The 56,455-nt window shown below is 53.2% G+C and carries 59 protein-coding genes, 1 tRNA gene and 2 pseudogenes (1 of these 62 running past the window's edge); 28 read left to right on the top strand and 34 right to left on the bottom strand.

What is annotated here, in order from left to right:
- Positions 1 to 45: 45 nt before the first annotated feature.
- The 13 genes and pseudogenes from IM267_RS13620 to IM267_RS13560 form a co-directional block, all read right to left on the bottom strand.
- Positions 46 to 456, bottom strand: a complete 411-nt coding sequence (locus tag IM267_RS13620; RefSeq protein WP_032665998.1) for a phage tail terminator-like protein — start codon at positions 454 to 456, stop codon at positions 46 to 48.
- Complete coding sequence (locus tag IM267_RS13615; protein ID WP_131636755.1) at positions 453 to 1,037, bottom strand: hypothetical protein; 585 nt, start codon at positions 1,035 to 1,037, stop codon at positions 453 to 455. Before IM267_RS13615 ends, IM267_RS13620 begins: the two co-directional genes overlap by 4 nt.
- A gap of 1 nt (position 1,038) precedes the next feature.
- Positions 1,039 to 1,389, bottom strand: coding sequence for a hypothetical protein (locus IM267_RS13610; protein ID WP_131636756.1), 351 nt, complete (start codon positions 1,387 to 1,389; stop codon positions 1,039 to 1,041).
- Position 1,390: 1 nt separating this feature from the next.
- The gene (locus IM267_RS13605) at positions 1,391 to 1,873 is read right to left on the bottom strand and encodes a DnaT-like ssDNA-binding protein (RefSeq protein ID WP_131636757.1); all 483 of its coding nucleotides are present in this window, start codon (positions 1,871 to 1,873) and stop codon (positions 1,391 to 1,393) included.
- The gene (locus IM267_RS13600) at positions 1,870 to 2,466 is read right to left on the bottom strand and encodes a hypothetical protein (RefSeq protein ID WP_193033579.1); all 597 of its coding nucleotides are present in this window, start codon (positions 2,464 to 2,466) and stop codon (positions 1,870 to 1,872) included. The genes IM267_RS13605 and IM267_RS13600 overlap by 4 nt, the downstream gene beginning before the upstream one ends.
- A complete protein-coding gene (locus tag IM267_RS13595) occupies positions 2,448 to 3,905 on the bottom strand; it encodes a glycosyltransferase family 2 protein (RefSeq protein WP_131636759.1) in 1,458 nt (485 codons plus the stop codon). The genes IM267_RS13600 and IM267_RS13595 overlap by 19 nt, the downstream gene beginning before the upstream one ends.
- 142 nt (positions 3,906 to 4,047) lie before the next feature.
- The gene (locus tag IM267_RS13590) at positions 4,048 to 4,995 is read right to left on the bottom strand and encodes a major capsid protein (RefSeq protein WP_032665986.1); all 948 of its coding nucleotides are present in this window, start codon (positions 4,993 to 4,995) and stop codon (positions 4,048 to 4,050) included.
- 12 nt (positions 4,996 to 5,007) lie between these two features.
- Positions 5,008 to 5,778, bottom strand: coding sequence for a hypothetical protein (locus IM267_RS13585; RefSeq protein ID WP_102751291.1), 771 nt, complete (start codon positions 5,776 to 5,778; stop codon positions 5,008 to 5,010).
- A gap of 82 nt (positions 5,779 to 5,860) precedes the next feature.
- Positions 5,861 to 6,046: a hypothetical protein gene (locus IM267_RS13580; protein WP_048228552.1), complete on the bottom strand. Its 186-nt coding sequence runs from the start codon at positions 6,044 to 6,046 to the stop codon at positions 5,861 to 5,863.
- A gap of 608 nt (positions 6,047 to 6,654) precedes the next feature.
- A pseudogene (locus tag IM267_RS13575) lies at positions 6,655 to 7,746 on the bottom strand (hypothetical protein); the annotation flags it as partial.
- Between the two features lies 1 nt (position 7,747).
- A complete protein-coding gene (locus tag IM267_RS13570; protein WP_131636760.1) occupies positions 7,748 to 9,136 on the bottom strand; it encodes a DUF4055 domain-containing protein in 1,389 nt (462 codons plus the stop codon).
- Between the two features lies 1 nt (position 9,137).
- The gene (locus IM267_RS13565) at positions 9,138 to 10,445 is read right to left on the bottom strand and encodes a terminase large subunit domain-containing protein (RefSeq protein ID WP_131636761.1); all 1,308 of its coding nucleotides are present in this window, start codon (positions 10,443 to 10,445) and stop codon (positions 9,138 to 9,140) included.
- A complete protein-coding gene (locus IM267_RS13560; RefSeq protein WP_131636762.1) occupies positions 10,423 to 11,412 on the bottom strand; it encodes a terminase small subunit in 990 nt (329 codons plus the stop codon). Before IM267_RS13560 ends, IM267_RS13565 begins: the two co-directional genes overlap by 23 nt.
- Before the next feature lie 111 nt (positions 11,413 to 11,523).
- Here IM267_RS13560 and IM267_RS21275 point away from each other — a divergent pair, with 111 nt between their 5' ends.
- Entirely contained in the window at positions 11,524 to 11,784 is a 261-nt protein-coding gene (locus IM267_RS21275; RefSeq protein ID WP_063451532.1) for a hypothetical protein, read from the top strand.
- Positions 11,785 to 11,863: 79 nt separating this feature from the next.
- On the opposite strand, the gene IM267_RS13555 is transcribed toward IM267_RS21275, so the two are convergent.
- Complete coding sequence (locus tag IM267_RS13555) at positions 11,864 to 12,277, bottom strand: Ivy family c-type lysozyme inhibitor (RefSeq protein WP_131636763.1); 414 nt, start codon at positions 12,275 to 12,277, stop codon at positions 11,864 to 11,866.
- Between the two features lie 580 nt (positions 12,278 to 12,857).
- Here IM267_RS13555 and IM267_RS13550 point away from each other — a divergent pair.
- On the top strand, positions 12,858 to 13,073 hold the full coding sequence (locus IM267_RS13550; protein WP_165498405.1) for a hypothetical protein: 216 nt from the start codon (positions 12,858 to 12,860) through the stop codon (positions 13,071 to 13,073).
- A 1,599-nt stretch (positions 13,074 to 14,672) separates the two neighbouring features.
- Here the strand turns inward: IM267_RS13550 and IM267_RS13545 are convergent.
- The 12 genes from IM267_RS13545 to IM267_RS13495 form a co-directional block, all read right to left on the bottom strand.
- Entirely contained in the window at positions 14,673 to 14,948 is a 276-nt protein-coding gene (locus IM267_RS13545) for a hypothetical protein (protein ID WP_193033584.1), read from the bottom strand.
- Between the two features lie 7 nt (positions 14,949 to 14,955).
- On the bottom strand, positions 14,956 to 15,585 hold the full coding sequence (locus IM267_RS13540) for a glycoside hydrolase family 19 protein (RefSeq protein ID WP_193033578.1): 630 nt from the start codon (positions 15,583 to 15,585) through the stop codon (positions 14,956 to 14,958).
- Entirely contained in the window at positions 15,585 to 15,866 is a 282-nt protein-coding gene (locus IM267_RS13535; protein ID WP_063448876.1) for a phage holin family protein, read from the bottom strand. The genes IM267_RS13540 and IM267_RS13535 overlap by 1 nt, the downstream gene beginning before the upstream one ends.
- Positions 15,853 to 16,239, bottom strand: a complete 387-nt coding sequence (locus IM267_RS13530; RefSeq protein WP_063448877.1) for a phage holin family protein — start codon at positions 16,237 to 16,239, stop codon at positions 15,853 to 15,855. The genes IM267_RS13535 and IM267_RS13530 overlap by 14 nt, the downstream gene beginning before the upstream one ends.
- Before the next feature lie 787 nt (positions 16,240 to 17,026).
- Positions 17,027 to 17,218 (bottom strand): hypothetical protein, encoded by a 192-nt coding sequence (locus IM267_RS13525; RefSeq protein ID WP_063448879.1) that lies wholly within the window; start codon positions 17,216 to 17,218, stop codon positions 17,027 to 17,029.
- 89 nt (positions 17,219 to 17,307) lie between these two features.
- Positions 17,308 to 17,384 (bottom strand) — tRNA-Arg (locus tag IM267_RS13520).
- Between the two features lie 576 nt (positions 17,385 to 17,960).
- Positions 17,961 to 18,794, bottom strand: a complete 834-nt coding sequence (locus IM267_RS13515; RefSeq protein ID WP_131636766.1) for an antitermination protein — start codon at positions 18,792 to 18,794, stop codon at positions 17,961 to 17,963.
- Entirely contained in the window at positions 18,791 to 19,153 is a 363-nt protein-coding gene (gene rusA / locus IM267_RS13510) for a crossover junction endodeoxyribonuclease RusA (RefSeq protein ID WP_063449446.1), read from the bottom strand. The genes IM267_RS13515 and rusA overlap by 4 nt, the downstream gene beginning before the upstream one ends.
- On the bottom strand, positions 19,150 to 19,362 hold the full coding sequence (locus IM267_RS21265; RefSeq protein WP_226848076.1) for a hypothetical protein: 213 nt from the start codon (positions 19,360 to 19,362) through the stop codon (positions 19,150 to 19,152). Before IM267_RS21265 ends, rusA begins: the two co-directional genes overlap by 4 nt.
- Positions 19,362 to 19,964: a DUF1367 family protein gene (locus IM267_RS13505; protein ID WP_131636767.1), complete on the bottom strand. Its 603-nt coding sequence runs from the start codon at positions 19,962 to 19,964 to the stop codon at positions 19,362 to 19,364. Before IM267_RS13505 ends, IM267_RS21265 begins: the two co-directional genes overlap by 1 nt.
- Positions 19,965 to 20,352: 388 nt before the next feature.
- On the bottom strand, positions 20,353 to 20,577 hold the full coding sequence (locus IM267_RS13500) for a DinI-like family protein (RefSeq protein ID WP_063448882.1): 225 nt from the start codon (positions 20,575 to 20,577) through the stop codon (positions 20,353 to 20,355).
- A gap of 368 nt (positions 20,578 to 20,945) precedes the next feature.
- The gene (locus IM267_RS13495) at positions 20,946 to 21,395 is read right to left on the bottom strand and encodes a VOC family protein (RefSeq protein ID WP_063448883.1); all 450 of its coding nucleotides are present in this window, start codon (positions 21,393 to 21,395) and stop codon (positions 20,946 to 20,948) included.
- 487 nt (positions 21,396 to 21,882) lie between these two features.
- Here IM267_RS13495 and IM267_RS13490 point away from each other — a divergent pair, with 487 nt between their 5' ends.
- From IM267_RS13490 to IM267_RS13480, 3 genes are all read left to right on the top strand, one after another.
- Entirely contained in the window at positions 21,883 to 23,064 is a 1,182-nt protein-coding gene (locus IM267_RS13490; protein ID WP_193033577.1) for a diguanylate phosphodiesterase, read from the top strand.
- Between the two features lie 1,044 nt (positions 23,065 to 24,108).
- Positions 24,109 to 25,302 carry an MFS transporter gene (locus IM267_RS13485; RefSeq protein ID WP_131636840.1) on the top strand — a complete coding sequence of 398 codons (1,194 nt, stop codon included), beginning with the start codon at positions 24,109 to 24,111 and terminating at the stop codon, positions 25,300 to 25,302.
- A 67-nt stretch (positions 25,303 to 25,369) separates the two neighbouring features.
- Positions 25,370 to 25,723 carry a DUF1304 domain-containing protein gene (locus tag IM267_RS13480; RefSeq protein ID WP_063448886.1) on the top strand — a complete coding sequence of 118 codons (354 nt, stop codon included), beginning with the start codon at positions 25,370 to 25,372 and terminating at the stop codon, positions 25,721 to 25,723.
- 193 nt (positions 25,724 to 25,916) lie between these two features.
- Here IM267_RS13480 and IM267_RS13475 read toward each other — a convergent pair whose 3' ends face one another.
- The 4 genes from IM267_RS13475 to IM267_RS13460 form a co-directional block, all read right to left on the bottom strand.
- The gene (locus IM267_RS13475; RefSeq protein ID WP_063448887.1) at positions 25,917 to 26,603 is read right to left on the bottom strand and encodes a replication protein P; all 687 of its coding nucleotides are present in this window, start codon (positions 26,601 to 26,603) and stop codon (positions 25,917 to 25,919) included.
- Positions 26,600 to 27,517 carry a replication protein gene (locus IM267_RS13470; protein WP_063448888.1) on the bottom strand — a complete coding sequence of 306 codons (918 nt, stop codon included), beginning with the start codon at positions 27,515 to 27,517 and terminating at the stop codon, positions 26,600 to 26,602. The genes IM267_RS13475 and IM267_RS13470 overlap by 4 nt, the downstream gene beginning before the upstream one ends.
- A gap of 84 nt (positions 27,518 to 27,601) precedes the next feature.
- Positions 27,602 to 28,153 carry a toxin YdaT family protein gene (locus tag IM267_RS13465; RefSeq protein WP_193033576.1) on the bottom strand — a complete coding sequence of 184 codons (552 nt, stop codon included), beginning with the start codon at positions 28,151 to 28,153 and terminating at the stop codon, positions 27,602 to 27,604.
- Positions 28,154 to 28,155: 2 nt separating this feature from the next.
- A complete protein-coding gene (locus IM267_RS13460; RefSeq protein ID WP_022651300.1) occupies positions 28,156 to 28,383 on the bottom strand; it encodes a YdaS family helix-turn-helix protein in 228 nt (75 codons plus the stop codon).
- A 99-nt stretch (positions 28,384 to 28,482) separates the two neighbouring features.
- On the opposite strand from IM267_RS13460, the gene IM267_RS13455 reads away from it, so the two are divergent.
- From IM267_RS13455 to tus, 10 genes and pseudogenes are all read left to right on the top strand, one after another.
- Positions 28,483 to 28,875: a helix-turn-helix domain-containing protein gene (locus tag IM267_RS13455; RefSeq protein ID WP_063448890.1), complete on the top strand. Its 393-nt coding sequence runs from the start codon at positions 28,483 to 28,485 to the stop codon at positions 28,873 to 28,875.
- A gap of 365 nt (positions 28,876 to 29,240) precedes the next feature.
- Positions 29,241 to 29,396 (top strand): annotated as a pseudogene (locus IM267_RS21255) (hypothetical protein); the annotation flags it as partial.
- Positions 29,389 to 29,553 (top strand): YdaE family protein, encoded by a 165-nt coding sequence (locus IM267_RS13450; RefSeq protein ID WP_023296471.1) that lies wholly within the window; start codon positions 29,389 to 29,391, stop codon positions 29,551 to 29,553. The pseudogene IM267_RS21255 and the gene IM267_RS13450, both read left to right, overlap by 8 nt.
- 140 nt (positions 29,554 to 29,693) lie before the next feature.
- Positions 29,694 to 32,891, top strand: a complete 3,198-nt coding sequence (locus IM267_RS13445; protein WP_193033575.1) for a RecE family exodeoxyribonuclease — start codon at positions 29,694 to 29,696, stop codon at positions 32,889 to 32,891.
- A 9-nt stretch (positions 32,892 to 32,900) separates the two neighbouring features.
- Positions 32,901 to 33,986, top strand: a complete 1,086-nt coding sequence (locus tag IM267_RS13440) for a RecT family recombinase (RefSeq protein WP_063448892.1) — start codon at positions 32,901 to 32,903, stop codon at positions 33,984 to 33,986.
- Positions 33,987 to 34,024: 38 nt separating this feature from the next.
- Complete coding sequence (locus IM267_RS13435) at positions 34,025 to 34,267, top strand: DUF4060 family protein (protein WP_047365628.1); 243 nt, start codon at positions 34,025 to 34,027, stop codon at positions 34,265 to 34,267.
- 64 nt (positions 34,268 to 34,331) lie between these two features.
- Positions 34,332 to 34,547, top strand: a complete 216-nt coding sequence (gene xisR, locus IM267_RS13430; protein ID WP_023296467.1) for an excisionase family protein — start codon at positions 34,332 to 34,334, stop codon at positions 34,545 to 34,547.
- A complete protein-coding gene (locus tag IM267_RS13425) occupies positions 34,547 to 35,827 on the top strand; it encodes a site-specific integrase (protein ID WP_193033574.1) in 1,281 nt (426 codons plus the stop codon). Before xisR ends, IM267_RS13425 begins: the two co-directional genes overlap by 1 nt.
- Positions 35,828 to 35,856: 29 nt before the next feature.
- Positions 35,857 to 37,155: a two-component system sensor histidine kinase RstB gene (gene rstB, locus IM267_RS13420; protein WP_193033573.1), complete on the top strand. Its 1,299-nt coding sequence runs from the start codon at positions 35,857 to 35,859 to the stop codon at positions 37,153 to 37,155.
- A 74-nt stretch (positions 37,156 to 37,229) separates the two neighbouring features.
- Positions 37,230 to 38,159, top strand: a complete 930-nt coding sequence (tus, locus tag IM267_RS13415; RefSeq protein ID WP_112792996.1) for a DNA replication terminus site-binding protein — start codon at positions 37,230 to 37,232, stop codon at positions 38,157 to 38,159.
- Here the strand turns inward: tus and fumC are convergent, their stop codons facing one another.
- Positions 38,160 to 39,554, bottom strand: coding sequence for a class II fumarate hydratase (fumC, locus tag IM267_RS13410; protein ID WP_193033572.1), 1,395 nt, complete (start codon positions 39,552 to 39,554; stop codon positions 38,160 to 38,162).
- Between the two features lie 169 nt (positions 39,555 to 39,723).
- A complete protein-coding gene (gene fumA, locus IM267_RS13405) occupies positions 39,724 to 41,370 on the bottom strand; it encodes a class I fumarate hydratase FumA (protein ID WP_063448897.1) in 1,647 nt (548 codons plus the stop codon).
- 199 nt (positions 41,371 to 41,569) lie between these two features.
- Here fumA and manA point away from each other — a divergent pair, with 199 nt between their 5' ends.
- Entirely contained in the window at positions 41,570 to 42,745 is a 1,176-nt protein-coding gene (gene manA / locus IM267_RS13400; protein ID WP_193033571.1) for a mannose-6-phosphate isomerase, read from the top strand.
- A gap of 99 nt (positions 42,746 to 42,844) precedes the next feature.
- Positions 42,845 to 44,371 (top strand): YdgA family protein, encoded by a 1,527-nt coding sequence (locus tag IM267_RS13395; protein WP_193033570.1) that lies wholly within the window; start codon positions 42,845 to 42,847, stop codon positions 44,369 to 44,371.
- A gap of 81 nt (positions 44,372 to 44,452) precedes the next feature.
- Here the strand turns inward: IM267_RS13395 and IM267_RS13390 are convergent, their stop codons facing one another.
- Positions 44,453 to 45,481, bottom strand: coding sequence for a Mal regulon transcriptional regulator MalI (locus tag IM267_RS13390; RefSeq protein WP_112792992.1), 1,029 nt, complete (start codon positions 45,479 to 45,481; stop codon positions 44,453 to 44,455).
- A gap of 179 nt (positions 45,482 to 45,660) precedes the next feature.
- Between IM267_RS13390 and malX the strand changes: the two genes are divergently transcribed.
- The 3 genes from malX (at position 45,661) to add (ending at position 49,573) form a co-directional block, all read left to right on the top strand.
- Positions 45,661 to 47,253 (top strand): maltose/glucose-specific PTS transporter subunit IIBC, encoded by a 1,593-nt coding sequence (gene malX / locus IM267_RS13385; RefSeq protein ID WP_193033569.1) that lies wholly within the window; start codon positions 45,661 to 45,663, stop codon positions 47,251 to 47,253.
- Between the two features lie 49 nt (positions 47,254 to 47,302).
- On the top strand, positions 47,303 to 48,475 hold the full coding sequence (locus tag IM267_RS13380; protein ID WP_193033568.1) for a MalY/PatB family protein: 1,173 nt from the start codon (positions 47,303 to 47,305) through the stop codon (positions 48,473 to 48,475).
- Between the two features lie 96 nt (positions 48,476 to 48,571).
- The gene (gene add / locus IM267_RS13375; protein ID WP_063448903.1) at positions 48,572 to 49,573 is read left to right on the top strand and encodes an adenosine deaminase; all 1,002 of its coding nucleotides are present in this window, start codon (positions 48,572 to 48,574) and stop codon (positions 49,571 to 49,573) included.
- Between the two features lie 54 nt (positions 49,574 to 49,627).
- On the opposite strand, the gene IM267_RS13370 is transcribed toward add, so the two are convergent.
- Complete coding sequence (locus IM267_RS13370; RefSeq protein WP_107535228.1) at positions 49,628 to 50,668, bottom strand: oxidoreductase; 1,041 nt, start codon at positions 50,666 to 50,668, stop codon at positions 49,628 to 49,630.
- 239 nt (positions 50,669 to 50,907) lie between these two features.
- Here IM267_RS13370 and blr point away from each other — a divergent pair, with 239 nt between their 5' ends.
- The 8 genes from blr to rsxG all read left to right on the top strand — a co-directional run.
- A complete protein-coding gene (blr, locus tag IM267_RS13365) occupies positions 50,908 to 51,033 on the top strand; it encodes a division septum protein Blr (protein WP_151884424.1) in 126 nt (41 codons plus the stop codon).
- A 229-nt stretch (positions 51,034 to 51,262) separates the two neighbouring features.
- Entirely contained in the window at positions 51,263 to 51,478 is a 216-nt protein-coding gene (ydgT, locus tag IM267_RS13360; protein ID WP_000217941.1) for a transcription modulator YdgT, read from the top strand.
- An 85-nt stretch (positions 51,479 to 51,563) separates the two neighbouring features.
- Positions 51,564 to 52,004 carry a DUF2569 domain-containing protein gene (locus tag IM267_RS13355; protein ID WP_017693547.1) on the top strand — a complete coding sequence of 147 codons (441 nt, stop codon included), beginning with the start codon at positions 51,564 to 51,566 and terminating at the stop codon, positions 52,002 to 52,004.
- 76 nt (positions 52,005 to 52,080) lie between these two features.
- Positions 52,081 to 52,662 carry an electron transport complex subunit RsxA gene (gene rsxA, locus IM267_RS13350; protein WP_022647920.1) on the top strand — a complete coding sequence of 194 codons (582 nt, stop codon included), beginning with the start codon at positions 52,081 to 52,083 and terminating at the stop codon, positions 52,660 to 52,662.
- Entirely contained in the window at positions 52,662 to 53,240 is a 579-nt protein-coding gene (gene rsxB / locus IM267_RS13345; protein ID WP_063866964.1) for an electron transport complex subunit RsxB, read from the top strand. Before rsxA ends, rsxB begins: the two co-directional genes overlap by 1 nt.
- The gene (gene rsxC / locus IM267_RS13340; protein WP_193033567.1) at positions 53,233 to 55,254 is read left to right on the top strand and encodes an electron transport complex subunit RsxC; all 2,022 of its coding nucleotides are present in this window, start codon (positions 53,233 to 53,235) and stop codon (positions 55,252 to 55,254) included. The genes rsxB and rsxC overlap by 8 nt, the downstream gene beginning before the upstream one ends.
- A complete protein-coding gene (gene rsxD / locus IM267_RS13335) occupies positions 55,255 to 56,307 on the top strand; it encodes an electron transport complex subunit RsxD (protein ID WP_107535226.1) in 1,053 nt (350 codons plus the stop codon).
- Positions 56,308 to 56,317: 10 nt separating this feature from the next.
- Positions 56,318 to 56,455: the 5' end (the start) of an electron transport complex subunit RsxG gene (gene rsxG / locus IM267_RS13330; RefSeq protein WP_112792985.1), read on the top strand. Its footprint extends 483 nt past the window's final position; only the first 138 of its 621 coding nucleotides appear in the window; it begins with the start codon at positions 56,318 to 56,320; the stop codon falls past the right edge of the window.

Here is a 56,455-nt window from a genome sequence, read left to right as displayed (position 1 = left end):
AAACCGGCCATTAGCCGGTTGTGGGTGAATAATAGAAGTTGAGGGTTAAGTGCTTATATCAGCACGGTAGTTGAAACTTACTGGAACGGTGTAAGACACGGGTGTAGGGATGCCGCGGAATATGCCAGGCTCGCTGCTAATCCAGAAGGTGAAATCCCTGCCCTCAACCTCCAGCCCCTCGGGGAACAATTCCGCCACTCTGCCCGCCAGGGCAACGACGGAGGTACGGCCGGAGCCGGCTGGCGCCACGACATTAATCTGGTACACGCCAGAATAAGTCCGGCAGCGCAAGCCGAGATCGATTGTTCGCGGCGTAACGGGCATATCGTGAACGGCCAGGTACATCTCGTTAGCAGGGGGTGTAAACGGCACGTTCTCCCATGCAACCTGAATACCTTCTGCATCAGCCCATTCACCAAGCCTTGCGGCGAGTGCCGCGGCAATATCTGGAATCACTTGGGCACCTCTCTTACGGCTTCCTCAAAGAAGCGTTGAAACTCAGCGGCAGTTATGCGAACCATGCCGCCAGGCGCCTGTGTTGAATGCCCCATTTCAAGTGGGTAGGCATAGGGCACGTTGTTGCAGAAATAAATGGCCTTCATCCCGACTTTGAACAATGACAGCGTGTAGTTCCCGGCTGCTTTTGTCAGGTCGCCGGTCTTGTCTATTCGCCCTGTTTCATCAGTTGTAGGAGCATCAAACGATACCTGCCAGTTACCGCGAAAGCGTCCGCCCGTATACCCCGGCGGTGCTTTGATATCCATCCCATCCACCACCCGGGCTTTTTTCTTCAGTCGCCCGGTTTTGGTCAGGTTGTCGGGATTTGCCCGCTGCGCCTCGTTATGGTCGTAAACAGCGCGATTATAGGAAACGGCTGTCTGGTTAACTTCCCACAACTCCGGATTGCCCACTGGGGACATCATCACCAGTTGGTTTAGTATTTTTATGCCGACGGCGCGCACCACAGCTTCTTGATTCGCTTTGGCCTTATTGACGAAGGCTGTGATTTCAGCGAGGAATGCCGTGTTCTCGCCCATGTTAAGCCCTCAGTTGCGCTTTGTAGCAGAGTACCAGCGAGGCAGGTTTTGCAGGGTTGGGGTTCACAACGCGGTAGGCTGTGCCGTCTATATCAACCACATCGCCGATTTTAATTTCCTGCTCTGCGGTAAAGACGATTCGAACATCACCGTTTACGATGACCGATCCATCAATTTCGCCTGGCGTGTATTCCGTTTTAACGCCGATCGCAGTGAACTGAACATCATCCGTTTTATGCTCGACTCCACCGATAACCGTTACTGAACCCTTGCGGATGACGATGTATAACGCTCCGTTCTGCCTGAGCATGCGCGTTGTTCTGGCCTGCATACGTTGGTAATCAATCGCCATATCATGCCCTCTCTGCAAATGCATTGATTGCGTAGCCACGACCACCAGCAAGGTCACCCAGCATCCCCATCACAGCAGGATAAGACGGTGTAAAGACTTCGCCATCTGCGACTGCATAGGTCATAGTGACAGCGCCTTCCACACGCTCAGTCTTCACAGCGGCTTCGCGCACGCTGGTGAGTAAATCGCCGTCGATTGCCTCTACCGCCAGCATGCACTGCGCGGTTATAACCTGACGTGGAACTTCATCCGGCGGGAAATCATGTTCATCCAGAACGACATTCTCGCGTGGCCATGCCAGAGCCTGTCTCGGGTCAGCTTTTGAGCCAACCCAGTCCAGCCCCTCCAGGTAATCCATTGCCTTAATCAGCAAAGGTGTAAGCTTGTCAGGCAGTTCAATACCGCGTATTTCCGCAAATGAGGCAAGGTCCTCTTCACTGGCGTAGCTATTAAAACCCGGGTCTGTTGGGTCGGTGATAATCATAGTTCCTCCAGGGTGCCGGCTAATGACCACGCACGCCGGGCCTCAGTTCTGGGCTTACCATCCGGATGGCGTTCAACACTTGGCCCGTCTGCATGCTCAACCAGAGATTCGGACAGATAAACCACCTCCCGCCCCCAGGCTCTGCCGATAGCAAAATCGGCTGCGAGATGATGCGGCCAGCGCGCCAGAATATCCGCCAGCTCGTTCTGGGGGATGCTATAGCAAACACCGTGGATCAGGGTTGGTAGGGTTAAGGTTTCCCTGCATGATGACAACTTTGCCGCAATAGTTGGTTGCCATTGCGGAGGCCTGCTGGTACCGAGATAGAAACTGATGAGAGAATCAGGGCATCGGGCCAGCCAGTGACTTATCTTGTTTATGAATCCTTGAACAGGTATCGCGTCGTCTTCCAGCACCACTACCCGGCAGGTTTGTTCTGCTGCCCACTCCAGCGCGCGGCGATGATTCCAGTTCGCACCGTGGTTACCGTCATCAATCAGCAGATGAGCATCCAGCAGCGCAGCAAGACGTTGTGCTTGTCCCGTCCGGGTGTGGTGACCAACCACAACAAACTTCACTTGTGTTTCCACCACGCTGCCTCCTTACCGATGCCCTCAGTTTTGAATACCGTGTGAACCATAGGGCCGGTGATCAGCCTGTCAGCGAATGACTTCGCAACAATGCCGAACGCCAGCATGTCGCCCACCGCGGCGCCAGCCTGTTCTTTCTTCCAGAAACGATAGCTCTCGATCCGATAGTAAAGACGGATGATGCCGTGAGCGAACGCCATCACATCAGCGCGGGTCCCCCCCAGCAGCCCAGCGTTAAGCATCACATCGTTGCGGTGCTTTTCAATGAACTCCTGATAGATGCGCTCCGGATGATTTTGCTTTGCCCAGGAATCGACGTAGGTCTTTGGTTCAGAACCGACGTACACCTTCCCTGCCTCCATTTCTTCCCACGGCGCGCGAAGCATTTCGACATCGGTACCATCGGTACACCAGACGAACCGGTATTCAGGGTGAACTCGCAAGTGCTGCCAGATGTGCAACCAGCGACGAAAGTAGACATTCATCTTCACGTCAGGAACGCGACATAGCTCAACATCTGCCGGGGCCGTCAGTAATTCATCCACCAGCGCTATACGACCACACTGGCGAAGCGAGGCCGCCCATTTGCTCAGCATGCCAGGCGAGGCCGCCATTTTTGTGCCGCGCTGCGGGTCAGGCTGACTGGTAAGCAGGGTTGTGATAACCACGTCGCGCTGCTGGTGGTATTCAACGTAACCAGTAAACCCGGCATCACGCCGTTCGTTGTGGATCTTCACGTTACGTTCCACCAGCGCCTGTCGGTCGGGACGCGGTACCGAACGCTCTACGGCTTCATACTCATCGAGAGAATGGATTAGCTTTTCTGAACCGACCACATCACCGTAAGCCCACGTCGTCAGGCCAGCGTTATGGATACGTAGCGCGAGGTCACTGTGTTCATACATACCACGGCCGTATATCGGATCGAATCCACCTACTTTCTCAATGGCGCTGCGGTGGTAATACAGCATCACGCCGCGCTGCCCGGTGTAAGCCACATGCTGATCGTCACGGTAAAGCTCAGAAAGGTCATTCAGCTTGTTCGTGCCAGCAAGATCCAGAAACTGGTAAGCCAGGTGCGGTTCGGGTGATTCGATGTATGGAAGGTGCCAGTTATCAGCGATGGGCCAGGCGTCATCGTCCCAAAGGAAAAGATGCTCACACCCGGCGTCCATAAGCGCGGTTAAACTGGCGTTCTTCGAAGCAACAATGCCAAGTGATGTTTCATGGCGACGCAGCTGCACGCCGTCTGGTACTACGGCGGGAGGTTTAGAGCCGTCGTCGATAACCACCACCTGCGCATCGACAGGAAGATGTTTGGTATGCTGCTCAATGGCGCGCTTTAAAACGTCTGGCCGGTTATGGGTAGTTATGGCAATGCCAATCCGTGACGCTGAAGCGCAGGCAGGCACAAACGGGACACCATCAATAGTGACCTGCATTTGATTTCCCTTTTAGACTTGAGCCTGTCGCACGGCAAAGCCGCCGAAAGTTAACGGTTTGCCCAGGCTCACAGCTGAAAGACTTTCTTCGATGTGCGCGTGCGATGCGCATAAAAAAGGGGCCAAAGCCCCTTTGTGATGATTAGCTACCGCCGCCGAGTTTGATGAGAACGCCCGCAGTGGATTTGTTACTGGTGAAGTGTTTTTTCCAGTTCCCCGCGGTGCCGATGGCGGTCAGGTCAGGGTTATCACCTTTGGCGGTATCCCAACTGTAGCCCAGCAGTTCAACGTTCACGGTACCTTCAGCTCGGTAGCCAATCGCAAGGTTTTCCTGATCGTTGATATCGTAGGAACGGAAGCCCGGCGCCTGAGACTCGGTAACAGTCACTGCGCCGGCCACCAGCCCAAGGATCGCATCAGCGTCCATGGTGTCGGTCACCAGCACAGGTTTACCCAGCGTGCCAGGCTGACCGCCGTAAACCACCACGCCCGCTTCTTCGTAGATTTTGTTGGCAATCGCCTCATCAACAATGTCGAAGTAGGTCGCAGAGTGCATCACGAACAGAGCCACGCGGTTAAATTTGTCGCCGTATTTGCGCAGGCCACGGGTCAGGGTCTTTTTACCGTCGGTCGCAATGTCGGCGGTTACGACCATGTCCGTGTTAGCACCAATCGCCGCAGTCAGCGCTTTCAGGCCATATTTCACGTAGCCTTCCAGCGTGGCATCTGCCACATCAACGCCGATCACTTCGGAGAATTCGTCTACAGAGCGGCCGCGGCGTTTGAATGCCTCTTCGGTGGTTTCATACGGGCCGTATTTCCACGGTGCTTTGACGGATACGGATTCACCGGCGCCAATCTTCTTGCCAGTCACTTTATCGGTGGAGTTCGTGTCACGCGATTCGATAGAACCGCCCACTTTGTAGAAGGCTCGCTTGCGGAAATCGCCTTCAATCAGTTCATTATCCAGCAAAATCGCACCGTTGGAGGAAGCGTTGAACACTTCCAGGTTGTCCTGGCGACGCTCAAGAAACGCGGTCTGCGCCAGATCGTCATAAATAACCAGGTCGGAATTAACAGTCGTTGCCATGGTTTGAATCCCTTATTTCGGAAGTTTGAGGAAGGCCTGCTGGCCGTGTTTGCGGATGTAGTCCGCTTTGTCGCTGGCGCTCATTTCGGAACGTTTCAGACTTCCACCACCGTTTGGCTTGTGTCCGCCCGCGCCTGTGCCTTCTGCGCGCGGGAACAGATGCGGAGCCGTCTCCTTGAGTGACTCCGCCCACTCAAGCGGGCTTAGTGGGGTTTTGCCATCTTTGCCGAACAGAACATCGCCATTTGCATCAACCGCTACGGCCTCGCCTTCGTCGTTGAGCTGGAATGTGCCTTTGGCACGCAGAATAAGATCGTCAGAAGCTTCAGGCAGCGCGCCCGCTTTGGAGGCTGCTGCACGGATTGCATCCCCGAGAACCCGATCCCGGAATTTGTTGGAGAACGCTTCAGCTTTTTCCGCGCGTTCGTTTGCCGCTTTGATCTGCTTATCAACGTCAGCACGCAGGCGCTCGGTACGCTTATCCAGCACCTCATCAATTTTCCCGGCGGCGATAAGCTTCGCCTCTTCATCGTCAGAAAAACGCTGGAGAATGCCGCGTACAGCGTCTGGATCGATACCGTCAAAGCGCGACAGGTTTTCTTTTTGCTGCTTGATGGTGCCCAGCAGCTCAGAGTTTTTCGATTTCAGGCCTGTGACTTCACTGGTCACACGCTCATCAATCAGCTTCTGGATTTCGGGGGTGATTTCGATACCACCGCCACCACTGCCCTCACCGTCGTTTTCAGGTGCGTAATATTTCAGAAGCATGTTTCGGATTAACATAATTTCCCCTCGGGATTTTGTCGGGCCTCGCCCATAAAAAAAGCCCCGGCGGATGCCAGGGCTCAGAGTGTTTGTTTAACGCTTAATCAGGGTTGTTTAGCCGGGTGTAAACCGAGCCGATCAGGACGCCAATCATCCTGCCTTCAGGCGTAGCCTCGCCAGCCTCTTTGCAGATAGCATCCAGTTGTTCGATAACGTCATCCGGCAAAGGCTCCATATGAGCCAGCTCTGACGCTTTTTTCAGGAACGGGAGTGTTGTTTCAGCCACTTGAGGATCTCGGGGTTGATAGTGTCATTCTGGCCGCTCATATACGCCGATACGATCTCAGCAAAAAGTTCTTTCGGTGCTTCTGCGGCATAGGCGCTGAGAGCACGCCACCTGCCATCATCATAAGCACTTTCAACCAGTGCACCAACTTCAGGCCGGGAATAGTACAGATGATGTCCAAGTTCATGCCACACGGTGCCCTTCACCGATGCCACCGCAACATACGGCAACTCCGCAGGCGAAACATCCAGTACATCCTGAGGCAACGTGGACGACGCAACTGATGGCCTGACCATCATTGTCATATCGATTCCTGCGCTGTTCTTCAGAATATTTTCCCATTCACCGCTGTCCATCGCCCACCTGGAAAGGTGCACGATTCGTGAGGATGATTCATAAGCGCCAGCAGCAGACGCCGGAACATCCAGAGTGTTACCGAACGCCGAGACGGGTTGGAGTCCAAACCGATGGATCACATCGAAAGCTGCCTGCGCCGCCTGTTTCGCCTCATCCAGTGATACACCATCCGGGAACTTCACATCCTGCGCCACACGCCCGGTCATCCACTCCACCAGCTCATCCAGGGTACGGGAGGATTCAAGTGTCGGGGCTGCCCCGGAACGCTCCTGAAGCTGTTCGAGGCTTATCCATTCCCCCTTGTCCGTGTACATTTCGCCAAGGTCGATTTTACCCGCCCGGAACATCCGTCCACGCTCAACCCCCAGAACCTGATCCTGTCGCTGCGCCGATTGTCGCCTCAGCCATTCCAGATACGTGGTTTTCGCCGGTACCTGTCCGTCCATGCTGGCGCGGGTACCATCGTCCATTTCATCGATATCGATACCAAGTTCGCGCCACGACTTAAGAATCAGGGTTTCGGTAGAACGGCAGCAGAAATGAATTTTCCCGGGCCCTTGCAGGTAAGGTACTTTATGCCCGATCGGTTTATTATCCAGCGTGTATCGCAGCAGGTCGCGAATAATGCAGTCGTGGCTGGTTTTATTGTCCAGCGTAGACAGCCACTGCTTACCCTTCACGATGTCGCTGTTGGCGCTGGTGAAGCTGTTGCGCGCGGTCGCAGCCAGATGATTCACGGCTGTTTTAGCGATGCTTGCGGCGTTTGCCCTGCTCATCTGGAGCGCGCCGTCGCGATAGTCTTTATTGGCATGACCGCGCACACTTCGGGAGATGGTTTCAACCGTGTCGCCAGCAAGGTAGCCACGGCGTACAGCGTTTATGACCCGCGCCAGCCTGTCCGATTCCAGATTCTCCGCCCACTCACTCAGCAGGCGCCCCTGAAATGGCTGAGCCATCGCCGCGGCATAAACCATATCGGCGGTGATTCCCTGTAGCGGGTAGCGTGCCAGCACCTGTGAGGGAAGAAGGGAATCGAACAGGCTCAACTGATAACTGACCTCGTTCCTTGAAAGCGCCAGCAGTTCCCCTTCCAGACCGGACTGCATTGAAGCCACAGCCTGATGGTTAAGTTCGCGTACGCTGCCGAGCAAGCTTTCCAGACGTGTAACCGTGAAGCTATCAGCCGGAAGCCGATCCAGTGCATCCAGCAGACGGGCATATAGTTCAGCATCAGTCTCGTTAAGCAGCTTCACCATCCGGTTAGCGACACCTGTCGCATAGCGGCTAATCCAGACGGAATGAGCAATGGCCTCATCCCGCAAACTTTCGTTGACTGTTGCCATATCAGCCCCCGGTCAATGAGGGCGCCTGATTGCGGAGCGCATCAATCACATCATCCGGGCTGTCTGCCGGGTTGATGAGGTCGAGTTTCTGAAGTGCCCGGATCATGTCAGTATCGCGCAGTGCGCCGGACTGCCAGGCGTTCACAATGGCGGTGACCATCCCGGATTCGGCAACCTTCGCTATAAATTCCTGGTTGATGATGTAAGCTGGCTCATCCCCATTAATGCCCAGGTACTTTGCACACCAGCCCAGCGCCAGCGTGTAAGCCTCAGAAACGTTCGAAACGCAGATACCTAGCACCGATGTTGATGATGTCTGCTCACCGCTCGCCTGGGTAGCAGTCTTGGCCGTGGCGTTCTGCTCAATCAGTCGGGCGCCCAGCTGCACCATGTAATCGCGCTTGCTGTCCATGGCCTCTTTAGCCAGCATGTTCGGCTGCGCCTGGGCATAGCCAAACGAGCCTTCTCTGGGAAGCATTAGCGGTGAACGGGAACCAATTTTTACTCCGGCCTTCTCAAGGTAATCGCGCCAGTTGGTATCAAGCCCAGTCATATACGGCTGCACCTGACCACAGAACCACACGCTGTCCTCATAGTCAGCGCTGTTTCGATAATGGCCATGGTTTATCTCCACCAGCGCGGCCAGCGGTGAATCATCGATAGTGGGATCGTTGTTCTGGGCGCCGACAAAGGTAAACGGAATTTCATCCCAGTAGTCCTTTCCTTTAGGCTTCGGATGATATTCGCTGTCGACGGTGTAGGTTCCGCTTGCTGTGCCATCAGCCCGGCGCCATACCCGGCATATGAACCGCCCTTCTTCCAGCGCCAGCTCCCGGTACTGTATTTCATCCTTGTAAGCATAACCATCCGGCTCTTCTACGCATTCACGCAGGACCACCAGCACCAGCTGATCGCGCCCGTTAATTCGCTTTGTCCGCCAGTTGATGATGTTCTCTGCCGGATAGCGGAGGATGATCGCTTCGTCGGATGCTTCTGCATAGTCAACATAAAGCCCCTCTCGCGCCACCTCCAGCACGTTCTCGGCCACCAGCTGCGACTGTTGATAGATGCTGGTACCAGCACCGTCAGCATTATCCAGCAGGTATTTCAGCTTTTCAGGACCGTTAAAGGTGGGATCCTTTCGATATGCCATGCCAAGCATGCCGATCTTCGTATTACCCGCAATGGCGTAAAATACAGCGCGGCGCAGATAATCTTCATTGCGTTTACGGTTGCGCGTGGATTTATCGGTTGGATCGAGATAAGGCAAATACTTATTGCCCGCCGCTTTTACGGCCTCAGCTCCTTTGCAAAAATCTCTATATTTCCGCCAGGCAGCAGAAGCCGCCCGGTGTTCTGGTCGAACCCAGGTGATGTCGTCGTTTGCCATATCAGAAAGTGGTGTCCATGGTGATTGAGTATGCGGGTTTCACGATGGGGTAATCCTTCACAATGAAGTACCCACCAGCATCATTGGGGTGATCGTTATCAGCTTTTTTGTCCGGCTCTCCGTTCGCTGCCCAGACCTGTTGTTCGAGGCTTTCGGTGTAGACCGGGCAATTCTGGACGTTCACCAGATAACGGCGCTCGCCGTTGGCGTTACAGAACATGGCGTTCATCGAGTTGATGCGGTCTTTAACCGGCGGGTTGGCATCATCAACAATGACGCTGAATCCGGCATCGTTGAGCTGAGCGATATCGGTCTTGCTGGCGTTCTGGGACTTGCGGGAGTCGCCAGAGGCATCCGGATAGATGTAAATCTCCCGGCTCTTCACGTAGCGACCATCCTCGTAGCGCCAGAACTCTTCCTGTATACGCTTAATCATCGCCGGCGTGTCGTAGACCTTCACCAGCTCGCGAACCGCTCGCGGTAACCCGTTACGCTTTACGTGAACAATCGCGGCCATTTTTCCAACGTTGAAGTCCATACCGATAAACAGCGGATCCCCATCCTTAATCTCGTCAGAACAGTTGTTCAGCTTACGGTTAAAGGTGTGGTAAATGGTTCCGCTATTGAGGTTCGTGAACTTCCCGCGCAGGTATGCCTGAATCAGTTCATCAGGATAAGAACTCAGCAGCGACGGGATGTAATCCGGGGGAAGGTTCTTCGCGTTGTCGAACGTGCTGGCCTGAATCAGCCCGTACAGAGCAGAAAGCTCAGGTTTTTCACGCACCGCTTTTACGAACTGCTGGTAAACGAATTTGAAGCCTTCCGGCGTTGTCGTGACATCGATGCCGTTACGCAACCCATCGACCTTGTAACGCATACGGGCGATGATTTTTCGCCAGGCCTGCTGCGCTTTAGCAGCCGCCATGACGTCCAGTTCATCCACCATCGCATTACCGATTTTAAAGCCGACTATCGAACCTGGCTTCTCCATCGAGCGGCAGATTGTTGTCCCGCGGTACCGTCGCCCCTCGTAGAAGTGAACCTCTTTATTCCCCTCATTGATTTTGACGCTCAGTCCCCAGTCAAAAGCCACCTCTTCAATTGTCGGGTAGAAGATGTCACGAATCTGCGGGTACGTCGGCGCGAAATAACCTTGGTTAATTTTAGGGTGCTCCCACATCCCCTTACAGATGCCGCCACAACCCACCCACGTCTTACCGGAACCGAACCCGGCAACGTAGGCTTTGAATTTGTGCTGCATCGCGAGGAAACGCGCCTGAGGAATGTTAAGTGTCGGGCTGATCCCCATCTTCCGCCCTCGCGTCCACTACGTTGATATTGATCTGCACTGGAGTCGGTTCGTCATCATCACCATCACCGGCCAGCTCTTTGCGGAGTTTTTCCACCTCCAGCTGCCGGCGGTCGATTTCGATTTGCTGGAGACGCTGCGCGAATTCGCTATCCGCCAGGCCAAGCCGCTTCATTACCGCTTCGAACATTCGCTCACGGCTGATAGTGGTTATCTCGACGCCATTCTTGCCGATCTTTACGCCGGAGTAAGCGAGCCGAGAAGTTGCCGGGAGCTTGCGTGTATCCGGGAAATAAGGCTGGCCGATGCCGTCACCGTTACAGCGCGGACAGCCAGGGTTAGGCTCTCTGGTGTGATCGTAGCCATAGCCGCCTGTATCTTGCGGCAGCCTTGCCCCTTCCCGTCCCTCCGCCTTTGCTGTTTCCTCTTCGAACTCTACAGCGTCACGCCACTGATAGTGGTGGCCGAAGCCCCAGCAGTAACGACACGCACCGCGGCGATACTGCGAAAGTTGGTTTGCATCGAAGGTGGCAAGCTGCCACATCTGTGCGAGGACTTCATCGGCACTGCCAAGCGTGCGCTCAATGGAGGCTTTTTGCTGCTGCGCAATTGCCTGCGCAACGTTAGGATTCGCTATTAGCTGACGACCATAGTTTGGGTCACTATAGCCAGCACGTGCAGCGGCTGCCGTGGCGTTATTATCCTTCAGGTATTCAGCAATAAAGTGCTTTACCTTCGCGCTTAGCTTTATAGCCACCAGCTCATCTGCGCTTTTATCATTCTGCGCAGTGCGCACTATCTTTTGCGGGTAAATTTTTGTATTTTGCGCAGCAGTTTTCTTGATATAGCGGCGAGCAGTTACATAATAAAGATTATGTGTCTCGCACCATTTCTTAGGGGATATGCCAGTAGCAGCGTGATCAGACAGGAACCGCTTCTGCAGCTCGCCCCAGTCCGGCTTAGCCATTGTCACCTCTAAACTAAATGAACTTTAGACGTCACTCACAGCTTCAGTGTTTGAAGCAAGGAAGTATTTTTCTCAAAGAAATCTTGAAATGAGGATTTAAGCTGATGAAATATGTATAACTATGATGATGTTCACAAAATCAAGGCCAATCTCGAGTGGATAGTGCATCATGCCTCTGCCCGGTCACATTTGCGCACTGAGCATGACCAATTAGTGATTTCCGATCTAATGGAACTCATCCAGACTTATGAAACTCTTCTGGACCTTGTAAGCAAATTTGGTGCTTCCGCCTTAAATTCGGAAATCATAGCGGGTCTATCAATCACAGAAGAATTCATTGCTAAAGTTAAGCGGAATGAGGGTGCGATGTGAGCGACCAACACATTGTGAGGCGATTGATTTGTGTTTTGAAGCTTCAAACTGGTGGATTGCAGTTTGAAGCTTGGGCTATTTAATTGCCGTACATCCGATTGAAAAGCGCATTTTTCATCGCATCAGAATCAATCGGATCCAGGTTTAACCAGGTCAATGTCTCTTGGTTCTTTTCTGCATTGAAATCAGAAAACACACCATGGATATCACCGTTATCAGGTGAGTAGAGAACAGCAATATTCTGTTCTGGACAACTATGAGGTTTACACCCTGACAGTGCAATATACTTTTTGCCTGCAACTGTAACTTCGGTTGATGGCGTGCTTGTGCCACCACTTTTTACCCATTCAGGTAATTTGTTTTTACTAATAAGCTGGGAGTAGCTTTTAGAGGTGCTTTTTGCACTGGCGAAGTCAGAGAGATACTGCCCCTCGTCAGCAACAGCACTGAACGAAACCAAAGCTATAGCAGCGATAATCACTTTAACCTTCATGTTATTCCTCGTTCCATAAAAACACTTCAACTCTATACCTTTGCCGTCGCTATGTCAGCCTTATGGATGATCAGAGTATTTAATGATACTGCCCAGCACAAATGGTTAGGTAAGGATTATCTTAATCACTAGCGCTTATGCTTGTTGATTACTGGCTGACTGCCAAGCTCTTCAAGACTCTGATGAGGAGATTGCCAACTCCAGGGAACCATCGATAAAAAAGAGCAAGTAAAACTGAGACTCCTCTTGCCCTCCTGGTTGGGGGGCATTTTTTATCACTTATTCGCGATAAGTATTACCCAGCCTACCAGTTGATGACCTGCGGTTCGTATAGATGTGGTGCCGGGTGCCTCCCGGTGAGCCTTTTGGTTAACCAACCATGACCCGCTTGCTTCAGAAATTCACGATGCCCTCATGAAGAAGAGTCGTCAGGTTAATTAGCCCCGCCGCTGAGGGGGATTCACCACGGTCTAACTGTAACACATGAATGCCGATCGAGTGCGGAGTTGTGAGACTTTGCTACGGTTAAAGTCCAGAGGAGAGACTGTGTCAGAGCCTCATGGATGAGGTTCTATCTTGTATGGCAATTCGCATGCCACGCTTTGTTATGCGTCAAGATGTCGCGCTTTGTCTGCCGATCCAGAACGTCGATGTCGTGATCAGTCAGGTAGATTGGTTTTACCCAGTCACAGGAGGTTTTAACCACCACTGGGATGCTTCCACATTTTACGCTGCTCGCGATAAACGATGCGTAGGTAACCTTTTTGAAGCGCGTTGTATTGAAGCAGGTTGGTAATCCGCCAAGCTGTAGATACAATGGTTTGACATATGTTAACGTCAGGACGACCTGCTCATGATTTTCCTTTATTCTTTTATTGCACTCTCCTCTCTGACAGCATTCGTCTTACTATGCTTTTTTGCAATTTATCAGTTTTCTGTTAAGGGTGACGTTAGCTTCTACGTAATGCTCTTCGCTTTGATATTCCTTTGCGTATCATTTTACGGAGCGGTGGGTTTTACTTACACAAAATTAAAAGATGCCGGAACCATCATAAAAATTATCTAAATATGCTAAGGCCGCATCTCAAATAAATGTAAAAAGACCTTATTAAGCCCACCAGCAGCTGAGCTTTGTAATTGCTGCCACTTCCCGGAGTGACCACACTCCTCCCCTTGAGCTGCTGTCGTTTCATCGACACTTAAAATCGGTACGCGTCTGGCGTTCGCGCTGCCCTATCGGAGCATTTCCCATTATTAACCCTCACATCGGTATGCTATACCTGCTCGCCAATACGCGACTCGGGGCAGCATCATGGCTGCTGCATGGCCTTATGGCTGCGGTCAACCCGCTTACTGCTTCAAGGTCTTTAGCCCATCTACCAGTGAAAACAATCTGAGGAAATTCTTAATATCCCACGCTTACGTTTGTTGTTATCTGCCTGGCTGCCAGGCTATACATGACTCTGATGCGGAGAATGCCAACTCCGGGAAACATCAATAAAAAGAGCAACGAAACTGAGACTCCTGTAGCCCTCTCTGAGAGGGCTTTTTTTTGCAAAAAAAAGCCAGCTCGGACAGAACTGGCTGGGTCTAGCAGTAAGTAGGTATTACTTCGCACTCATTTCGACGTGTACCCTATTCCTTTAGTCAAGCATTCAGATGCCGGGTGCCTCCCGGTGGACTTGCATCACTCTGCAAACCCGCAACGTTACGTCCAGCAGTGACTGGTTGCCCCTCCGCTCAGGGGGATTCATCTGTATGGCAGAGATATCGAATCACTCGTGCCATTAAAACGTAGCTGACAGACAAAATAAAGTTGTGAGCATTGTTAAAATTCTTCGCTAATCATTCATTCCGTATACCCATCAGGCATTAGAAGAAAGTAGATTTTCGTTCCTTTGAGTTATTTATTTAATACACCTTTTTACTTTTGAGAAATGGATTACATTTACATTCTCTTGTAATGATGACCCCTTTGGTCTCCCTTCCGAGTTGCAGGATTTCATTTCGGAAGGGACTTTTTCCTTTCCCGCCTTGATAAATACTCATTGTTTTCTAGACTCTTACATAGACTTTGCTATGTCAGGTGAAGTCGTCGTTCAGGACTACCCGTGTGCTCAAGGATGAGCCACCCTGATTTGTTCAAGCTTTTCCCTGCCATTTAATTATCTCCCCCCAAAGAATTGTCCATTCGTATTATGGAGTACTCAATGTTTGCTACGGTTAAAGTCCAGAGGAGAGACTGTGTCCGAACATCAAGGATGAGGCTCAATTTTTCCCGCAATTTGCTTTCCATGCTTTGTTATGCGCCAGGATGTCTTTCTTCGTCTGGCGGTCCAGAACGTTGATGTCTTGATCCGTCAAAAAGATTGGCTTCACCCAATCACAGGCGGTATCAACCACCACCGGGACGCTTCCATTCTTTACGCAGCTCGCGATCAACATCGTCGCCAGGCATATGATTAACAGTCTGCTGTACATTGCTGGCCTCTTTCGTTGTTTCTACCCTGCGTTCGGCTGCTGCGACCATTGCCGCTGCGTTATCTTCGGTTCGTTGCTGGTCGGCTTTAACTTCTGCTTTGCTGGTACCGCGAATATGGCCCAGGCCAAAAGCGCCGGCGATAGCAGAAATGACCAGTGCGGCCAGCCCGATTATTGTCTCGATACCCACACTCACCTCATACCAGAACTGATTTCGCCAGGTTAAACAACGCACGGCGTTTTTCCAGCCCGTTGCGGCCACCATTGATTAATAGTGTCACGCGCTCAACGTCGCCGGAATGAAGAAGGCAACCGCGGGAGGCATAGAACCATGCGGCTGAGCGCGCGGCGTATTCATCCTCTTCAAGCAGTTCCGGGTGGGTTACAAGGTCCAGTTTCAACGCCTGGCCACAACTGCGATAGTTACTCAGACCAGTAACCTGTTTCAGCCCGCGACCGCGATATTTCCATCCATCACCGGCAACCTGATTGCCCAGGTGTTCTTTTCCCCACTCACCACCGTATACCAGATTAGCGATCGCTTTCTGGTTTGCCGGTTGCGTTGCCGTTCTGCCAAGTGCAGCGGCTTGCTGTGATGTGATGCGGTGGCTGCCGAACGTCGGCACCAAGTTTTCTGCCGCATAATTAAGATTTTCCACTACACGGGTAAATCTTGAGCTTTCATGCCCCATCTGGGCAATAAACATCGCCTGATCAAGCTGTGTGGTTATGCCGTATTCCTTCATAGCGGCGTCGTTATGCGGAAACCAGCGCGCAGCTAACCCGGCGCTGATACCAGCCGCCTTCTGAAATTGTGTTTGGTTCATTAGTCCCTCAGATGATCAACCAGACGTGCAACGTTGCCTTTGACGGCCACCAGCACGGAAAGGAATATGATGTTTGCCGCAATGGTGGCCCATGATGAATGCGGGTAAATCCCACACAGGTACGCCAGCGGTACAGCGCTGTAGGTGACGGTAATCAGCCAGGCTAAACGCGAAATCCATGGCCGATGCCGAGAATCACCTCGGCGATAAAACATCAGGGTAAACACCACACCGGCGCAGAGCAGCGCGTTGATAGTTGCCGATGGATCATTTAGTACCACCTGAACCTCCCCGGCGCGTTATTAGCGCCACCAGCGAGCCGATGTCCTGCTTGTTCAGGAACGTAAGGATTTGAACGGCCAGCGCAGAAACAATCACGGCACCGATGGCATCCAGTGGTTTATCGCTATATTCCGTCCAGGACGCGAGTTTAGAACCAACCAGACCAGAGCCAAGAATGCCGACGATATACGACACGACGAAGTAGGCCAGCCGGCGCAACACACTCAGGTCAGCTGCTGTCGCGATGTAAAATACGGCGCCTGCAAATGCACCAAAAACAACACCGTAGTCTGTCCCGGTCAATAAACCGTAGACACTGGCTCCGGTCAAAGCTAAACCGGCCAGCCCCGTGCCAGAAAATGGATCGGACATCGGCCCCCCCTCATATTGCTGTGAATCCTCTCAGTAAATTTGAGGGGAAATAAAAAAGGCCGCCCTGAGGCAGCCTGTGTTCTTCGAATTATGTTCATAAAGGTGGGGGTATGGGTCCTTCCAGAACGACCGCTTCACCATTATGGCAAAGATCGTAGCCACGAGTTAGATGCCAGACGCCTCTGATTATTTTTCCTGTAACCATATCTTCGGTTTTACCGTGCGAAAAGTAGGCGATCTGGACACAGTCATTGTGTCTAATCCAATAATATCCCTCTTTCATAATTCACCTCTTAAATTGTTTCATTTAGAAGTGTATATGACGATTCAGAACCTGGTGGTCGACAAAACGTTTATTTGAGGATGAGATGCCGGGTGCTTCCTGGAGACTTATCTCTGCTCGTCAAAGTCGCGTACATACCTGCACATAGCAATTAACAAGACGTTCCACCGCTTAGGTGGGATTCACAACATTCATAACTAAACAGGTACATTCATATGATCAATAGACAAGTAAATCATGCAAAAAAAAGCCTGCTCAAATAGCAGGCATAAATAGCTAAGTTGGCAATAACTGAGGGTGTGGTGCCGGGTGCCTCCCGGTGGAAATGCTTACAGAGTTCATCTCCGCGCGCTGGTTGGACACTCTGGAGAAATGTCCTGCTGAACCGCCCCTCCGCTTAGGGGGATCCACCACAAAAACGCTTTCAGAAACATCCATTACGCAGGATGCTTAAGAAGCATATGTGCAGTATGAAAAATCTGCCACATAATCAGATGAATATATTCATTTCATTGGCACAGACAGTGGGCCTTCAATCACTTCAGCCTCACCGTTGTGGCAAATATCATCACCTCGTGTCAGATGCCAGACACCAGTTATTGTCTGGCCCGTTTCAAGGTCCTCGGTGACACCGGCGGTGTAGTAAGCGACCTGCACTATGCCGTTGTGCTGTATCCAGTAGAAACCTTCTTTCATTGATATCTCCTCATAGTGAGGATTTGATTATATGGCAGCGGTGTGAGTGATGATGTTAGAAATACTAAATCGTTAATTAAGTAATTCTCTGGTCCGCCATCGAGGATTCGAACCCCGAACCACAGAGGTAGAAGCTCCGTGCTCTTTCCAGTTGAGCTAATGGCGGAAAAAAAAAGACCAGCAATGAGATGCTGGTCATGGGTCATGCAGTTTTCTCTGCGATGTAGGTGTATCCCCACCAAGTGTTTTCAGTATCGAGAGCATTATCAAATGCCTATTAAAAGATAGTTCCTTTGATGAAACATATGCCAAATAGTTGCGCTTCCCGAAATTTCTAAGAAAATTCTTGGCCCAACCATAAACACAAACACCTTCTAGAGTGAGCTGTTTGTGCAAGAGGTAGGTCATAAAGCAAAAAAGCTGCCTTTGGGCAGCCTAAAGATAAAGAAATTAAAGTTGTGGTGCCGGGTGCCTCCCGGTGACTCTGCGCTAGACCACAGAACCGCGTTCCATAAACCCGACTGGTTTTGCCTAGCCGCCCCACCGCTTAGGGGGATTCACCACCTGAGCACTTTACGCGGCATAACGCTTAAAAGATACATTTTATTTACTATTTACAAAGAAACAAAAATCCCGCCGTAGCGAGGTTCAGAATTTTTAACTATGGATATATAAAGCCCATCGTTAGACTAAAATTACCACAGTTTAGGGAAAAGTAAATAGCTCACGATAAATTCACGCCCTATTTTGTTATCTGCTTGAACTGCGCATCAGCCCAAGCCTCTTCTATGTCAAACTTGGTGATTAGATGATCGTAAAATGGTTTAACAGACTTCTTCCAGGAATCGAGGCTGATTGCATCAGTTATCTGACACACCGCTGCGTATGCCTCGGTAGATGGGATTCGTTCATATCCACGGCCACTACAGCGTTTGCAATCAGCCAGAACCGGGATGCCCTGGTGTTCTGTAAGAGCCTGATTGATGGCTTTCCCGCGTCCATGGCAATCTCTACAGGCACAACTTACAACCTTCTTACCCTTACACTGAGGGCAGAGAACGCGAGCTATCTCCCTGACATGTCTGCGTACCTCGTATTCAGAAGGTCGAATATTTTCGACGCCCATATTCAGGGACAACCTCACGAACTTCTTCTCTTTTGCCGGAGTGTGAGACTTCGTGCTGAAAACCTCCGCATCAACAAACCCTTCCCCATTGCAGCTATCGCACTGCTTCACGCTGGCGGCGCTGCGGGAATAGTCCTCGAACGCGATGGTGGCCAGCTGGTGCATCACCATCGGTTTAATCTCTGCATCAAGCTTCCGCAATGCCGCAACCCGGTCACATTTGGTCAGCGCGTACTGGGCCAACAATTCAATTGCCCTCTCCCGGTCATTATTGCTGATCCCCGTCTTCCCGAGAAAAGCGCTATAACCCATGGCGGCCCGTTCCTGCGTCATGCCTATAGCGGCCATAATATCCGTTCCGGTTAATGAGTCTGACGCAGTAGCACGCGGAGAGTCGCTAATCATTGTCGATTTGGCGAAGTGGTATTTGAGGGTATTTTCAAGATTCATGCGGTCTCCAGCTCGGTAATGGTGAGTTCTAATTTCCCGCCCTTAACGACAGGCATCTTCACAACGCGATAGTCGACTACCTGGCAGTCATCCAGCCAGAATTCCGCCTTGGTTAAAGCGTCGAATGCAGCTTTTTGGAGGTTATCCAGATCGCGGCGCCGGCGGTCGGGCATATGACATTCAATTCGGATTTTGAGTGGTGCGGCCGTCCGGATATTAAGCCGGGCGCTTCGAATGGCACTGGCAACCGCGTAGCGATACGCGACGCCTTCAGCGCTAATGTGCGTGCGCCCGCGGTTGTGCCGGTAATACCGGTTGTTGCTCGGCGGCCAGGGCAAAGTGAATTGATATGTCTTCACATTCCCCCCCACATCCGGTTTCGCCAGCGTATATCCGGGCGTGCTGGTGTATTTGAGGTCGGAAGGAATGCACTGACAGTCCAGGTCACGTAATCCTGGTTAAGGCTGCGCTCCACTCTCACACCGCGCGCTCTGTAACGCTTAACCAGTTCGTCGGCCTGTTCGGTGCTGCATTCGGTATGATGGAACCAAGAATGTTGCATGCCCATCACCCCGCAAAGCCAAGCAGCTGCGCGGCGACATTTTCGGCCTCATCGCGACTGCGGAATGAACGAGACAGGACCCAGCGCCAAAGAACATCGAGCGCAGCTTTATAAAGTTGCTGGAACTCGAGTTCGTCCATGTTGGCGAATGAGATGCTACGTGGATGCTTTTTTAGTGTGCCGTCAGGTAGCTGAATAGCATCAAAGTGCCCTGCCTCGACGATTACCCATGAGCGGTAAGCATCGAAGGATTTGCACAAGCTAATGCCATTTGTGACGCGCCGGTAAGCAACCTGCTCAAGATACTGCTCGGCAGCGTCGATCAGCGCGCCCTCATTCCCGCCATACGAAGCCAGGAACTTGGCGTAGCCGGTTATCAGCTTCCGCTCGTTACTCGAGATAGCCCCGCCGGCTGGTTCCCAGTATTCAAAACCGAGGCTGAGAAGCGCGAAAAAGCGCCGGTGAAATACAGGGTTTCGTACCCGCCTGAACTCGGCAACAAGAACATCGCCAAGCCGGGTTTTGGTTTGCAGGATATCGCTGGTCTCGGGCGTAGCCGGGATCAGTATTCCTGAGTGGTGTTTTATAAGTTGTAATTCTAGCGCCATGGTTATCTCCGTGGCGCATCAGGTATAGGTTGTTCAGGCCTATGAAAGAATAATATCAGACGGTGGTGTAACTCGGTACCCCAGTCGTTTTGCAAATTGCATAAACCCGTTGAGAGTAAAGATTTTTTCCTCGTCGAGTAACGGTCGTAATGAAACTATTCCATTTACTCGATAAACCAGATATCTCCCTTCCGCCGGGAAGCTATAAATAACTGCTTTATCGGCCCTTCTGACCACGTCGTACCATTGATCATCTGCATTAAAGGCTTCTGCACTACACACTATTTCCCCCAGAGCGACGTATTGACGCAATAAACAGTAACCGGGAACAGCCAGGGGAACGCAAACAGCGATACTCTTTGAAACTGCTCCAGTGAAATTCACGCGATTAATAAAACCACTCGTCCGCGCTTTTCCAGTTCTTCTGCACGTTGTGTTCGACCTCTTTCTTGTCGCCCCCGAAATCAGCCAACCCATCATTGCCGGCACGCTTAATCGTAAGCTGGTAATCATCGAACTGCTTACTGAGTCTTTCGAGCAGTTTTGACTCAAGTGCAGGTATAGCCCTATCAGGAAGTTTCTTCATGCGATCAATGGATAACTCGATTTTCATTTTCCCCTCCGCAATGAACAACTGTATGCATATACAGTGCATTTATAAACGTATCTCACGGATTTTGCAACGATTAATGAGTGTTAGGACGACGGAGCGCTTGCAGGCTTGTAGGTATCTGTTTTATGGACGATATAGTAGGAATCTCGGATTTGGCCTTCAAAAATCAATAGTTATGTTGAATAGCTTTAAGTGGAGTTTTGTGCAGTTTCGCTACAAGATTTTGGTTTTGAGGTGAAATTAATAGAATGAAAATTCGGAAAGGCTATTATGGAGCTTGCTGTTATTGAGAAAAAAATTAGTCAGCAAGCTCTGAAACGACATGAAGCATTACCAAAGCGTAATGTGATCCAACCGATTATCGAAATTCACTGAGATGCAGGCACTCTATCATCCTGACGTAAAGCCTCGATCCCGACTTTCTGACCATAAGAAAGTTCAAGTGTATTGCCATCAGGATCAGCGAAGAAGACATAATAACCTACCGGTTCGCCTGCCTGAGCCGGTTCTTTTCGCAAGATGCCCTCCATTCTAGCCATCGCTACCTTATTGTCGATTTCTTCAATGCTTGAACAAGCTACTCCCAAGTGACCAAAATTACCTAAAGGGGTGTCAGTCACAGCATCAACCTGGACAAGGACAAGCGCAAAAGGGCGAGCTCGGTCACTTAACCACGCGACTTTACGTGCCTCCGGAAGATCAGGCTCTCGCCTATGTACGACTTCCATACCAGCATAACGGCTGTAGAAATCAATACTTTTTTCCAAATCTCTAACAACAAACGCAACGTGCGTAAAACCGACATCAATCTCTTTCATTAGGCTAATCCTTTGACTATATCGAGAATCGCCATCTTAAAAACTCAAGCTAACTTGAGGTCAAGTGCCTTTCATTCAATGCTTTTGCTGGATTTCTTGCACGTATCGTTCAATGTCGTTCAGGGTTGCAGCCTATGCTAACTAGCTCCAGCAAAATGAAGATAAGGCCCGCTACGCAAAGAAGAAGAGATAAAGTTAAAGCCACAATGAAAACCATTAGAACCTCCATGTGATAATTTTTACTATCACAATCTTAGAATCAATTTTTACTTTGTCACGTGTGCATACCAAGCAAATTTACGTTGCAGAATCGTGCATTTCTTGCAGGATTAAACCACATTAATTTACTGGTTTTTTTGTGAAGCATTTTACTCTTCATGGACAATTTTAACGGTACCGTACTCGAATTTGTAAATTTTTCAGTTAAATAGCCCAAACTGATCTTTCTTATGCTACTTTAGAAGAAAATCCTTTAAAGTGTGCAACTATGCTTACCACTCTCATCTATCGAAGCCACCTGCGAGCTGATACACCAATTCAATCCATTATTGACATGGTCAGTGAAGCAAATTCCCGAAATGAATGTGTGGGGGTAACTGGTGTTTTACTTTTCAATGGGATTCATTTCCTACAGCTTCTGGAAGGTGATGAAGCAGCTGTAATGCAAATCTATGAAAAGATTTGCCTGGATACACTTCACTTCAACATTGTAGAACTCTTATCCGATTATGCCCCCTATCGACGATTTGGCCGCTCAGGCATGGAATTAATTGATATAAGACTATTCAGTAAAGAAGAGTGTCTGGACAGGGTTCTTCAACGTGGAACAACCCAACATAAAATGCTTTACAACGACAGAGCCTTAAGGTTTTTCCGTACATTTATAGATTCTGCTGAGACAGATAGCTATTATGAACTTCCTGATAGGTTCAGTTGGTTTTTTTCATCCGATCAAATAGATGTATCATCAGTTGATCCCGCCATTATCGAAGATATGTATGCAGTTATAGACCCTCTCGCTGCCCAGATCCATTCTTTTGTCTTGAATGCTAAATCAGATAATGACGTTATAAAAGCCAATAATTTACTTTTTGATTTGGAATCGAAGAAAGATTTGTTAAAAATTGCAGGGGGTTTCATTACCTCTTCACAACGAGTATCAATAACACTCTTGCCTTTAACCTTACTGAGGGTACCGAATGCGATTGAGATTTTGCTCGATTACATCAGAGAAAGTAACTTACACCCAGAACAAGTTATAGTTGAGTTTTCTGAGAGCGAAATAATCCCTGAAATTGATGAGTTCGCGCATTCCGTGCAGATTCTCAAAAGCTGCGGTTTAAGTGTTGCTATTAATGACTTTGGTGTGGGAAATGCAGGTTTATTGTTTCTTTCGAAATTTCAGCCTGAGAAGCTCAAAATACACCCTCAACTAATCCATAATATACATAAGGACGGCTCTAAGCAGGCGATACTGCAAAGTTTAATACGTTGCGGCGAACTTTTAGAGATAAGGATTTGTGCAACAGGTGTCGAACAACCAGAAGAATGGATGTGGCTAGAATCCGCTGGTATATTTTGCTTCCAGGGCAATCTTTTTTCAAAATATGATAAAAATGGATATTTGAAGATCTTCTGGCCAGAATCTAATGAATTCATAGAATGTTAAAAAAAACTTGTAGACTTATTACTTTTTCATAGGCTTAACGCAGTCATAATCGATGGGTGTCAAGCTGGAAGCGGATAAACTAATATATAGTGAAAAGTCAGCGGGCCCGGCGGATGCACAAGCAATGCTTCAGTACTCAGCTAAAATGCGGTAAACGGCGCAGGCTTAGATATTTGGCCTCAATTTCGTTTACGAAGAACCAGTTCATCCCTATACCCTCCTACCAGTTTTCATCCAGTCATATTTGGCTTTTATAGCTCAGCTGGTACCGACCGGTAAGCGATACTTGGGCAGCAAACGCTGCCGCGCCTATACAGTATTGGCTTACCTTTTATCTGAAGTGCTCACGCTTTCATCCTCTTTCCCCTTGCGATGTTAATTCTCTCAACGCATTCTCTTAATGCTTTGACTTGCTCCGAAGATAGCTCAGATTCATCAATTGTGGCTAGAAGTGCGTTGAGGGAGCGCTCAATATCGTTTTTAGTCAATCGTAAACAGATAACCTTAACCCAACGTGGCGAGAACTTGCTGAGGCCGATTGCTCTTGTAATGCGCTGTTTCATGAGATGCCTCTTTACCGCCAGTGGTGGCGATTTGTAACTCGGTTATAACACACGTGGAGAAGACTTATGTGACTATTTCGCCTTAGAAATTTCTAAGGGTCGTTTAGCCAGGGTAACCGGGCTTTCAGTGAACATCTAAGTTGGTTTTCCAGCATGTCACAAAAGCGCCTCGTCATTACCCGAAGCGGCTTATCACGCGAAGGTAGTTTTTACGGTCATACACAGGCTGGAATGTCAGCTTTGTGCCAGTAGCGAAAGTAGTTAACAACCATCAGTGTTGTTTAACGGGGAAAGGATCACTACAACCTCTCAAATAAAGCGTTGCTCGATGCAGGTTTATTGACGTCGGGCACAACCGCTTGCCCGTTTCATTTGGTTACTTTTTATCTTGCTAGCCTTTTTTCAATACTGCCATAATGCATTGATAACAATATAATAACATCATCTCGGGTCACCACCTTTTGCAGGGAGAAGAATGAAGATGTTGCGATCGCTACAGGCGCTCTGCCTGATGAGCTTTTTTCTGGCGGATGTGCGCGATGGGCTCGGCCCCTTTCTCGGCATTTATCTCACTGAACAGCACTGGCGACCGGATGATATTGGATTTGTGATGACCGCAGGCGGGATTGCGGCGCTGCTGGCGACGGTACCCGCAGGGATTATGATCGATGCCACGCGCAAAAAGCGCCTGCTGCTGCTCGCCTGCTGCGCGCTGGTCACGCTGGCGACGCTCATGCTCTGGTACAGCACCCGTTACAGCATTGCGATGTTTTCGCAGATTGTGTCCGGGCTGGTCGCCGCGCTGATTGGCCCGTTGGTAGCGGGGATCACGCTGGGCCTGACCGGCCAGCGCGGCTTCACGCGGCAGATGGGCCGCAACGAGGCGTTCAACCACGGCGGCAATATGCTGGCGGCCGTGCTGGCAGGCGGCGCGATGTGGCTGTGGGGCATCGGCGCTGTCTTTGTCCTGATGACGGGCATGGCGGTTTTCACCGCGCTTAGCGTACTGGCGATCCGCGAGCAGGATATTGATCATGACGCGGCGCGCGGCCTTGAAACCGGCGATAAGGCGCAGGTGGTGCCGCAGCTGTCAGTGCTGATGCGTCATCCTGTGTTGCTGACGACCGGGATCACGCTGCTGCTGTTTCACCTCGGAAACGCTGCGCTGCTGCCAATGCTCAGCATGCGCGTGGCTGCTACCGGCAGCAGCCTGTGGAGCCCTGGAATCTACGCGGCGGCGACGGTAGTGATTTCGCAATGCGTGATGATCCCGGTCGCCCTTCTGACCTCCGCGCAGGCGCAGCGCTATGGCTACCGGCGGCTTATTCTGATTGCGCTTATTGTGCTGCCGGTGCGCGCCGCCCTGGCCGCCAGTTTTGCCGGGCCGTTATCCGTTATTCCGGTGCAAATTCTGGATGGCGTTGCCGCTGGGATCCTGGGCGTGGCGGTGCCGGGCTATATTGTTAACGCGCTACGCGGGTCCGGGCACATCAACGCGGGGCAGAGCGTGATTATGCTGATGCAGGGCGCGGGTGCCGCGTTTAGCCCGGCGCTGGCGGGCAGCATCGTCGCGCATTCGTCATGGCGCATGGCATTTGCGACGCTTGGGGGGGTGGCGCTTGCGGCATTAATTGTCTGGTGGCGCGCGGCCGGACGGGTATCGGCTACGGCATAATGACCGCCGCAAACCAGCTGCTCAGTATATACTGTTGATATTGCGTTCTTCTTTGTGAGAATGGCTCATGATCGCTTCCGTTCTTATCGCGCTTGTCGCCGTCATACACATACATATTCTCGTGCTTGAGATATTTTTGTGGGACACGAAAACAGGCCGCAAGGCTTTTAATCTCAGCGCTGATTTCGCCCGAGACAGCCGGGTGCTAGCCGCCAATCAGGGGCTGTATAACGGTTTTTTAGCGGCGGGATTGTTCTGGGGGCTGTGGCTGGGCGACGGTGGTCTCCAGTTTAAATTGTTTTTTCTAGTATGCGTGCTGATTGCGGGTCTGTTTGGCGCAATCACCGCCAGCAGGATAATTCTTTATGTGCAGGTGCTGCCCGCACTGCTGGCGTTAATTGCGCTGTGGATGGGACTATAACGGCGCAGGCCGCGCATGTGCCTCATTCAATAATACTTACCTGCGACTGGCTGTTCTACCAGGAGAACAGCACGAGATGCCAGAGCCTTGGCTCTTTGCGGGAAGGGTCGATTAATCTGACGTGTTCCCTGATAATTCACACAGAAGGCTGTTAGCAATGTCCGTTCCTCGCTCAAAGCAGACCATTTAATCCCTACGCCCTCCCATCGGCTTTCATCCGCTCATACTTGGCTTTGAGCAACTCAGCTGGCGTTGGCCCCTTCTGCGTCAGTGGCGCAGCCAGAGCCCGTCGAACAGGCGGAATCGGCTTCCCAGCCAGCACCCGCTTTTCCCACTTATCCAGAATATCTCCGGCTTCACGCTCGAGCTCTTTATGACTGAGTTGCCCATCAGTTCCGCGGCGCCGTAGTTCGAGGCAAATGTGGTAATAAACCGGCTTAGGCCACGGATACAGCTCGCTGCTCGGGTACCGGAACACCAGCTTACGCCACTTCCAGTATTCAGCCATGACGTCACCGGTGGTGATTCCCAGCACGCAGCGCCCTTCCCTGCACCACTTGATGAACTGGCCAGGTGGCGGCAGGAATGGACGCTCCTGACGACGCACCATGCGCATGCCTGCTTCAACCTGCTCCATTGTGGTTATCCCGTTTTCTTTGAACGCCAGCACCCATTGCCGGCGAATCTCGTTCACGTCTTCCTGGCTGCGATTAACCAGGCTTGCCGGGAACGCGGCGGCCAGCTGTACGAATAGCCCATTGATAATCTGCGCCACCTGCTGCGTTTGTTCGCGCTCGGTGTACTGCTCAGGCAAGTTATGGGCCACACGGCGAGCCTGTTCCCTGTCAAAATTGCGAATGCTCTCGGCAAGGTTTTTCATTCCAGTACCCCGTCAATCCAGTCGGTGTTATGCAGGTCGATACCGCTCCGGAAAGGTTTTACCGCCCCGGTTGCGCGCAGCCGTTTGGTGGTGAGCTGATCCCACTGTTTGCGCAGACTCGAAGGGCTCAGGATGTTGTCTTTCCAGAACTCGTCCCTGTTGGCCCACTGGAACAAATCGCAGATTTCGTAGTGCGTGCGCTTGTCCTGGACGCGCATCAGCCTGATGGTGTTTGCCCATTCAGCCCAGTTTGGTTCGGATAGCGAAGCGTTGACGGTGAGAAGCCTGTCGTAAATCCAGCGAGCGGCCTTGAGGTCGTCAGCGGATCCCCATGATTTACCTGCCGGGGTGTATATCCCGGCGGCAGCTTCTGGATGGCGCGAGAGAAACTTTTGAGTTTTCTGGTTTCGGGATTCGTCAGAATTCCGAGACGAGGATCTTTTAATATTGTTCTTGTTATAGTCTTGGGTGTCTACCGTTTCCGGGAAGGTTTTTCCCGTTTTCGGTAACACTTTTCCCGATTTCGGGAAGACTTTTCCCGTTTTCGGTTTGTCTAAAATCCAGGCGGAAAGGTCAGTATTTATACCGACCGTTTTCATCACACCCTGTTTCTGACTGAAGATAATTTTGCGTTCAGCAAGTGATTTGAGCGCATCCGAAACGTGGGAATCACTCAGCCCTGTAAGTTCGGCTATCACCGTGTTCGTCACACGGTCCTGCTTCTTGTTCCAGCCGTAGGTAAGCCAGATCACTGCTTCAAAACACTGCCACTCCCGGCCTGACATTCTCAGACGAGGCTTGAGCTGTTGGATCTCGTTAGCGACCTTGGTATACCCGTTCGACAGGTCGGCCATACGACCTCCCGGTTGTTCGGTTCTGTGGGGGAAATTGATAATTTCAGCTGTGTTTGACATACTTAGCTCCGCAATTACACTCCGTTTTTGCACCTGAAAGCCGTTGGTGTTCGAGCACCGCGGCTTTCGCCTTTTCTGAAGTCTTCACATTGCCCCCAGCATGGTTGTGACCATCGCCAGCAGCGGCGCTGTAAGGTCAGGATCGACTCTGAACATTTCGAAAATCCCCTCGCCTAACTCCCTCAGCTTTTCCTTCTTCGGTGCATCGAGCATCAAAGCTTGCTTCGCCTCACTCACCTCTTTTTCCAACCTGGCCATGCGGTAGGCAAACGAGTCGTTTTTAACGACACGGTCGCGGTATCGAAGCGGTAAGACAGACATGATCGCGGCCACGAGTTGTTCGACGTTCTTTCGGTACGAAGCGGAATCTTCTTTGTTGTCGAGCCAGCGGAACAGCTTCACGTTCCAGACATCTGCCTGGCCAGAGAAATCCACGCCATCAAGTTGGAGTTCTTCCGCCGCTTCTTGGATTTGAAGCGCAACAGCTACGCGCCCTTCTGCCGCAGCCCACGCCCGGACAGCAGAACAAATATCTCGATGATCAACATCCTGCGCTGCCGGTTCGCTTTGATGACACTGGAATATCAGTGAATTAGACGAAGCTCTGCTACTCTGTTGAAATGAAACAGTTTGCATTGTTAGGGCTCCTGTTTAGGTAAACCGTCTGTTGGGTTTGGGTAGAGATCTGGGCGCAACTCGTGCGGAGTTACGCCGGTAACCCCATAAATTTGCAGAACTCGATCTGCCGGGACGACGCCCTGATATCGATTTCGCCAATGACTAACAGTCATGGCGCTTACGGTTAGCAGTTGCGCTAAGCGCGTAGCAGTTCCTGCTTTGGTAATTGCTTTATCAATTGCTTTCATAAATAGCTCCTGTAATAACCACGCAATTAAACATATTGTTTATGTTGGTGTCAACATTTTGAATATTGAGCTAATAAACATTTGGTTTAGAATTCGTCCATGAAAAAAAAAACTCATCAGATTAACCACCCACAAGTTCAGCGGCTTAACGAGATTCTTGAGCTCAAGAAGTTGACCAAATCAGACATGGCCCGTATTTGTGGCGTCAGTGCTCAGTCGGTCAATAACTGGTTCGTACGTGGGACGATTGGTAAAAGCTCAGCGATTAAGCTGGCGGATGCGCTTGGGGTGAGCCTTGAGTGGCTGCTTGGCCAAGATGTTGGCGAGAAAGATGGACTGAAGCCGGACGAACAACGCCTGCTGGAACTTTACCGTCAGCTTCCCGAAGAAGAACAACAGAACATGCTTCGCATCTTCGCGCTTCGCCTGAAAGAGCTAGACGAACTATATGATAAGTATATGAAAGGCCGGATTCGTTCGCAGGATGATTGAGTAATCCTTTCAGCAATGATTCGTAAAGATCTACTATAAGAAATGGCCATAAAGTGGCCTTTTTTTATGCCCCTCTAATAACTAGCACATCCCTTGTACTAAGCGCCCATTTCCCGGACTTCCAGCCTGTATCATTCCGTCGAATTTTTTGCCTCCAAAGAACAAAATTTCACTCTCAATAAGCACCGAATAAACATTTTGTTTATTTAAAATTACTCATTTTGTTGACCTGCACTTAAACTTTGTGTTTAATCTAACTCATCAAGACGCATCACGTTCCACCAAGGCAGGATGCCCACGAAGTAGCCGCCGACGGCATATGAACAGTCGGATGAGGTGGAGAGATTAAAGCGCATCAGGTGTAAACGTTCCGCTGGCCGGCGTTAAGGCAAACGAGGGTGAGAATGATTGATTTCGCACGCAAACCAGGACGGCAACAGGCTGTAAAGCTGAACTTCTTCGAAGTGATTCTTCGCCGCTTATGCTACCTGCTGGCGCAAAAGGGGGATCCAGATGTGTAACTCGACGAAATGCGGGTACTGCGGCAAGCCGGTTGAACCGGAGGAAGTAGTTAAAAGCACCCTTCTCTATCGCAACGGCTCACAGCTGGCGCGCAAAGAAAAAGAATACTGCTCTGAACGTTGTGCTTCGTACGACCAGATGGCCCACGAGGCATAACGTAAAAGCCGCGCAAGGCGGCCCGTACGTCCGGTGCTCCCGACCAAAGTTACACCGGAAAACTACTTAAACAACCAAAGTTCACCCAATGGGCGCTATCTCTGGCCCGGGGATCTTACATCCAAAAAAGAGGATCTCACATGGAATTTTTCTATGTAGTTAAGGCTACGCAGAAATCTGGCAAAGAAGACGCAGTGATTTGGTTCACTGCTAAATCAGAAGCCCGTGCAAACCTACAGCTCGATGTTGAGCTGGAAGATGCCGGTATTGAAACCGGCCGCGGTAAGGATTATGCCAAACCGGTTCGCACCGATTTCCCTGTTTACAACGACCTGCCGGAAGAAAGCACAGTGGATTACACCTGGTGCAAACGCTACGCCCTCCAGGACGATGGACGCTCCTGGCTGCCAAAGGCTGGTACTGAGTCGACTGGTGCCGTGGACAAAACTGCCGCACCGGAAACGACCGTTAAATTCGAAACTATCGTCGAGAGTGTCCCGCTTGAAAACCGCACTCCAGCGGTCCGTTTTGCTGTCCACCTGATCAGCGACAAATACCAGTCAAACATCACTAAAGAGCAGCAGTTGGCTGCAAGCGAAATGTCTCTGGATGAAGGCAACACCTATCTCCAGAATCTGCTGCTGGCGAAGAACGACATCCCTGAAGTTGCCGAACTCAGCCTGAACGCTGAGTGGAAACTGGTTCAGGCGATTAAGCAGGTCTTCGCGCCAGATGAAGAGCACGAAGTAAAGCTACTTACTGCTTTCATGGCCGACTGGTTGAGAGTAGATGCCGGCGACCGTAATGAGGTAGTGAGAGAGTGGAGGAACGGAAAGCTTACTCTGCTCAAATCAGAAAGAACCAGCGACGCCGATTTTACAACCGATCAGGTTCCAGAACCTGAAAACGGTATTCAGATTGACGAGAATGATGACGAAACCACACGTTATCCGGTCGTTCGTATGCCATTTCGCAAGCAGCTACTCGCTCAGTTCACCGCCGATGAACTGCGCCACCACTTAACCCGCGAAGAATACGAAGGTATCAGCGCGCTGGAAATGGACACAGACAACAGCTATGTCCAGAACCTGCTGCTGGCGGCAGAAAACTGCGAAGAGGTGAAGGGTTACGATACCAAAGACCTGTGGCGCTACACCGACGCCATTCGCAAAGTGTTCAGCCAGGAGAAGCGTCACGAACTCGCTTTGGTTCTCCGATTCACCAGAATCTGGGCTGCGACTGATTACATTGACCGCGGCACCCTGGTGCGCGAATGGGTTGAGGGTAATCGAATTTCTGAAGTAGGTTCTCCTGCACCTTTAGAACCAGAAAAACCAGAAACAACCGAATCCTATAAACGCGCTGTTGCCCAGAACATGGCGAACTTGAGCATTGAGATCGCGATTGCTCAGCTTTACCCAGATGCAGTACCGGGGCAAATCAACCGTACGCAACTCCTGGCCGCCAAAGAACTCGCTGACAAAAAAGATGAGTCGCACGCCAAGGCGCTCAAGGTTCTTAGTAAAACCACCGACATCCTCGACTACGACGCCAACAGTATTTTTGGAGTTACCCGCGCTATTTCATGGTCTGGAGAAGAAAGCACAACCAAACTGCGTAGCCAGGTGCGTGAGTGGTTCACGGCGAACGGCATCTATGAAAGCGGTGAGCGCTCTAAAGGCTATCCAGAATGGAACGAAGACTCCCGCGAGGTTCGTCATTCCACAGTGGAAGAACCAAGTACTCCAAGCCAGACAAAGGTCGCAAGCCTTGGAAGCGGCGTGTTCTTCATCGATGGCCTGATGGATGGAAATACCGAACCGGTCATCAATACCAACTCAAATGAAGTCGAAAAAACGGAAAACACAGCGGAGACCACCAGCGATGTGCAGATGGAAACGGCTAAGCCAGAAAAAGACGAAGATGTTGGTTCGGTACCACCGAGCGAAAGCACTGATGCAGCTAATTCGCAGACAGATTCCGTAGAAGCAGACCAGTTGCACGAAACAACAATTGACGTTCAGGAATCGAACCCAGAAGTGGAGTTCCCTGCATACTTCGAACCTGGCCGCTACGAAGGTCTGCCGAATGATGTTTATCACGCAGCAAACGGCATCAGCTCAACTCAGGTGAAAGATGCCCGTGTGTCGCTGATGTACTTCAATGCGCGCCACGTTGAGAAAACCATCGTCAAAGAGCGCTCTGCGGTGCTGGACATGGGCAACTTGGTACATGCGCTGGCGTTGCAGCCTGAACAACTGGACGCAGAATTCAGCGTTGAACCGGTAATCCCGGAAGGCGCATTCACAACGGCCGCGACCCTGCGCGCCTTTATCGATGAGTACAATGCCAGCCTGCCGGCGCTGCTGTTTGCCGACGACATTAAGGTGTTACTGGAAGAGTACAACGCCACCCTGCCGCCGCAGGTTCCGCTTGGCGCTAACCTGGAAGAAACGGCGCAGAACTATATGGCGCTGCCAGCTGACTTCCAGCGTATTGATGGTGACCAGAAGCAGACGGCGACGGCAATGAAGGCTTGCATCAAAGAGTACAACGCGACCCTGCCGACGCCGGTTAAAACCAGCGGCAGCCGTGACGCGTTGCTGGAGCAATTGGCAATCATCAACCCTGACCTTGTGGCTCAGGAAGCACAGAAACCGGCGCCACTGAAAGTGTCCGGTACCAAAGCAGACATGATCCAGGCCGTGAAGGCAGCCAAACCAGATGCCGTGTTTGCCGACGAGTTGCTAGATGCCTGGCGCGACAACCCGGAAGGGAAAGTACTGGTCACACGCCAGCAACTCAGCACCGCGCTGGATATTCAAAAAGCTCTTCTGGCACACCCGACCGCTGGCATGCTGCTGACCCACCCGAGCCGCGCCGTCGAGGTGAGTTACTTCGGCTTTGATGAGGAGACGGGCCTGGAAGTTCGTGTGCGCCCTGACCTTGAGATCGACTTGGACGGCGTGCGTATTGGTGCTGACCTGAAAACCATCAGCATGTGGAACGTTAAGCAGGAAAGCCTGCGCGCCAGGCTACACCGGGAAATCATTGAACGTGATTATCACCTGAGCGCGGCTATGTACTGCGAAACCGCGGCGCTGGACCAGTTCTTCTGGATTTTCGTCAACAAAGACGAGAACTATCACTGGATCGCCATCATCGAGGCATCCGCAGACCTTCTGGAACTGGGCATGCTCGAGTATCGAAAAGCAATGCGCGCTATAGCAACCGGCTTCGACACAGGGGAATGGCCAGCGCCAATCATCGACAATTACACCGACGAACTGAACGACTTCGACCTGCGCCGCCTTGAAGCGCTGCGCGCTCAGGCTTAAGGGGGATTTATGCAAAATACTAATGTTACGGTTACTGACCAAAACACCGTTGTTAACTCAAACGTGGCTTTGTTCGATTCCCAGTATCTGAACGCCATCAGCACGTTCGCGCAGATCATGGCGCAAGGCACCGCGACTGTTCCTAAACACTTACAGGGTAATCAGGCCGACTGCATGGCGGTAGCAATGCAAGCGGCACAGTGGCAGATGAATCCCTTTGCCGTGGCGCAGAAGACGCACCTGATTAACGGTGTGCTCGGGTATGAAGCTCAACTGGTTAATGCCGTCATTTCACGCAGCGGCGTGCTTGCCAGTCGTTTTGATTATGAGTGGTACGGTCCATGGGAAAAGGTTGTAGGAAAATTCCACATCCGTAAAGGCGATAAAGGCGAGTACCGCGTCCCGGGCTGGACCTTGGCTGACGAAGCCGGGATCGGCATCATTATCCGCGCAACCCTGAAAGGCGAAGACCAGCCGAGAGAACTGGATTTACTGCTGGCTCAGGCCCGTACCCGAAACTCTACCCTGTGGGCTGACGACCCTCGCCAGCAGCTGGCGTACCTGGCTGTCAAACGTTGGGCGAGACTGTTCTGTCCGGATGTGATTCTGGGCGTTTATACCCCCGATGAATTGGATGATCGCCGTGAAGAACGAGAGGTAAACCCTGCCTCAGCGCAGCACGTAAGCCTTGCAGACATTTCAGGTGACAACGTCACTACAACGCAAACGGCTCAGGAATCAGCTCAAAACATCGATGCACTTGCTGATGATTTCCGTGACCGCATCGAGGCGGCTCAGGATGTGGATAGCGCTAAAGCTCTGCGCGCAGATATTGAAACCGTGAAAGCAACGCTGGGTTCTGCCCTGTTCACTGAGCTGAAAAACAAGGCCGTGAAGCGTTATTACCTGGTAGACGCACGCAACAAGGTTGAGGCCGCAATCAATTCCTTGCCACCATCAGATGATCCTGATGCAGCTGCGCGGTTCGCAGAAGTAGAGCGCGTTCTTGCATCGTCGAAACGCCATCTGGGCGACGAGCTGCATGGTCAGTTCAGAATCACCCTGGCGGATATGAAACCGGAATATGTGGGCTAACGAGATCGGGAGGGGAATCCCTCCCTCAAGGAGAAGAAATGCGACTGATTAATCGAGGCAGTAAGCAATCCCCTTTGGCTCGCCAGGCATGTGAAATCGCACTCGCAGCCCACCAGCGAAGATATGGTGACTATGGGCGCAGCAAGATGAAAGAGACCTATACGGTGAGAGTGGAAGGCGTGAAGGTCTGGGTTGAAGTGGTCAACTGCAAGGCAAGCTACGTGGCCACAGCAATGACCGGCATGCGCCGACTGCGTTCCCTGCCCGGCCAGGCAAACTGAAACTGAAATATCAACGATTAAAGACCGGCATATCTATACTCATGCCGGTTACCTGAGGTGAACAATGTCGCAGGTAATTTACGATTCAGAATGGGGCGTTGCTTCAAAACTAAAAGAGAAGACAGGCCTTACAGATCGTCAGATTAAAAGCTATCGCCAAACCTCCTGGGTAGAAGGTGTTCATTTTAAGAGAATCCCATTGGATGGAAGCTGCTCCGAAGAGCGAGGACTTGTCTGGTACAACATCCCAAACATTAACAGGTTTGTGAAGGAGGCATAATGGCTGCAATGCCAACGGGTGTTGAGATCCACAACAATAAGATACGAATAAGTTTCAACTTTCAGGGCGTTAGATGCCGAGAAACATTGAAAGGATGGATCGTAAATGCTTCGAATCTCAAAAAAGCCGGGAATCTAAGGGCCAAAATTGTAAGCGAGATTCAGCTGGGCACTTTTGACTACCGGGGCGTGTTTCCGGAGTCAAAGGTAGCAGCAAAGTTTTATGCATCTAAAAATATTACGACGTTCGCAGAACTTGCAGCAACCTGGCACGAAAACCATAAAATCGATCTCTCCCCCAATGCCACAAGAAGCTATGGGATAGCTGTAAGAACGTTAACAAAACTAATTGGCCCTGAAACACTGGTTGCATCCATCACCAACAGCGACATTCTGGGCTGGAGAAAAGAATTACTGACTGGCGAGACTAACTATGCACCCGAAAAGAGGAGAAATAAAACCGGCCGCGCCGTTAGAACAGTAGATTATTATCTGGCCATCCTGCGACAAATCCTCGACTATGCGGTTAAAAATAAAGTCATTTCATATCAACCATATGTCGGGATAAAAAGGCTTCGTAAAGGGCAAACAAAACCAGACCCACTTCTGAGACATGAGTTTGAGCAGTTGAAAGAGACTGCTCCGCCTCAGCAAAAAAACATGTGGCAATTTTTTGCTTACACCGGCGTTCGGCCCGGCGAGCTTTGCGCTCTTGCCTGGGAAGATATCGATCTTAATTCCGGCGAAGCTAACATAGCGCGCAATCTAACTCAGGAAGGCTTGTTTGGACCACCCAAAACTGAAGCTGGATACCGGAGGATAAAGTTACTTGAGCCGGCTCTGGAGGCTTTGCGAGCTCAAAAGGTGCTAACGGGAGGTTCCCCAAAGGTACCAATCACTTTTCACCACCGGGAGTTCGGAAAAACAGAAACGCAGAAACTGCATTTTGTGTTTATGCCTCGACCTCAGAAAGGCAAGCAGGCAGCCTACTATTCAGTTAGTTCTATTGTGTCACTATGGGATATTACGGTAAGACGATCGGGCATTCGCCGCAGACGCCCCTATCAGTTGCGTCATACATACGCGTGCTGGATGTTGTCGGCAGGTGCTAATCCTGCTTTTATAGCGAATCAGATGGGTCATGAGAATGCAGAGATGGTCTTCCATGTATACTCTGCGTGGATAAATGCTCTCGATAGCGATCAGGTATCATTTTTGAATCAGCGCTTTGGCGGATATGCTAATGCCCCTATAGTGCCCCTGAAGCTAAAAACAAAGTAGTTAATTTATTGATTTTCCGGTGATATTTAATGAAAAAGCTGTTTGTACAGTTTTATCTTCTGCTGTTTGTCTGCTTCCTGGTAATGACGATGCTGGTCGGGTTGGTCTATAAATTCACCGCAGAGCGCGCGGGCAGACAATCCCTGGACGACCTGATGAAAAGCTCCCTCTACCTGATGCGCAGCGAGCTGCGTGAAATTCCCCCGCATGACTGGGCACGCACCTTAAAAGAGCTGGATCTGAATCTGTCGTTCGATCTGCGCATCGAGCCGATGAAGGATTTTGATTTAGCGCCGCCCGCGATGCAGCGCCTGCGCGACGGAGACATCGTGGCGCTGGACGAAAAATACACCTTTATTCAGCGTATTCCCCGCAGCCATTATGTCCTGGCCGTTGGGCCGGTACCCTACCTCTATTACCTGCACCAGATGCGCCTGCTGGATCTCGCCCTGCTGGGCTTCATTGCCATCTCGCTCGCTTTCCCTGTTTTCATGTGGATGCGCCCGCACTGGCAGGACATGCTGAAACTGGAATCCGCCGCGCAGCGTTTTGGGGAAGGTCATTTCACTGAACGCATACACTTCGACAGCGGCTCCAGCTTTGACCGCCTCGGTATTGCCTTTAACCAGATGGCCGATAACATCAACGCCCTGATTGCCAGTAAGAAACAGCTGATCGACGGCATTGCACATGAACTGCGCACGCCGCTGGTACGCCTGCGGTATCGTCTGGAGATGAGCGAAAACCTGACCGATGCGGAATCCCAGGCGCTCAATCGGGATATTGGCCAGTTAGAAGCGCTGATTGAAGAGCTGCTGACCTATGCCCGCCTCGATCGGCCTCAGACAGAGTTGCACCTGAGTACGCCGGATCTCCCCGCCTGGTTACAGACGCACATTAACGATGTGCAGAGCGTTAATCCTCAGCGAAAACTGCTGACGACTATTACTTCCGGGGCGTACGGCGCGCTGGACATGCGCCTGATGGAACGCGTGCTGGATAATCTGATGAACAACGCCATGCGCTACAGCGAAACGACGCTGCGCATAGGTTTAGATTTACAGGGGAGCCAGGCGATTCTGCATGTGGAGGACGATGGTCCCGGCATTGAGCCAGCCGAGCGTGAAAAGGTTTTCGAGCCGTTTGTGCGCCTCGACCCCAGCCGCGACCGTGCTACCGGCGGCTGTGGTCTGGGGCTGGCGATTGTCCGATCCATTGCCCAGGCGATGGGCGGCACGGTTCGCTGCGAAGCGAGCGAGCTGGGAGGGGCCCGTTTCGTCTTTAGCTGGCCGATCTATCACAACATTCCCCTTCCCGTACCTGCCTGACCTAAACCGCACGCTGGCCTGACCCGGCGTGTTGTGCTATACCTTTAGTATGTTGTAACTAATTAAGGGCGATCATGGCGACTTACGATCTCATCGAAAGGCTGAACACCACGTTTCGGGAAATAGAGCAGGCGTTATTGACCCTGACGGGGGAACTAGAGGGCTGCCGCCTGCTGGCCGCCCGTGTCTTTTCCCTGCCCGACGTGGCGAAAGGCGCGGAACACGATCCGCTGAACACCATTGAGGTGACGCAGCATATTGGTAAGGCGGCCCTGGAGCTGACGTTGCAGCACTATCGCCGCCTGTTCATCCAGCAGCAGTCCGAAAATCGCAGCAGTAAGGCCGCCGTTCGCCTGCCCGGCGTCATCTGTCTGCAAACGGATACCGCAACGCGTGAAGAGATTGAGGCGCAGATTACGCATATTAATGCGCTGAAAGCCGCCTTCGAGAAGATCGTGACCGTTGAGTCCGGGCTGGCGCCCGCTGCCCGCTTTGAATGGGTGCATCGCCAGCTTCCGGGGCTGATCACCCTGAACGCTTACCGCTCGCTGACGGTACTGCGCCACCCCGCCACGCTGCGCTTCGGCTGGGCCAACAAGCACATCATTAAAAACTTCACGCGCGATGAGATCCTGGCGCAGCTGGAGAAAAGCCTGAAATCGCCTCGGACGGTCGCCCCGTGGTCGCGGGAACAGTGGATTGAACGGCTGGAGCAGGAGTACCACAGCATTGCCTCCCTGCCGGCTGATACGCGTCTTAAGATAAAGCGTCCGGTGAAGGTGCAGCCTATCGCCCGCGTCTGGTATGCCGGGCAGCAAAAGCAGGTGCAGTATGCCTGCCCAACGCCGCTGATTGCGCTCTACGATGCGGATCGGGGTGCGGTAGTACCGGATATCGGGGAACTGCTGAACTACGATGCCGAAAACGTTCAGCATCGCTATAAACCCCAGGCGCAGCCGCTACAGCTAATTATTCCGCGGCTGCACCTGTATGTGGCGCAGTGATTACGTAAGGCTGCCCACCATCGCTTCCGGGCGGACCCAGGCATCAAACTCGGCGTCCGTCAGGTAGCCCAGCGCCAGCGCAGAGGCTTTCAGGGTAAGCCCCTCTTTGTGCGCTTTTTTCGCGATTTCGGCCGCTTTGTCATAGCCGATATGGGTGTTCAACGCCGTTACCAGCATTAAGGACTCATTCAGCAGCTGGCTGATTCGCTCACGATTTGGCTCAATGCCCACCGCGCAGTGCTCGTTAAAGCTCTCCATGCCGTCGGCCAGCAGACGAATCGATTGCAGTACGTTGTGGATCACCATCGGGCGATAGACGTTAAGCTCGAAGTTACCCGACGCGCCGCCCATGTTCACCGCCACGTCATTACCCATCACCTGGCAGCACAGCATGGTCATGGCTTCGCACTGCGTTGGGTTCACTTTACCCGGCATAATGGAGCTGCCCGGCTCGTTTTCCGGAATGCTGATCTCGCCGATGCCGCAGCGTGGGCCGGAGGCCAGCCAGCGAACGTCGTTGGCGATTTTCATCAGCGAGGCTGCCAGCCCTTTCAGCGCGCCATGGGTGTGAACCAGCGCATCGCAGGTCGCCAGCGCTTCGAACTTATTCGGGGCGGTAACAAACGCCTGCCCGGTGATCTTCGCCAGCTCGTCGGCCACGCGCACCGCATACTCGGGATGGGTATTTAACCCGGTGCCAACCGCCGTTCCGCCAAGCGCCAGCTCCGACAGGTGCGGCAGGCTGTGTTCGATATGCTTAAGGTTGTGCTCCAGCATCGCCACCCAGCCGGAGATTTCCTGGCCGAGCGTCAGCGGCGTGGCGTCCTGAAGATGCGTACGACCAATTTTGACGATGTCGCGGAAAGCCTGCGCTTTCTCATTAAGCGTCGATTTGAGCACGTTGAGCTGCGGAATAAGCTGCTCGCGGACAGCGATGACAGCCGCCACGTGCATGGCCGTCGGGAACACGTCGTTGGAACTCTGGCTTTTATTCACATCATCGTTCGGGTGAACCTTACGCTCCATGCCGCGCGCGCCGCCAAGCAGCTCGCTCGCGCGGTTCGCCAGCACCTCGTTCATGTTCATGTTACTCTGGGTGCCTGAACCGGTCTGCCAGATGGCGAGGGGAAACTCGTCGGGATGTTTGCCCGCCAGCACTTCGTCGGCGGCGTTAATGATGGCGCTGGCCTTATCGGCATCCAGCAGGCCCAAATCCTGGTTTACTTTGGCGGCTGCGCGTTTGGTCAACGCCAGCGCCTGGATGAGCGAGACGGGCATTTTTTCTGTCGAAATGCGGAAATGCTCCAGCGAACGCTGGGTTTGCGCGCCCCATAGCTTGTCGGCCGGGACGTCGATGGCGCCCATAGAGTCTTTCTCGCGGCGATGCATTGTCATTACTTACTCCTTGATAACAAAGATGGGATTGCTCACATGCTTAAGAGATAAGTATTGATGACTTCTGAGAAACGTTATGGCGCTTTGTGCGCTCTTTTTGACGTCGGGTGGCGCTTACCCGACCTACGAGAATGTAGGCCGGGTAAGCGCCACCCGGCAATTTACAGAATTACTTCACACACGCCGAACACTGAGACGACTGGATCTGTTTGAAGAAGTCGTTACCTTTGTCATCCACAAGGATGAACGCCGGGAAGTCTTCCACCTCAATTTTCCAGATCGCTTCCATACCCAGCTCCGGGTACTCCACGCACTCCAGGCTCTTGATACTGCCCTGCGCCAGCACCGCGGCCGGGCCGCCGATGCTGCCGAGGTAGAAGCCGCCGTGCTTGTGGCACGCGTCCGTCACCTGCTGGCTGCGGTTGCCTTTCGCCAGCATGATCATGCTGCCCCCGTTGGCCTGCAACTGGTCAACGTAAGAGTCCATACGGCCCGCCGTGGTGGGGCCTAACGAACCGGAAGCATACCCCTCAGGCGTTTTTGCCGGGCCTGCGTAGTAGATCGGGTGATCTTTAATGTACTGCGGCAGCCCTTCGCCGTTGTCCAGGCGCTCTTTCAGCTTCGCATGGGCGATGTCGCGGCCCACGATAATTGTCCCGTTCAGGGAAAGGCGCGTTGAAACCGGATACTGTGAAAGCTGGGCCAGGATCTCCTTCATTGGGCGGTTCAGGTCAACGCGCACCGCTTCGCCCTCACCCGCTTTACGCAGCGCTTCCGGGATATATTTACCCGGGTTGTTCTCCAGCTTTTCGATCCAGATGCCGTCGCGGTTGATCTTAGCCTTAATGTTACGATCCGCAGAGCACGACACGCCCATGCCCACCGGGCAGGATGCGCCGTGACGCGGGAGTCGGATCACGCGAATATCGTGGGCGAAGTATTTCCCGCCAAACTGCGCGCCCAGCCCCAGATTCTGCGCTTCGGTCAGCAGTTCCTGCTCAAGCTGCACGTCGCGGAACGCCTGGCCATGCTCGTTACCTTCGGTTGGCAGCCCATCATAGTATTTGGTGGAGGCCAGCTTGACGGTTTTCAGGGTGCTTTCAGCGGAGGTGCCGCCAATCACAAACGCGATATGGTACGGCGGACAGGCCGCGGTGCCGAGGGTGCGCATCTTCTCGACCAGATAGTTCTTCAGCTTGCCCGGAGTCAGCAGCGCTTTGGTTTCCTGGTAAAGATAGGTTTTGTTGGCTGAACCGCCGCCTTTGGCGATGCAGAGGAATTTATATTCGTCACCGTCGACACTGTAGAGGTCAATCTGCGCCGGCAGGTTAGTGCCGGTGTTCACCTCTTTGTACATATCCAGCGCCGCGTTTTGCGAGTAGCGCAGGTTGTCTTCGGTGTAGGTGTTGTAGACGCCGTGCGCCAGCGCCGCTTCGTCACCGCCGCCGGTCCAGACGCGCTGGCCTTTTTTACCGGTGATAATGGCCGTGCCGGTGTCCTGGCAGGTCGGCAGAATGCCTTTCGCCGCGATATCCGAGTTACGCAGGAATTGCAGCGCGACGTATTTGTCGTTCTCGCTGGCTTCCGGGTCGCTCAGGATATCGGCAACCTGCTGCTGATGCGCCGGACGAAGCATAAAGGAAGCATCGTGGAAGGCCTGCTGCGCCAGTAGCGTCAGCGCCTGGGGGTCAACTTTGAGGATCTCCTGCCCTTCAAACTCAGAGACAGAAACGTAATCGCGGGTTAACAGGTAATACTCGGTCCGATCCTGACTGAGGGGGAAAGGATCCTGATAATGGAAGGGTTTATTCGACATTGTTCTCTCACTTACTGCGTCGGTCTGTTTATTCAGGGCAGATGTTCCGCTGCCCGGCTTAAAAGCGAGTCAGCTTATCCTACACAATTTTTTAACAAAAACTGAGACTAGTACGACTTTTTACATCCGCAGGTTACTTCCATCCGGTTTATTGCTTTAATACCCGGAGTTAATTCCACATTTGAATCAGGGCTTGATAATGCAAAAACTCATCAACTCAGTGCAAAACTACGCCTGGGGAAGTAAAACTGCGTTAACGGATCTCTACGGTATCGCCAACCCGGACAATCTGCCGATGGCAGAGCTGTGGATGGGCGCGCACCCGAAGAGCAGCTCAAAAATAGAAGATGCCAGCGGCCAGGTTCGCAGCCTGCGTGACATCATCGACGCCGACAAGGCCGCGCTGCTCGGCGATAAAGTGGCAAATCGTTTTGGTGAATTGCCGTTTCTGTTCAAGGTACTGTGTGCCGATCAGCCGCTCTCCATTCAGGTTCATCCAAACAAAAAAGCATCTGAAATCGGGTTTGCTAAAGAAAATGCCGCAGGTATTCCGTTAGACGCGGCAGAACGTAACTACAAAGATCCTAACCACAAGCCGGAACTGGTGTTCGCCCTCACTCCTTTCCTGGCGATGAATGCCTTCCGCGAGTTTTCCGAGATTATTTCTCTGCTGCAACCGGTCGCCGGAGCGCATAAGGCTATCGCCCACTTCCTGGAGAACCCTACCGCGGAAGCCCTGAGCGCGCTGTTTTCCAGCCTGCTGAATATGCAGGGCGAGGAAAAATCCCACGCGCTGGCGGTGCTGAAAGCCGCGCTGAACGGCCAGCAGGGTGAGCCATGGGAGACCATTCGCGTGATTTCGGCGTTTTACCCGGACGACAGCGGCCTCTTCTCTCCGCTGCTGCTGAACGTGGTGAAGCTCAATCCGGGCGAAGCGATGTTCCTGTTCGCTGAAACCCCGCACGCCTACCTGAACGGCGTGGCGCTGGAGGTGATGGCTAACTCCGATAACGTGCTACGCGCGGGCCTGACGCCTAAATACATCGACATCCCTGAGCTGGTTGCCAACGTGAAGTTCGAGGCGAAACCTGCTGCGGAGCTGCTTACTCAGCCGGTGAAAAATGGCGCAGAGCTGGACTTCCCGATCCCGGTTGACGATTTTGCCTTCTCCCTGCACGACCTTAGCGCAGACGAAACCGCCATTGCGCAGGAGAGCGCGGCGATCCTGTTCTGCGTGGAAGGTGAAGCGACCTTGCATAACGGTAGCGAGCGTCTGGTGCTCAAGCCGGGGGAATCCGCTTTTGTTCCGGCAAACGAGTCGCCTGTCTTCGTGAGCGGCACTGGCCGTCTGGCGCGCGTTTTTAATAAGCTTTAGGGACTTACTGAATTTTTTAACAACTCTTGCTAAGCTAGTAACAGGCGTTGTAACACCAGGCGGTTTTGACCGCCTGGTTTCATTTTAGGGATAATCGCAATGAAAAAATCGGTCGTAGCGGTAGGAGTGATTGTTGCTTTAGGCGTGATCTGGACGGGTGCTTCCTGGTATACCGGGAAACAGCTGGAAAGCCGTCTGGCAGAGATGATGGCGCAGGCAAACAGCGAGATTAAGCGCAGCGCGCCTGAAGCAGGCCTGGAGCTGAGCTACCAGAATTACCAGCGCGGCGTGTTTACCAGCCATATGCAGGTGGTGGTGAAGCCGGTTGCGGGTAATCAGAACGCCTGGCTGAAACCGGGCCAGAGCGTGGTGCTGGATGAGGTGGTCAGCCACGGTCCGTTCCCGCTGGCGCAGTTGAAGAAATTTAACCTGATCCCCTCCATGGCATCAGCCAGAACCGTACTGGTCAATAATGAGGTGACGAAGCCGCTATTCGATATGGCGAAAAATACCTCGCCGTTTGAGATCAATACCCGCATCAGCTATGCCGGCGATACGCATTCCGACATCGACCTGAAAGCGCTGAATTACGAACAAGGCACCGATAAAGTCGCTTTCAGCGGCGGTAATTTCAAGCTTGACGCCGATCGTGACGGCAAGAATGTCTCCCTGACAGGCGATGCTGAAAGCGGCCTGGTGAATTCAGTTAATGAATATAACCAGAAAGTTCAGCTCACCTTTAACAACCTGAAGGCCAGCGGCAACAGCCGCATGACCGATTTTGACGAGCGTATTGGCGACCAGAAGTTGAGCCTCGATAAGATCGCCATTGCGATTGAAGGCAAAGAGATGGCGGTGCTGGAAGGCATGGATCTTGACGGCAAATCGGACGTGTCCAAAGACGGCAAAAGCATCAACACCCAGCTGGATTACAGCCTGAAAAGCCTGAAGGTTCAAAATCAGGACCTGGGTACCGGCAAGCTGTCACTGAAAATCGGCAACATTGACGGCCAGGCATGGCACGCATTTAGCCAGAAATACAGCAAAGAGAGCCAGGCTCTGCTGACCGATGCCGCCCTGCAACAGAACCCGCAGGCGTACCAGCAGCAGGCGATGGCGGTGCTGTTTAATAACCTGCCGATCCTGCTGAAAGGCGAGCCGGTAATTACCGTTGCGCCACTGAGCTGGAAAAACGACAAGGGCGAAACCAACTTCAACCTGTCGCTGTTCCTGAAGGATCCGGCAGCCGCTACCGGCGAGCCCCAGACCCTGGCGCAGGAAGTTGACCGCAGCGTGAAGTCGCTCGACAGCAAGCTGACTATCCCAATGGATATGGCGACCGAGTTCATGACGCAGATTGCGAAGCTTGAAGGTTATGGTGAAGAGGATGCAGGCAAACTGGCGAACCAGCAGGTGAAAGGCCTGGCGGCGATGGGCCAGATGTTCCGCATCACGAAAGTGGAAGACAACACCATTTCCACCAGCCTGCAATATGCTAATGGTCAGGTAACGCTCAACGGCGACAAAATGCCGCTGGAAGATTTTGTCGGCATGTTTGGTATGCCGACGCTGGGCATTCCGGCGCCGGCTGAACCGGCAGCGCCGCCGGCAGTACCGCAGCAGTAAATGACAAAACCCCTCGCACGAGGGGTTTTTTATTGCCGGGTGGCGGCTACGCCTTACCCGGCCTACGATTCTGAGCCTGCGTCACTTCACTGTCACTAACCGCGCCGCCACAATCTGATGCCCGGCCTGCACGTCCGCCTTCTCGATCCGCTGCATGATCCTGTCCGCGAGGGTGTACCCCATTTCACGAGCCGGCGTCGTCGCCCAGACGATGGGGAGATCGTCCAGCGCATTTTCACCCACATCGGCAAACGCCCCGAGCGCCACCTGGTGACCAAAGAAGGTTTCTACCCCGCCCTCACCGCTCTGGCGTCCGGCGCGGATCAAGCCGAACCACGCCCCCATCGCAATCACATCGTTATAGCAAATCACCGCGCTGATTGTCGGGCTGGTGCGGAGCAACGTGCCGATGGCTTCTGCGGCTTTCTTCTGGCTGGATTCGCACTCCACCACCCATTCGCTGTGAAACGGTAGGCCGTATTTGATGAGCGTGGAGCAGTAACCGCCCACCCGCTCGGCACGCGTGAGGGACGAACTTTTACCACCGAGCCAGGCGATACGCTGATGGCCGCGATGAATAAGATGTTCGGTCAGCATTTGCGCGGCCTGCATGTTATCCGGGCGAAGGGTATCGGCTTCGTCGAGATAGCTGGCGCGCGACGCAAACACCAGCGGTACGCCTTTCTGCGCGGCGCGCTCACAGAGTTCGCTGCCCACGCCGGACGCACCGGCCACTATCACCCCATCCACCCCTTGCGTCAGCAGCATATCCAGCCTGGAGAGCAGCTGCTCCGGTTCGCGCCCACCGTGGAGCAGAAACACCATTCGCCCCTGCGCTTCAAGCGCCTCGGTAAGCCCCGCGGTCAGTTCTGCATAAAACGGCGACGTGAGGTCGCGAACGATCAGCCCTATCACCCCGCTTTGCCCGCCGCGCAGCGCCGACGCCTGGCGATTTCGCACAAAGCCCAGCTGCTCAACGGCCTCGTTGACGCGCTGACCCGTTGCAGGAGAGATGCGTCCCTTTCCGCTCAGTACCAGCGAAACGGTGCTGACGGAAACCCCCGCCGCCAGCGCGACATCGTTGATGGTGATCTTTTTCGCTACAGCCATGTGGTGGCGTGACTCCCTGATAATGAGAACGCTAAAACGTTTTATCAATACGTTATCTTTATACTACCAGTAAAAGCCTGAGAATGTGATTTAGCGCGCACTAAAGCTTGATAAAACGTTTTATCTTCTCGCTGCATCGAGGCCGTTAAATCTCTTTCTACCATTTAAGGAGTCGTTTTATGACGACGAAAGCAGCACAAAAAATATCGCTGTGGGAGTTTTTCCAGCAACTGGGTAAGACCTTTATGCTGCCCGTGGCACTTCTCTCCTTTTGCGGGATCATGCTGGGGATCGGCAGTTCGTTAAGCAGCCACGATGTCATTACCCTGATCCCTTTCCTGGGAAATCCGGTACTTCAGGCGATCTTCATCTGGATGAGCAAGGTCGGATCGTTTGCCTTCAGTTTCCTGCCGGTGATGTTCTGTATCGCCATCCCTCTGGGCCTGGCGCGCGAAAATAAAGGCGTGGCGGCCTTTGCGGGCTTCGTGGGCTATGCGGTCATGAACCTTGCGGTTAACTTCTGGCTGACCGCGAAAGGCATACTGCCGACGACCGACGTGGCCGTACTGAAAGCCAATAACATTCAGAGCGTGATCGGCATTCAGTCCATCGACACCGGGATCCTGGGAGCCGTGATCGCCGGGGTGATCATCTGGATGCTGCACGAGCGCTTCCATAACATCCGCCTGCCCGATGCGCTGGCCTTCTTCGGCGGCACCCGCTTTGTGCCAATTATTACGCTGGTTGTGATGGGGCTGTTTGGCCTGATCATCCCCCTGATTTGGCCCGTTTTTGCGATGGGGATTGCCGGTATTGGCCGCATTATCAACGGCGCGGGTGATTTCGGACCGATGATTTTCGGCACGGGCGAACGTCTGCTGCTGCCGTTCGGCCTACAGCACATTCTGGTTGCGCTGATCCGCTTTACCGAAGCGGGCGGCACCATGGACGTCTGCGGCCATTCCGTAAGCGGCGCGCTGACCATCTTCCAGGCGCAGCTGAGCTGCCCGACCACGCACGGCTTCTCTGAAAGCGCGACCCGTTTCCTGTCACAGGGTAAAATGCCTGCCTTCCTCGGCGGTCTGCCCGGCGCGGCGCTGGCGATGTACCACTGCGCCCGTCCAGAAAACCGTCATAAAATTAAAGGCCTGCTGATTTCCGGCGTGATCGCCTGCGTCGTAGGCGGCACTACCGAGCCTATCGAGTTCCTGTTCCTGTTCGTAGCGCCGGTGCTGTACCTCATTCACGCCGTGCTGACCGGCCTGGGCTTCACCGTGATGGCGGTGCTGGGCGTCACCATCGGCAATACCGACGGCAACGTGATCGACTTCGTGGTGTTCGGTATCCTGCACGGCCTGTCTACCAAGTGGTATCTGGTGCCGGTAGTGGCGGCCATCTGGTTTGCGGTGTACTACGGGATCTTCCGCTTCGCCATCACCCGCTTTAACCTGAAAACGCCAGGCCGCGATGCCGATACGGCCACCAGCGTTGAACAGGCGGTAGCCGGAACCGTGGGTAAATCCGGCTATAACACGCCGGCTATTCTGGCAGCGCTCGGCGGTGCGGATAACATCACCTCTCTGGATAACTGCATCACCCGCCTGCGCCTGTCGGTGGCAGACATGTCGAAAGTGGACACCAACGCCCTTAAAGCTAACCGGGCTATCGGCGTGGTACAGTTAAATCAACACAATTTGCAGGTCGTCATTGGCCCGCAGGTTCAGTCAGTGAAGGATGAGCTGGCAACCCTGATGCGAACCGTCGAAGCCTGATGCCTCGCCCCCCTCGTCATGAGGGGGTTTTACTTTACGGAGCACCGTCATGTTTGATTTTTCTACCGTCGTGGATCGACACGGCACCTGGTGTACCCAGTGGGATTATGTCGCCGACCGTTTTGGCGCTGCCGACCTGCTGCCCTTCACCATCTCTGATATGGATTTTGCCACCGCCCCCTGCATTACCGAAGCGCTGCACCAGCGAATTAACCACGGGGTGTTTGGCTACAGTCGCTGGAAAAATGACGACTTCCTGGCCGCCGTAGCGCACTGGTTCCGGCAACGCTTTAACAGTCAGATTGATAGCGAAACCGTGGTGTATGGACCGTCGGTTATTTATATGGTCTCTGAGCTGATCCGCATCTGGTCCTCGCCTGGCGACGGCGTGGTGGTTCATACTCCGGCTTATGATGCGTTTTACAAAGCGGTCGAAGGCAACCAGCGTAACGTTGTTTCCGTGCCGATGCAGAAAACGGGGCATGGCTGGGACGGCAATATGGCCGCGCTGGAAGCGGCGCTGGCAAAACCGGAAAACACGATTTTGCTGCTGTGTAGCCCGCAAAACCCGACCGGCAAAGTGTGGACGCGGGACGAGCTGGCCACAATGGCGGCGCTTTGCAGACGATACGATGTGGCGGTAATCAGCGACGAAATTCATATGGATATGGTATGGGGAACGCATCGCCATACGCCCTGGAATGAGGTGGCGAGTGGCAAATGGGCGCTGCTGACCTCGGGATCCAAAAGCTTCAACATTCCGGCGCTGACGGGCGCCTACGGGCTCATCGCCGATAACGACAGCCGTAACGCCTATCTGAATGCATTAAAAGGCCGGGACGGGCTCTCTTCCCCTTCCGTGCTGGCACTGACCGCACACATTGCGGCTTATCGGCAGGGCGAACCCTGGCTGGATGCGCTGCGGGCATATCTTGCAGAAAATCTGCGCTATATTGCTGACGAACTGAATACCGCCTTTCCGGCACTCAGCTGGCAACCGCCTGAGGCTACCTATCTCGCCTGGATCGACCTCAGCCCGCTCGGTATTGACGACAATACGCTGCAAAAGGTGCTGATTGAGCAGCAAAAAGTGGCCATCATGCCGGGATATACCTATGGAGCAGAAGGAACAGGCTACGTTCGTCTGAATGCGGGTTGCCCCCGTAGTAAGCTTGAACAGGGCGTTCAGCGCCTCATCGCGGGCATCAACACGCTGCTGTAAATTATTTGCGCAACGGAATATTCCCTTGCGCAAATAGCTTTTTACCCCGTTTTGTTTTTATAATATGGCGCACTTTAACCAGCAAAGAGTGCGACCATGATTGATACACGCCTGCCTTTAACCGATATTCACCGCCATCTTGACGGCAACATTCGTGCCCAAACCATTCTCGATCTTGGCCGCCAGTTCAATTTGACGCTTCCTGCTGAAACGCTTGAAACCTTGATCCCCCATGTCCAGGTCACGTCGAACGAGCCGGATCTGGTGAGTTTCCTGAGCAAGCTCGACTGGGGCGTGAAGATGCTGGCCTCGCTCGATGCCTGTCGCCGTGTCGCCTTTGAAAACATTGAAGATGCCGCACGCAACGGCCTGCACTATGTCGAGCTGCGTTTCTCCCCGGGCTATATGGCGATGACCCACAACCTGCCCGTGGCGGGCGTGGTTGAAGCGGTCATTGAAGGCGTGCGTGAAGGCTGCAAAACCTTTGACGTTCAGGCGCGTTTAATCGGCATTATGAGCCGTACCTTCGGTGAAGCGGCCTGTCTTCAGGAGCTGGAGGCGTTACTGGCGCATCGCGACCAGATCACCGCCATCGACCTCGCCGGTGACGAGCTGGGCTTCCCGGGCAGCCTGTTCCTGTCTCATTTCAACCGCGCACGTGATGCCGGCTGGCACATTACCGTTCATGCGGGTGAAGCCGCGGGGCCGGAAAGCATCTGGCAGGCCATTCGTGAGCTGGGTGCGGAACGTATCGGTCACGGCGTGAAGGCGATTGAAGATCGTGCGCTGATGGATTTCCTCGCAGAGCAACGTATCGGAATTGAATCCTGCCTGACCTCCAATATTCAGACCAGTACGGTGGCATCGCTGGCGCAACACCCGCTGAAAACCTTCCTGGAACACGGGGTTCTCGCTTCACTGAACACGGACGATCCGGCCGTTCAGGGCGTGGATATTATTCATGAATACACTGTCGCCGCACCGCAGGCCGGACTGAGCCGCGAGCAGATCCGTCAGGCACAAATCAACGGGCTGGAAATTGCCTTCCTGACGCCTGAAGAGAAACAGGCGCTTCGGGATAAGGTGGCGACCGCATAAACCCTTTGCCGGGGGGCGGCTACGCCTTACCCGGCCTACAAACGTATTTAACACCTATGCCAGACAGAGCGTGGCGCGATGTCTGGCAGATTCGATCCCCAGCTCGATGAGCTCCATAATCTGGATGGCCTGGCTCGCCGGAACCGGATTTTCACCTGAACCGTTCAGCGCGTCACGGATTGCAGCGTAGTAGGCCGGGTAATTCCCCGGCAGGGTCAACACCGTTTCCTCAACCAGCGTCTCGCCCTCCGCACGCGTCACCACCCCGTCCCGCATGTCGTAGCCCCAGTCCTCCTGCGGTAAGCGTTCGCCATTTTTGAGGCGCTCTTCCTGGGGATCTAGGCCGAACTTCACGTAGCTGCCGCGCGCCCCGTGAAGGATATAGCGGGCCGATTCCGCAGCCGCAAGCATTGTCCCGTGCAGCACGATGCGGCGCTGAGGATAGCTTAAAATCGCGTGAAAATAGTCGGTTGTCTCCGCGCCCGGCCTGAGCTGCGCTAAATCGACCGTCATGCTCACGGGCAGACCAAACAGATGGACGGCCTGATCGAGCAGATGCGGCGCTAAGTCATACCAGATGCCGCTGCCCGGCCCCGCCTGCTCGCGCCAGCGGTCACGCACCTGCGGACGATAACGATCGAAGTGCGATTCAAAATAGGCAATTTCCCCGAGCGTGCCTTCGCTCAGCAGCGCTTTCACCGTCAGGAAATCGCTGTCCCAGCGCCGGTTGTGAAAGACCGACAATAACCGCCCCAGGCTTCGCGCCAGCGCGTCCAGCTCTCGCGCCTGTGACAACGTCACGGTAAAGGGCTTATCGACGACAACGTGTTTACCCGCCTCCAGCGCCGCTTTCGCCAGCGGGAAGTGGGTGTCGTTAGGGGTAGGGATAACAATAAGGTCAATATTAGGATCGTTAAACAGATGCTTAGGCTCCGTCACCACCGGCACGGTGGGCCAGTCGGCGTGGACTTTGGCTTCATCGCTGCTTGAAATAGCCGCCAGCGCCATGCCCGGCGTGCCGGCAATCAGAGGTGCATGAAAGGTTTTACTTGCGTACCCGTAGCCAATAAGACCGACGCGGATGTTTTCACTCATCGTGTGCCCCTCGCTGTGCGCTTATTTATCACTGGCCCTGTGCTTATCGCACAGATTAATAATGTGCCCTGTGCGTTAAAATAGCATCCCGCGGAAACGTTTTTTTGTAACGCCGCATTAAAGGAGACATATTGTCACGAGGAATCGTTCCCAAAGCGCTTGCTCTGGAGAAAAGGGCGCTGTAACATTTGTAATCTGTATTTATGGATAAATTACAAACACAAATTATGACGTCAATAATTAATCGAATCATTGAATTAGCGGGATGGATTGTCCTTGGGGTTTCGGTCGTGTTGCTTGGCATTGCCAGCCATATCGATAACTACCAGCCGCCGGAGCCCGTCACTGTCGCACAACAAAAGTAAGCCATACCGTCATAAAGCGTGACACATTACGTTATGGTACGTATTGCCAGCCGTAATGAACGGGGTTACCCTTCTCTTCCAGGCATCTGCTGATGCCTGATTCTTCGCAAAGAAAACTCCTAATTTCGTCGCGTTACCCGAGTGGACAGTTTACGTCTTTATTAATCCGTTTATTATTCGAACGCATTACCTTTATGGGTATTACCCTTTTATATGGAAACTTATTAATATGACAGTTCAGGACTATTTATTAAAATTTCGCAAGATCAATTCCCTTGAAAGCCTGGAAAAACTGTTTGACCATTTGAACTACACGCTGTCGGATAATCAGGACATCATCAATATGTACCGCGCTGCTGACCATCGTCGCGCCGAACTCGTCTCCGGCGGTCGTCTGTTCAACGTGGGGGAAGTGCCTAAGTCCGTCTGGCGTTACGTTGTATAAGAAAGTAGCCTTCGGCGCGAAATGTTATATACTCTCCGCCCTGCAAATTTCTGTATAACATTTCGCGCAGACTATGGGAGAGCGTATGACCGCATTGCCTGGAGAAAGAATTGGGGGCTGGTTAATCGCCCCGCTGGCATGGCTGCTGGTGGCACTATTAAGCGCATCGCTGGCGCTGTTGCTTTACACCACCGCACTGGTTACGCCTCATGCTATTCAGACGCTGATGTCCCAGAGTGCGCTTAATATTGCAACGTGGTTTGTGTCGTTCGTTTTCGCGATCGCAATGTGGTACTACACGCTGTGGCTGACCATCGCCTTCTTTAAGCGCCGCAAAAACGTGCCGAAACATTATATTATCTGGCTGCTTGTCTCCGTGCTGCTGGCCGTTAAAGCGTTCGCTTTTTCGCCAGTATCTGACGCGCTGGCGGTTCGCCAGCTCCTGTTTCCGCTGCTGGCAACGGCGCTTCTGGTGCCCTATTTCAAGCGTTCGACGCGCGTTAAGAAGACCTTCGTTAACCCGTAATAACCTTACAGTTAACCTGTTGTGGCCTGTTGTCGTTTATCCGATAATAGGCGGCTATTTTATTTCAGGCTAAATAATGACCGATTACTTACTGCTCTTTGTCGGAACTGTGCTGGTTAATAACTTCGTACTGGTGAAGTTCCTTGGCCTGTGCCCGTTTATGGGCGTCTCCAAAAAGCTGGAGACGGCAATGGGCATGGGGCTGGCTACCACCTTCGTGATGACGATGGCCTCCATTTGCGCATGGCTGATTGACACCTGGATCCTGATCCCGCTGGACATGCTTTACCTGCGCACCTTGTCCTTTATCCTGGTCATCGCGGTCGTGGTGCAGTTTACCGAAATGGTTGTGCGAAAAACCAGCCCTGCCCTGTATCGTCTGCTGGGCATCTTTTTGCCCCTCATCACCACTAACTGTGCGGTGCTGGGCGTGGCGCTGCTCAACATCAACCTTGGGCATAATTTCATGCAGTCGGCGCTGTACGGTTTTTCCGCGGCGGTCGGTTTCTCCTTTGTTATGGTCCTGTTCGCGTCGATTCGCGAACGTCTGGCAGCGGCGGATATTCCCGCGCCGTTTCGCGGTAACGCCATCGCCCTGGTGACCGCCGGTTTAATGTCTCTGGCCTTTATGGGCTTTAGTGGTCTGGTGAAGTTGTAATGAGTGCTATCTGGATTGCCATCGCGTCCATCAGCGTACTGGGACTCGTCTTTGGCGTCATTCTGGGTTATGCCTCCCGCCGTTTTGCGGTAGAGGACGATCCGGTTGTTGAAAAAATTGATGAGCTTTTACCGCAAAGCCAGTGCGGGCAGTGCGGCTACCCTGGCTGTCGCCCTTACGCTGAGGCGGTGGGCGTGCAGGGAGAAAAGATCAACCGCTGCGCGCCGGGTGGCGAAGCCGTCATGCTTAAAATTGCCGCGCTGCTTAACGTCGATCCGCAGCCTGTCGACGGCGATGAACAGGCGCAGGAGCCCATCCGTGCCCTTGCTGTGATCGACGAAGCCAACTGCATCGGCTGCACCAAATGTATTCAGGCGTGTCCCGTAGACGCCATTGTGGGCGCTACGCGCGCGATGCACACCGTTGTGGCGGATCTGTGCACCGGCTGTAATCTCTGCGTGGCGCCCTGCCCGACGCAGTGTATAGAACTACGCCCGGTTGAAACGACTACCGAAAACTGGAAGTGGGATCTTCAGACCATTCCGGTTCGCAATATTCCTGTGGAACAACATGCTTAAGTTATTTTCTGCTTTCAGAAAAGAGAAGATCTGGGATTTCGATGGCGGTATTCATCCGCCGGAAATGAAATCGCAGTCTAACGGCACGCCGCTGCGCCAGATCCCGCTGGCGACCCGTTACGTTATGCCACTCAAACAGCACATCGGCGCTGAGGGTGAACTGTGCGTGAAGGAAGGCGATAGCGTTCTTCGCGGTCAGCCGCTGACCTTTGGTCGCGGCCGGATGCTGCCGATACATGCCCCGACTTCCGGTAAGGTGGTGTCCATTGCCCCCCATACCGTTGCCCATCCGTCGGCGTTGTCTGAGCTGAGCGTCATCATTGAAGCCGATGGCGAAGACCGCTGGATCGATCGTGACGGCTGGAGCGACTACCGCGCCCGCAGCTGTGAAGAGCTGATTGCACGCATTCATCAGTTCGGCGTGGCGGGTCTCGGGGGCGCTGGCTTCCCGACCGGCGTCAAGCTGCACGGTGGCGGCGATAAAATCGAAACGCTGATTATCAACGCCGCCGAGTGCGAACCGTACATTACCGCCGATGACCGTCTGATGCAGGACTGCGCGGCGCAGGTGGTGGAAGGTATTCGCATCCTTGCGCATATTCTGCAACCCCGTGAGGTGCTGATCGGTATTGAGGACAATAAACCGCAGGCCATTTCGATGCTGCGCGCGGTGCTGGCCGACAGCCATGATATTGGTCTGCGCGTGATCCCGACGAAATATCCGTCCGGCGGGGCAAAGCAGCTGACGCAGATCCTGACCGGTAAACAGGTACCCCACGGGGGCCGTTCGTCCGACATCGGCGTGCTGATGCAAAACGTGGGTACCGCTTACGCGGTGAAGCGTGCGGTCATCGACGGTGAGCCGTTGACCGAACGCGTCGTCACGCTGACCGGCGAGTCCGTCTCCCGTCCCGGTAACGTCTGGGCGCGTCTGGGTACGCCGGTTCGTCATCTGCTTGAACAGGCGGACTTCTGCCCGGGAAGCGATCAGATGGTCATTATGGGCGGCCCGCTGATGGGCTTTACCCTGCCGTGGCTCGACGTGCCGGTAGTGAAGATTACCAACTGCCTGCTGGCCCCTTCCCCATCGGAGATGGGCGAAACGCAGGAAGAGAAAGGCTGCATCCGCTGTAGCGCCTGCGCGGACGCGTGTCCGGCAGATTTGCTGCCGCAGCAGCTGTACTGGTACAGCAAAGGCCAGCTGCACGATAAAGCTCAGGCGCACAACCTGGCTGACTGCATTGAATGCGGTGCCTGCGCCTGGGTCTGCCCAAGCAATATTCCGTTGGTGCAGTACTTCCGTCAGGAGAAAGCCGAAATCTACGCGATCTCCATGGAAGAAAAACGTGCCGCTGAAGCGAAGGCCCGATTTGAAGCGCGCCAGGCGCGACTGGAGCGCGAGAAACAAGCCCGTCAGGAACGGCATAAGCAGGCCGCCGTGCAGCCTGCGGCCAAAGATCAGGACGCCATTAACGCAGCCCTGGCCCGCGTGCGCGAGAAAAAAGCCACTGCCGCCCAGGCGGTAGCGATCGTGGCGGGACAGAAGCCGGACAACAGCGAAGCGATTGCGGCCCGCGAAGCGCGTAAAGCCGAAGCGCGAGCGCGTCAGGCGGAGAAAGCGCAAAACGCCAATCCGGAAGCCGACATCGACCCGCGTAAAGCGGCGGTGGAGGCGGCTATCGCCCGTGCAAAAGCCCGCAAAGCCGGACAGCAGTCGGTAGTGGTTGAACAGGAAGCGACGGATCCGCGCAAGGCGGCCGTGGAAGCGGCCATCGCCCGCGCCAAAGCACGTAAAGCAGCGCAGAGTCAGCCTGCCGAAGAGAGTGAAGCGCCCGTCGACCCGCGTAAAGCCGCCGTTGAAGCGGCCATCGCCCGCGCGAAAGCACGAAAAGCGGCGCAGCAGGACGACCTGCCTGCGGCCGCTAACGACGATCCACGCAAAGCCGCAGTCGCCGCCGCGATTGCGCGCGTTCAGGCAAAGAAAGCCGCGCAGCAAGCCGTTAACGAGGATTAAATGGTTTTCAGAATTGCAAGTTCCCCGTATACCCATAACCAGCGCCAGACATCGCGTATTATGATGCTGGTGTGCCTGGCCGCGCTGCCAGGTATTGCCGTTCAGTGTTGGTTTTTCGGCTGGGGTACGCTTTTCCAGTTGATTCTGGGTTGTGCCAGCGCCGTTGCAGCAGAAGCCGCGATCCTGAAGCTGCGCAAAATGGACGTCACGCGCATCCTGAGCGATAACTCTGCCCTGTTGACCGGTCTGCTGCTGGCCATCAGCATTCCGCCGTTCGCCCCGTGGTGGATGGTGGTGCTGGGGACGGTATTTGCGGTGATTATCGCTAAACAGCTGTACGGCGGGCTGGGCCATAATCCGTTTAACCCGGCGATGATTGGCTACGTGGTGCTGCTGATCTCCTTCCCGGTACAGATGACCAGCTGGCTGCCGCCGCATGAGATCGCCGCCACCGTGCCCGGCTTTATGGATGCCCTGCACGTTATCTTTACCGGCCACACCGCGCTGGGCGCGGATATGAACGCGCTTCGCATGGGCGTGGACGGTATCAGCCAGGCCACCCCGCTTGATACCTTCAAAACCTCCCTGCGCGCCGGTCACAGCGTTGAGCAGGTGATGAAATCCTCCATTTTCAGCGGCGTGCTGGCGGGCGCTGGCTGGCAGTGGGTCAATCTGGCCTACCTCCTGGGCGGCGCCTTCCTGCTGCAACAAAAAGCGATCCGCTGGCATATTCCGGTGAGCTTCCTGGTAACGCTGGCCGTCTGCTCGACGCTCGGCTGGGTTATTTCACCGGATTCACTGGCCAGCCCGCAGCTCCATCTGCTCTCCGGCGCGACCATGCTCGGGGCATTCTTCATTCTGACCGATCCGGTTACCGCCTCCACCACTAACCGTGGCCGTCTGATTTTCGGCGCGCTGGCGGGCCTGATGGTCTGGCTCATTCGCAGCTTTGGCGGCTATCCGGACGGCGTGGCTTTTGCCGTGCTGCTGGCGAATATCACCGTTCCGCTCATCGACTACTACACGCGTCCGCGCGTGTACGGCCATCGCTAAGGGTCACGCCATGCTAAAGACAATGCAAAAACACGGCGTCACGCTGGCGATCTTCGCCGCCGCCCTCACCGGAATGACCGCGCTGGTGAATGAACTGACGAAAAACACCATTGAAGAGCAGGCAATCAAGCAGCAAAAAGCGCTGTTC

The sequence above is a fragment of the Enterobacter cloacae complex sp. P15RS genome (assembly GCF_014895905.1).
Lineage (GTDB): Bacteria > Pseudomonadota > Gammaproteobacteria > Enterobacterales > Enterobacteriaceae > Enterobacter > Enterobacter quasihormaechei.
Note: the sequence above shows the minus strand (reverse complement) of the source record. Positions and strands in the feature narration are given on the sequence as shown.

Bases quoted from the DNA above. Each gene is read 5' to 3' on its own strand.
- IM267_RS13500 (WP_063448882.1), bottom strand. From the start codon at position 20,577: ATGAAAATCGAGTTATCCATTGATCGCATGAAGAAACTTCCTGATAGG.
- IM267_RS13465 (WP_193033576.1), bottom strand. From the start codon at position 28,153: ATGCAAACTGTTTCATTTCAACAGAGTAGCAGAGCTTCGTCTAATTCA.
- IM267_RS13475 (WP_063448887.1), bottom strand. From the start codon at position 26,603: ATGAAAAACCTTGCCGAGAGCATTCGCAATTTTGACAGGGAACAGGCT.
- IM267_RS13525 (WP_063448879.1), bottom strand. From the start codon at position 17,218: ATGAAAGAAGGTTTCTACTGGATACAGCACAACGGCATAGTGCAGGTC.
- IM267_RS13595 (WP_131636759.1), bottom strand. From the start codon at position 3,905: ATGCAGGTCACTATTGATGGTGTCCCGTTTGTGCCTGCCTGCGCTTCA.
- IM267_RS13460 (WP_022651300.1), bottom strand. From the start codon at position 28,383: ATGAAAGCAATTGATAAAGCAATTACCAAAGCAGGAACTGCTACGCGC.
- IM267_RS13435 (WP_047365628.1), top strand. From the start codon at position 34,025: ATGCGACTGATTAATCGAGGCAGTAAGCAATCCCCTTTGGCTCGCCAG.
- fumC (WP_193033572.1), bottom strand. From the start codon at position 39,554: ATGACAATGCATCGCCGCGAGAAAGACTCTATGGGCGCCATCGACGTC.
- IM267_RS21275 (WP_063451532.1), top strand. From the start codon at position 11,524: ATGTATAACTATGATGATGTTCACAAAATCAAGGCCAATCTCGAGTGG.
- add (WP_063448903.1), top strand. From the start codon at position 48,572: ATGATTGATACACGCCTGCCTTTAACCGATATTCACCGCCATCTTGAC.
- rsxB (WP_063866964.1), top strand. From the start codon at position 52,662: ATGAGTGCTATCTGGATTGCCATCGCGTCCATCAGCGTACTGGGACTC.
- IM267_RS13550 (WP_165498405.1), top strand. From the start codon at position 12,858: ATGGCAATTCGCATGCCACGCTTTGTTATGCGTCAAGATGTCGCGCTT.
- rstB (WP_193033573.1), top strand. From the start codon at position 35,857: ATGAAAAAGCTGTTTGTACAGTTTTATCTTCTGCTGTTTGTCTGCTTC.
- IM267_RS13395 (WP_193033570.1), top strand. From the start codon at position 42,845: ATGAAAAAATCGGTCGTAGCGGTAGGAGTGATTGTTGCTTTAGGCGTG.
- IM267_RS13515 (WP_131636766.1), bottom strand. From the start codon at position 18,794: ATGAATCTTGAAAATACCCTCAAATACCACTTCGCCAAATCGACAATG.
- IM267_RS13605 (WP_131636757.1), bottom strand. From the start codon at position 1,873: ATGATTATCACCGACCCAACAGACCCGGGTTTTAATAGCTACGCCAGT.
- IM267_RS13390 (WP_112792992.1), bottom strand. From the start codon at position 45,481: ATGGCTGTAGCGAAAAAGATCACCATCAACGATGTCGCGCTGGCGGCG.
- IM267_RS13590 (WP_032665986.1), bottom strand. From the start codon at position 4,995: ATGGCAACGACTGTTAATTCCGACCTGGTTATTTATGACGATCTGGCG.
- tus (WP_112792996.1), top strand. From the start codon at position 37,230: ATGGCGACTTACGATCTCATCGAAAGGCTGAACACCACGTTTCGGGAA.
- rsxA (WP_022647920.1), top strand. From the start codon at position 52,081: ATGACCGATTACTTACTGCTCTTTGTCGGAACTGTGCTGGTTAATAAC.
- IM267_RS13615 (WP_131636755.1), bottom strand. From the start codon at position 1,037: ATGGGCGAGAACACGGCATTCCTCGCTGAAATCACAGCCTTCGTCAAT.
- ydgT (WP_000217941.1), top strand. From the start codon at position 51,263: ATGACAGTTCAGGACTATTTATTAAAATTTCGCAAGATCAATTCCCTT.
- IM267_RS13610 (WP_131636756.1), bottom strand. From the start codon at position 1,389: ATGGCGATTGATTACCAACGTATGCAGGCCAGAACAACGCGCATGCTC.
- IM267_RS13355 (WP_017693547.1), top strand. From the start codon at position 51,564: ATGACCGCATTGCCTGGAGAAAGAATTGGGGGCTGGTTAATCGCCCCG.
- IM267_RS13585 (WP_102751291.1), bottom strand. From the start codon at position 5,778: ATGTTAATCCGAAACATGCTTCTGAAATATTACGCACCTGAAAACGAC.
- IM267_RS13490 (WP_193033577.1), top strand. From the start codon at position 21,883: ATGCTTACCACTCTCATCTATCGAAGCCACCTGCGAGCTGATACACCA.
- IM267_RS13560 (WP_131636762.1), bottom strand. From the start codon at position 11,412: ATGGCTAAGCCGGACTGGGGCGAGCTGCAGAAGCGGTTCCTGTCTGAT.
- rsxC (WP_193033567.1), top strand. From the start codon at position 53,233: ATGCTTAAGTTATTTTCTGCTTTCAGAAAAGAGAAGATCTGGGATTTC.
- IM267_RS13530 (WP_063448877.1), bottom strand. From the start codon at position 16,239: ATGTCCGATCCATTTTCTGGCACGGGGCTGGCCGGTTTAGCTTTGACC.
- IM267_RS13370 (WP_107535228.1), bottom strand. From the start codon at position 50,668: ATGAGTGAAAACATCCGCGTCGGTCTTATTGGCTACGGGTACGCAAGT.
- IM267_RS13445 (WP_193033575.1), top strand. From the start codon at position 29,694: ATGGAATTTTTCTATGTAGTTAAGGCTACGCAGAAATCTGGCAAAGAA.
- IM267_RS13505 (WP_131636767.1), bottom strand. From the start codon at position 19,964: ATGGCGCTAGAATTACAACTTATAAAACACCACTCAGGAATACTGATC.
- IM267_RS13380 (WP_193033568.1), top strand. From the start codon at position 47,303: ATGTTTGATTTTTCTACCGTCGTGGATCGACACGGCACCTGGTGTACC.
- fumA (WP_063448897.1), bottom strand. From the start codon at position 41,370: ATGTCGAATAAACCCTTCCATTATCAGGATCCTTTCCCCCTCAGTCAG.
- IM267_RS13425 (WP_193033574.1), top strand. From the start codon at position 34,547: ATGGCTGCAATGCCAACGGGTGTTGAGATCCACAACAATAAGATACGA.
- IM267_RS21265 (WP_226848076.1), bottom strand. From the start codon at position 19,362: ATGGGCATGCAACATTCTTGGTTCCATCATACCGAATGCAGCACCGAA.
- malX (WP_193033569.1), top strand. From the start codon at position 45,661: ATGACGACGAAAGCAGCACAAAAAATATCGCTGTGGGAGTTTTTCCAG.
- rsxD (WP_107535226.1), top strand. From the start codon at position 55,255: ATGGTTTTCAGAATTGCAAGTTCCCCGTATACCCATAACCAGCGCCAG.
- IM267_RS13540 (WP_193033578.1), bottom strand. From the start codon at position 15,585: ATGAACCAAACACAATTTCAGAAGGCGGCTGGTATCAGCGCCGGGTTA.
- IM267_RS13455 (WP_063448890.1), top strand. From the start codon at position 28,483: ATGAAAAAAAAAACTCATCAGATTAACCACCCACAAGTTCAGCGGCTT.
- IM267_RS13440 (WP_063448892.1), top strand. From the start codon at position 32,901: ATGCAAAATACTAATGTTACGGTTACTGACCAAAACACCGTTGTTAAC.
- IM267_RS13450 (WP_023296471.1), top strand. From the start codon at position 29,389: ATGTGTAACTCGACGAAATGCGGGTACTGCGGCAAGCCGGTTGAACCG.
- IM267_RS13555 (WP_131636763.1), bottom strand. From the start codon at position 12,277: ATGAAGGTTAAAGTGATTATCGCTGCTATAGCTTTGGTTTCGTTCAGT.
- IM267_RS13495 (WP_063448883.1), bottom strand. From the start codon at position 21,395: ATGAAAGAGATTGATGTCGGTTTTACGCACGTTGCGTTTGTTGTTAGA.
- IM267_RS13480 (WP_063448886.1), top strand. From the start codon at position 25,370: ATGATCGCTTCCGTTCTTATCGCGCTTGTCGCCGTCATACACATACAT.
- IM267_RS13470 (WP_063448888.1), bottom strand. From the start codon at position 27,517: ATGTCAAACACAGCTGAAATTATCAATTTCCCCCACAGAACCGAACAA.
- IM267_RS13570 (WP_131636760.1), bottom strand. From the start codon at position 9,136: ATGGCAAACGACGACATCACCTGGGTTCGACCAGAACACCGGGCGGCT.
- xisR (WP_023296467.1), top strand. From the start codon at position 34,332: ATGTCGCAGGTAATTTACGATTCAGAATGGGGCGTTGCTTCAAAACTA.
- IM267_RS13485 (WP_131636840.1), top strand. From the start codon at position 24,109: ATGTTGCGATCGCTACAGGCGCTCTGCCTGATGAGCTTTTTTCTGGCG.
- manA (WP_193033571.1), top strand. From the start codon at position 41,570: ATGCAAAAACTCATCAACTCAGTGCAAAACTACGCCTGGGGAAGTAAA.
- IM267_RS13565 (WP_131636761.1), bottom strand. From the start codon at position 10,445: ATGGGGATCAGCCCGACACTTAACATTCCTCAGGCGCGTTTCCTCGCG.